The sequence below is a fragment of the Acinetobacter sp. YH12064 genome, from assembly GCF_013419735.1.
Classification (GTDB): domain Bacteria; phylum Pseudomonadota; class Gammaproteobacteria; order Pseudomonadales; family Moraxellaceae; genus Acinetobacter; species Acinetobacter amyesii.
In genome coordinates this window covers 1-57671 of sequence record NZ_VOZP01000008.1, presented here as the reverse complement: position 1 = coordinate 57671, position 57671 = coordinate 1, and the positions used below count along the sequence as shown (strand labels likewise).

The window sequence follows — 57671 nt, the reverse complement described above, 5'->3', positions numbered from 1 at the left end:
AAGTCTCACTGTCTAAACCTGAACCCGGTAGTGCTTCATTTTCGATGAAATCGTAAAGTTCTTTAGCAATCGCTAACTTGCCTTTTTGAATACGTGCAGTCATTGTCTTTCCTGATATTGCTATTTTTTATAACAAGAGATTCTAGTATACCCATTTATACTTTGCTGAATAGTACTATCACATTCCTAAATAATGATCATTTTCTATGTAATGAAATACCCTCATCATTCAACATAATAAAGATCAGAAATACGACGTCATCATCAGCCTGAATACCTTTTTACAGTGTATAAAGTTTTTGAAATGTCGAAATTAGACTTAAGTGCAGAATTTTGTTCTAAAACTGAACAAATAGACCCAAGCGTCAAACAAACTCACTCGATTAAGCCATGAAATGCTGCCAATGTCGATGCTACAACTTCAACCAATCAGTTTAAATTTAACGCTTTTATCGATGAATTATTAAACAACCCTTCTTCTTATTAAATGATGCTTTTATCTTCCGACCTCGCTTTTAAAGTCGATTGTTCGATCTATACTTTTTCTTATCTATGCATGTAATCTAAAACTAAAAATCAAAAAAAGAACGCCATCAAGACGTTCTTTTTTCATTCCAACAGAAACGCTTAATTTTCTGCTGTAGATTCTGGTGCATTGATTTGACGGTGAGAGGTATGTAGATAATCATCAGATTGCATTTCCAATAAGCGCGAACGTGTACGCTCAATTTCAAATGCCAATTTTTCACCTTGATATAATTCAATAATCGTATCTTCTGAAGTAAGCAACAACTTCACACCACGGTCATAAAACTCATCAACTAGATAGATAAAACGACGAGTCCCTTCAGACAAATAATCCGTCATGTGCGGCACATTACTCACCAAGACCGTATTATAAATATTGGCAATTTCAATAAAGTCCGCTGGGCTACGTGGTTTTAGGCAAAGTTCAGAATATTCACACCACAGTACATCTTCCGTATGACCAATGGTTTCCACAATACGCTGATTAATAATAATTGGCTCTTGTGAAACCGTTTGGGTTTGCGTTAATGCTGTAAAACGCTGTGCCATCCACAACTTATGTTCATGTGTTAAAGGCGACTTAAACAACTGCGCTTGTTTCAATACACGTAAACGATAGTCTACACCTGAGTCTACATTTAAAATCACACAGTTCTTTTTTACCATTTCGATGGTTGGGATAAAACGGTCACGGTGGATCCCGTTTTTATATAAACCATCTGGTGCGATGTTAGATGTTGCAACAAGAGTGATGCCACGCGTAAATAATTTTTGGAACAGATCGCTCAAAATCATCGCATCCGTAACATTGGATACAAAGAATTCATCAAAGCAGATCACGACCGCTTCTTTATAAATTTGGTCGGCAACAAGGTCTAGTGGATTACGCTGACCTGAAAGCTTATTTAATTCACGGTGTACGTACTGCATAAAGTGATGGAAATGCATACGTGTTTTGCGTCGAAATGGCACAGAATCATAAAACTGATCCATCAGCCACGTTTTACCACGTCCTACACCGCCCCACATATACACCCCTTTCGGTGCAGTTTGACGACGGAAACGACGAAACGCTTTTTTAGAAGCCTTAAAACGTTGGATTAATTCTTGCCAAACTCGATCCAACTCATGCACCGCTTGCGCCTGTTCCTGATCTGGTAAAAACTGACCAGATGCTAAGGCTTGAGCATAACGCTCAGCCGGTGAAATCGGAGTAAATGCGGTGTTGTGTGGTGACTGAAAATCTGACATATCATTAAATACTTTTTTGGGCTAAATGAATTATAACGAAGAATAAACTCGAAGATATAACACTTTGGCAGTAAAGCGCATTGGCTATTTATTATATTGTCTCGGACTATGCCCAAACCAACGTTTAAACGCATGATTAAACGCCGCAGGTTCTGAATAGCCCAGCAATTCTGCAATCATTTCAATTGAATATTCATTATATTCAATCATACGGAGTGCTTTATCTTTAATAATATCTTCACGAATTTGCTTATAACTGGTATTTAACTGTTGCAGTTGATGACGCAAAGTTCTTTCAGGCAAGTTCAACGCTTGAGCAGTTGCTGCCATACTTGGCATCGCACCACTTTGTAATTCCAAATAATCTTGCACACGTTGAACCAATGATGGCGCATCTTCATCGGCGCTTAAACGTTCTAACTCCGCAATACATTTCGACTCATATAATCGAAAAGTAATAATATCTGCGGAAGGGATCCGAATATCTAAAACATCTTCATCGAACCAAAATGCCGCAAATGGCGCACCAAATCGAACTTGAGAGCCATAATAATCAGTAAACATTTTTAATTTTTCAGGATCTTTGGGTTCAGCGAACGGCAAATCAATTTGAACTTTCGGTGTAGATAGCCCCATCATTTTGTACAGATCACGGATGAATTTATAAGTTCCTGAAATCTCTGACTGTGCCAATAATGCACCCAGTGGTGCATACACATCTTGGGGTTGATAACATAAGGCCACTTTATGCTGACTGATTTGCAAACTCAAACGCCCAGTTAGATGCGTCAACTGTTGAAAGCGAATTCCCTGATTTAAAGCTTGGCGTAAAGTATCACTGGTGACCAATAACATCAGCAACGGGCCATAACCCGCCAATGTATAATGCTGACCAATAAATAACCCTTGCTCAGGTTCTACATCTTTACCAATGACTTTCAGTACATCCCACTCCAAACTCGGATGAATCACTGAAGTTGGATCGAGTGCATCGACACGCAGCCCAATAGTTTGCAAACGTTGATCGACATCTACACCTGCTTTACGCATTCCTTGTACTAAATACATCAGGCTTAGAATAGATCGTTTCATAAATCGTAAAATGACATTAAATTTCTTCTTTTTTACTACAAAATTGCAATTATGAACATTGCCGTTTCGATCAATATTTCTGTCACCTCAATCATATTGTTCTGATCACGAACTCAAGTATGCTTAACTTGTAATCTCGCTTGGAATTAAAAAAATGATGCAGGAAGCGCAAACAAAAACAGTGCAAACCCCAAAAGCCAATTCTGAAATACATACACAAATCGCCATCATCGGCGGTGGTTTTGGTGGTATTGCTATGGCGATACGCCTTTTACAACAAGGTAATCAAGATTTTTTGATCCTCGAAAAAGCCAATGATTTTGGTGGAACCTGGCGTGAAAACCGCTACCCTGGCGCTGCGTGTGATGTGCAATCACATATGTATTCGCTTTCTTTTGCACCCAAAACAGATTGGTCAAAACGTTATGCTGAAGCGCCGGAAATATTTGACTATATCCAACAGGTCACCCGTGAATATAATTTAAAACAATTCTGTCGCTTTAACAGTGAAGTACTTTCAAGCCAATACAATGAATCAACCTGCGACTGGCATTTAGAACTCAAAGATGGCGTTAAAATTACCGCTCAATACGTGATTTTTGCATCTGGCCCGCTACATGTCCCGCAAATTCCACACATTCCGGGCATTGAAAAATTTAAAGGCAAAGTGTTTCATTCTTCTCAATGGGATCATCAATATCCATTAGAAGGTAAAAAAGTCGCATCTATTGGTACAGGCGGCAGTGCCATCCAATACATTCCTGAAATCGCACCACAAACAAAACAACTGTATGTTTTTCAACGTACCGCGGCTTGGGTCATTCCACGAGATGAACGCAGTTATCATGGTTTAGAAAAATCATTATTTAAAAAATATGATTGGTTTCGAAAAATTCACCGCGCTCGCCTGTATTGGACCAACGAATCACGTGTCGTGCCAATTGTTAAACCAACTACCATGAAATATGCGCAAAAACTGGCAGAACTGTATATTAAGTATCAAGTGAAAGATGCTGAACTTGCCAAGAAACTAACGCCAAACTACATCATGGGTTGTAAACGCATTTTAATTTCTAATAAATACTTTCCAACCTTTAATCGACCTAATGTGGAATTGGTCAGTGATGCAATACAAGAAATCACTGAAAATGCCATTATTACCAAAGATGGAAAATCCCGTGAAATCGATTGTCTGATCTATGGTACAGGCTTTATTACCGATCCAAGAATTTATTTAAAATCATTTGAATGTATTGGTGAAAATGCTCAAGAACTCAAACAAGTGTGGCAGGCTGGCGCAGAAAGCTTTTATGGCATTTGCACCAAAGGCTTTCCAAATCTGTTCCAATTATTAGGCCCCAATACCGTACTTGCCCATAATTCAGTGGTATTTATGATTGAGGCACAAGTCGATTACATCTTACAAATGATGCAATTGGTTTCAAAATCTAATGTTCAAGCCATCGCTGTCAAAGATCAGGTGCAAGATCAATTTAACACTCATGTACAAGACATGCTTGATGGTACGGTATGGCAATCAGGCTGCGTGAGTTGGTATCAGCAAAATGGCGGTAAAAATTTTGCACTGTGGCCAACTTATACATGGAAATATTGGCTGGCTACTCGAAAAATAAATCCAGCTGATTTTCGACTCCTCAGTAAAACAAAATCTAGTCATGCAGCTTAAGCAATAACAGGTCATAATAGGCAGGTATTCATTATCTGCCTATTTTTGTATGCAATCTTTCTGGTTGATTTTCCAGCTCTTGGCCTGTTTAGGGCTTGGTTTTATTCTTGCACGTCGCCTACCCACTTGGCTTGAAAAAATCGCCTTTAAACTGCTGCCGTATTTTACTTATATTTTGTTATTTGCGATTGCAATCGAATTTTCCGAAACATTACACACTATTCCAGCGCCTCTGCAAATCCTTTCTTCATCAGTACTTATTGCACTATTGACCTCAGTGGGTGCTTTTATTTGCTGCTATATTTTATTTAAGCTTTTAGGCTATAAACCCAGTCATGGCAAAGTGTCCATGCAGTTGGTAACAAGCTCACTCATCAATATTAGCTATGCTTTTATTGCATTAGGTTTAGGTTACGCTTTTGCTGAAATGGCAGCACACTTTAGTCTTCAGCCACATATGAGTACATGGGATCTACTTTTAGTCTTTATGTTTCTGATCGGTCTAGATCTCGCCTACTCACCGCTCGATCGTTCTTGGTTAAATTGGAAAATTCTACTTGTTCCACTCGGCTGTATCGTCGGTTCACTTTTGGGCGCTTTTGCTGCTGCATACCTATTACCACAAATCAGTTTGAAAGATTTGATTATGCTGTCACAAGGCTATGGTTTCTATTCGATGACAGGCATCGTCGTGACTGAATTAAAAAATGCGCATCTAGGCAGTATCGCGCTGATGAATGATTTATTCAGAGAAATTTTTGCGATTGTATTTATGTATATTATTGGCTGGCGCTACCCACGCTCTGCAATTTCATCTGCGGGTGCAACAGCTATGGATGTCACCCTACCTATGGTCAAACAAGCCTGTGGTAATGATTTTATTCCACATGCCATGGTCAGCGGCTTTATCCTTTCTGTACTTGCACCAATATTAGTGAGTATATTGGCGGTGCTTTAACGATTTTAATCTCCCTAAGTCCCTCTTTAAAAAGAGGGACTTTCTCCTCCCTTTTTCAAAGGGAGGTCGGGTGGGATTCTTACAAAGTCGCCAAAATATCTTTTAAAGTTTGACGCATATTGTCCGATTTAGTAATTGGACGGCCAATCACCAAATGTGTAGAACCATCAAGCATAGCTTGTTTAGGTGTCACAATTCGTTTTTGATCATCCGCTGCAGAACCCTCAGGACGGATACCCGGTGTTACTAATGCAAAGTCAGCACCCAAAGTTTCACGTAACATTTTCGCTTCTTGTGCCGAACAAACTACACCATCCAAACCACTTTCTTTCGTTAAAGTCGCAAGACGCTTCACATGTTCAAAAGGTTCCACATCTAAGCCTAATTCCGCAAGATCTTCACGACCCATTGATGTCAAAACCGTAACAGCAATTAGCTGAGTATTGTAATTGCCCGCCTTTAGGCGCTCTACACAGGTTTCCATCATTTTACGGCCACCTGATGCATGGACATTGACCATCCACACACCCATATCCGCAGCTGCACAAACTGCTTGTGCTGTGGTGTTTGGAATATCATGGAATTTAAGATCTAGAAATACTTCAAAACCTTTATCGTGCAATGCTTTAACGATACTTGAACCCTCATGGGTAAATAACTCTTTACCAACCTTAACTCGACATAATGCAGGATCTAACTGCTCTGCAATTGTAAGTGCGTCATATTGGCTTTTAGCATCTAGTGCAACGATGATACTCAAGAGACTTACCCTTCATTTTGACAAAATTAGTGCATTATAGATGGATTCAACTTGATCAGAAAGTCATAAAACTCATGTTAATTGAAATGATTAATTTGAATTTAGCTATCTCATTATTTTATTTAAGATATATGGCTTATTTTTTCAGCCCATAAAAAAACACCCCGATAATCCACCAGAGTGTTTAATATAAAATTTAACTATACTCATAAAAGTAGTTAATTTACTTCATAAACCCAATTATAACGGGTTAGAAGGACGCTCATTTGCATCAATATCTAAAACTGTTTTTTCATGACGTGTATGTGCAGCCGCTTCAGCAGCAGCCAGTTGAGCAGTTTGAATTTGCTCTTTACGTAGGCGCTCAATATCTTTACGTAGACGTTTAATTTCCCAGTTATTTTGAAATACTCGGAATACTTGCACTGCCAATAAAAGACCTAAAACCAAACCTAATGACAATGTTAATAGCAATAAAAGCCCTAAACGCATTGCAGGCACTTGTGTAAACAACAAATCGACTGAAAGTTCAGTTCCGTTTTGCAGCACCAAAGCCAATGAGTATCCAAATAGGACTAATAGAATGACGACCAATACGTAACGCATAAACACCCCTAACTATGTTTTAAATTAGTTTGCAGATTCGTTTACCGCATCACGTAAAGCTTTACCAGGTTTAAAGTGCGGTACAGCTTTTGCTGCAACTTCAACTGATTTGCCGGTTTTTGGGTTACGACCCACACGTGGTTCACGGTGATGTAATGCAAAACTACCAAAACCACGGATTTCAATTCGGTTGTCTGTAGACAAAGCTTCAATCATTTGATCGATCATTATCTTAACGGCTTCTTCCACTAAGGGTTCAGCTAAGTGTGGGTTTTTAAGAGAAATACGCTCTATTAAGTCAGACTTATTAAGTGCTTCAGTAGTCATCTGCGACCTCTTTAATTATCAAGCTACCTAGGATCAGTTTCCTGATAATAACCTGTTTAAATACAAAACGGTAGCGTAATAATCACTTACTACGCTACCGTTACAGTAATTGTGTAAAATATATTAATTAATTTACATTAACAATACAATTCAAACACTTACTTAGTGGTTCATTTGAGCTTTGATCAAATCACCAATAGTCTTAGGACCATTGTCTGAAGTTGCTGTAGCTGTCTTGTTCAAGTTAGCTACTGCTTCTTTTTCTTCAGCTTCGTCTTTCGCTTTGATAGACAAGTTGATAGAACGTGATTTGCGGTCTACGTTGATGATTTTAGCTTCAACTTCTTGACCAACTTCAAGGAACTTAGTTGCATCTTCAACGCGGTCGCGGTTGATTTCAGATGCTTTAAGAGTCGCTTCAACTTCGTCAGCTAACTTAACAGTAGCGCCTTTAGCGTCAACTGCAGTTACAGTACCTTTAACAAGCGCACCGCGTTCGTTAGCAGCTAAGAAATCGTTGAACGGATCGCTGTTCATTTGTTTGATGCCAAGGCTGATACGGTTGCCTTCAGCGTCTACTGAAAGGATAACCGCTTCAACTGTGTCACCTTTCTTGTAACGACGGATAGCTTCTTCGCCTTGTTCGTTCCAAGAAATGTCAGACAAGTGAACTAGACCATCGATACCGCCTGGTAAACCGATGAAGATACCGAAGTCAGTGATTGACTTGATAGTACCTGAAACTTTTTCACCTTTGTCGTGTTCTTTAGCAAACTCTTCCCATGGGTTAGCACGAGTTTGTTTGATACCAAGAGAAATACGACGACGCTCTTCATCAACTTCAAGAACCATAACGTCAACTTCGTCACCGATCTGAACAACTTTAGATGGGTGGATGTTTTTGTTAGTATGGTCCATTTCTGAAACGTGTACTAAGCCTTCAACGCCTTCAGCGATTTCAGCGAAGCAACCGTAGTCAGTTAAGTTAGTTACACGAGCTTTAACGATAGAACCTTTAGGGTAACGGTTCATGATCGCTAACCATGGATCTTCGCCTAATTGTTTAAGGCCTAAAGATACGCGGTTACGTTCGCGGTCGAATTTAAGTACTTTAACAGTAACTTCTTGACCAACTTCAACAACTTCTGAAGGATGCTTGATACGTTTCCAAGCCATGTCAGTGATGTGAAGAAGACCATCAATACCACCAAGGTCAACGAACGCGCCGTAGTCAGTAAGATTTTTGATAGTACCAGTAACTGTTTGACCTTCTTCAAGCTGAGCAAGAAGAGCTTCACGGTCAGCTGAAGATTCAGCTTCCATAACAGCACGACGAGATACAACAACGTTGTTACGTTTAGCATCAAGTTTGATTACTTTAAATTCTAACTCTTTACCTTCTAAGTGAGTAGTATCACGAATAGGACGAGTATCAACTAAAGAACCTGGAAGGAACGCACGAACTGGACCGATGTCAACAGTGAAACCGCCTTTAACCTTACCAGAGATAACACCAGTAACGATTTCGCCGTCTTCAAAGATTTTTTCAAGTTTAGTCCAAGTTTCAGCACGTTTAGCTTTTTCACGTGATAAAACTGTTTGACCCATACCGTTGTCAAGAGCTTCAACAACTACATCAACAGTGTCGCCAACTTGAACTTCAAGTTCACGTTGTTCATTTAAGAATTCAGCGCGGTCAACAATACCTTCTGATTTAAGGCCAGTGTCAACTGTTACCCAGTCAGAGTCGATGCTTACTACAACGCCTTGGATGACAGCACCCTTTTCAACGTTGAGGTTTAATTCGCTTTCTTCAAAGAGGGCTGCAAAAGATTCGGTCATGATATACCTAGTAAAGTCAGCGGTCTTGGATCAGACAAGGCCGGTTTAATTAAGCGTCTACATAGTCCGTATAAGACTGATCAAGCTATGCTTCTGCTGAAAATTCTTTAGTTTGCTAATTGCTGATCGATGTAATTCGTCATCAGCGTGAATACTTCATCAATACTCAAAGTTGAACTATCAATGAAGTAAGCATCTGGCGCAGGCTTGAGTGGAGCGACTGCGCGTTCCATATCTCGCTTATCACGCGCTTCGATATTAGCTAAAATGTCGTTTATTTTAACATCCACGCCCATAGCCTGCAACTGATTTACACGGCGCTCCGCACGGGACTGAGCAGAAGCCGTTAAATAAATCTTGGCTTGGGCATTTGGAAAAATCGTAGTTGCCATATCACGGCCATCTGCAACCAAACCAGGTGCTTGAGCAAAGGCATGCTGACGTTCTAAAAGCGCAGTTCTAAGTGCAGGAATTGCAGCAACTTTTGAAGCAAACTCTCCAACTCTCTCAGTACGGATAACTTTTGAGACATCTTCACCATCTAAAAGCACCGAAACACCTGCTTCATTTGTCACAAATTGTATGTCTAAATTTGTTGCAATTTTTACGCATTCATCGAGCTTTGAGTCTAATGCATCAATTAAGTCTTGCTTATGCAATGACAATCCCAACAGACGATATAACGCACCTGAGTCGAGTAAGTGGAACTGATAATGTGCCGCAATTTTTGCTGCCAATGTTCCTTTACCTGAGCCACTTGGGCCATCAATTGTAATGATTTGAACTGTCATTGCTCTTCCACTTTTGTTTATACGGTTTTTGCAAGTTTTGAAAAACCAATTTTAATCGCTGACTTCAGTTGCGCAAGGATTAATTGACTAACGAATGGCGCACGCGCCTGTAATTCAATCGTATAAGTGACTAAAGTACGCGCAGCATCAATCGCTTCGAATTGAATCACGCCCAAATGATGTTTCACCAATGGGTTTTTAATAATTTTATATTCAATACGTTGGTTTGGCTCAAGCAAGGTAATTTGCTCTTGTAACGGCTTCACTGGCCCAAAGCCCATACGGCGCACAGAACCCACACCATCAGGACGCTCAGGATCTGCTGAATCTTTAACACGCACCACTTGAATCGGCGCAAAAGCCACGTTATAGGTCGAATGTTTTGAAAGTAAGTCAAAAACTTGCTCGACCGGTGCATTAAATTCTTTTTTTACTTGAATGGATTTCATGGTGTACCCTATTTTATTTGACAATATTAATTGTCAGTAGAGTTTACTTGATTTTTTAAATTAAGTTCAGTCAAAGTGGCTTTTTCCTGTAACTTCATCAGTCGTTTTTGTTCACGACGCATTTTAAAAAAATCACTCAATTGTTGGGAGCATTGCTCTTGTAGGCAACCATGCTCAAACTCAAAGATATGGTTATAGTAGCCTGAATTTAACAATTGACGCGAACTGACCAAAGAACCTGCTTTAGGCTCAGTCGTCGCAAATACCACTCGTTTTATTCTTGAATGTACCAAAGCGCCCACACACATTGTGCATGGCTCTAAAGTTACATATAAAGTTGCGTCGTCAGGTAATCGGTAATTATCGATATTCAAACAAGCTTGACGCAAAGCTTGTACTTCCGCATGTGCGGTGGGATCTTTCAAAGAAATCGGCGCATTAAACCCTGCACCTATGACTTGATTTTGACTCACAATGACTGCACCTACAGGAATTTCTTGCAATTCGGCAGCCTGTGCAGCCTGCTCAAAAGCAAGCTGCATCCAATGTTCATCACTATATTGGTTTTGTTCAGACATCAATTAATTAAATTACACCATACTGTCTTAACAGTGCATTCCAACTGTCAATATTGGTTACAGGAGGCTCATCAGCCAGAATTCCTTTAAGGGAAAGATCTGTACCTTTTTTCCATTCTGGAGACAGGTCTTTATCGACTAGACGTGCGCGCACACCTTCCACAAAGTCTGCATGACGAATTTTCCAATCCGAAATTTGGGTTTCAAGTTCAAACACTTCATTCCAAGAATGTACCTGCTTGCCCCACTGCCATAACAACCATGTTAATGCGGCGGTTGCAGGTGAACCTTTTTGTAGATTTTCACTGGCTTGACGTAACCAATCACTACGCGCATCACTTAAACCTATAATTGATTCATAGTCATGTTCAAAATTATGCCCACGGCACACACTTTGAATCACATCTAACGAGTTTTGTAATGGCCCCGGCCCCACAGGACGATGCATACTATTTAAAGTGTCATCGATGGCACGAAAATCGCCAGCTGGATAATGATCCCAATCAATATTGATGACAGTTTCAAGTACGTTATCACGCTGTGCATCACAAATATGCGTTGCCCAGCCGATACCATAAGCACCTGCTGCGGTCATAATCGAGCCGGTTAACCCAGTAAACAACCCAATGGCGCCACGATCAGCCAAGAAACGTGTCGCACCGACATCTGGATACAAACCGATATTAATTTCAGGCATTGCTAAACGTGAATAAGGTGTCACCAAACGGAAAGGTGCAGCCATAAACAGACCTAAACCACCACCCATGACATAACCTTCACCCCAAACCAAAATCGGCTTTGCATAATTATGCAGCAGCAAATCTAGGGCATATTCTTGTTCAAAAAATTTATTCGCCGTTTCAACTTCATCATTGACCACCAATTGTCGCAATTTGCGTACATCGCCACCTGCACAAAATGCTTTCGGCGTAGTGGAATCTAACCAAATTGCTTTTACAGCATCATCGTGTTGAAAGTCCTGAAAGACTTCAAGCAACGCTGTGCAGATTGATTCATCTAATGCATGAAGCGATTTTGGGCGATTCAAGCGAACAATGCGCCAGCCCTTTTTCGCTTCTTCAACAATCAGATCTGGGTGATAATTTTTTGAAACGGGAGAATAAGTCATGCGTCCAGCTGCCAGTCTATTGGCTCAATGCCATTTTGTTTAAGATAATTATTACTTTTTGAAAACACCTTACAACCAAAAAATCCACCGCGGTTTGCAGCCAAAGGAGATGGATGCGCGGCTTTTAGCACTAAGTGCTTATTTTGGTCAATGCGTTGTCCCTTACGCTGTGCATATGCCCCCCATAAAATAAAGACAATATGCTCACGTTGTTCATTTAAAACATCAATCACATGGTCTGTAAAATCTTCCCAGCCACGTTTTTGATGTGAAGTTGGTTGCCCAGCCTCAACAGTCAGTACCGCATTTAAAAGCAAGACACCTTGTTCTGCCCAGCGTGTTAAGTCCCCATGTTTTGACACAGGCACCCCGAGGTCGGTATTTAACTCATGGAAAATATTACGTAAAGAAGGTGGTAATGCAACCCCCTTTTGTACCGAAAAGCTTAAACCATGTGCCTGATTTGGCCCATGATACGGGTCTTGGCCTAAAATCACCACCTTTACATTTGCCATAGGTGTCGTGTTTAAGGCATTAAAGATCAGCGGATTCGGTGGATAAATCACTTTATCCTGTTTGATTTGTTGTAGCAGAAAGTCTTTTAACTCATCCATGCGAGGGCTAAGCAAAAACTCACTTAGGGCATATTTCCAGCTAGGCTCAAGCTGCACTTTAGCGAGTTTTGCTTGTTGCTCTTCTGTTAAAGACATCACTGTTAACCAATCCTAATAAAACCAAATATTTACTTAAATTCTAACTTGTAAATCAACTGCAGGGTTTAAAAATTTTTGACCCTGTTTTAATTTTTCATACATCTGGGTATCGTTCCATTCCGACTGAACCTGTTCGGAGAAGATAATTTGATCTAACTGCAACAACCCCATTTGTGCGTTGTCGATATCTTCTAAGAAGCTTTGCGCATAGCCTGTGTCTGTCTCATGCACGATCACAGAATACACCTCAACATCACCCTCACCATTTTGAGTTTCTGTTGATTTTAGAACTTGTTGTGCTAAGTAAAAGAAGATTCGTGAAAATTGTTCCGCTGAGGGCGATACGGGTAGTTCGACCCAACGTGCACTGAACTGTTTGCAGGCACGAATGTACTCAGCATCATCGTGTTGCCAAAAACAAATCGCGTGATCAAAACTGTCAAATAAGTCTTTAATTACCCCTTTGAGCAAACCGAAATCGTAAACCATTTGCCCATGGTCAAGTTTCGACGCTTTGAGTAATAGTTCGACTTTATAACTGTGTCCATGAATGGAACGTTTGCAACGGTCTGACGTGCAATTACGCACGATATGCGCGTTTTCAAATTTAAATAACTTACGAATTAACATGTGTCGTAATGCAATCAAATAATCTATGGGTTCTCAGAGATTATAATGCAAAAGTCTAACAAGAGGCATTAATTTTGCTATTCAGCACAATTGGGAAAAGGCATCATGAAAATTTAGCGACCTTTAAGACCTAAAATGGTGCCATACTGCGAAAAGCCACATATACATCTTTATCTTTTCGCACTAACTCACTGGTAAATTGACGCTTTCTTTCATTTAAAATAATTTCAATTTGCGCTTTAAAATAGTTCGACTGCACACCCAATTGTGAATTTAAAACTTCCCTATTTTCTGTGCTCACCTGTGCAAATGGCTCCATTGCCCATAAATCATTGATATTTTCGAAATGTTCAAATTTGGCAGCTTTTTGTTGCAAAGCTTGCTCAACTGCATTGACATCTAAACGATCATCCATGGTCGCTAACAAAAATGCAGGAGCGGTATTAATGTTTACCGTTGTTTCATGCGAAGGTAAGCTACTCACATAAGGCGCAATTAGTTTATATTTAGCACCGTCAAAACCACGCACTGATTTCAGCTCTTCCACACTATGAAATTTTGCATTTGGTGGTAGCGCCGCATTATTTAAACTACGATAGTACGCCAGCTCTGCGCCCATCGGGCCAGAGGTCTCATCATCTTCATCTTGCCAATCAATCACGGCTTGACTTAATTCTGCGGGTAAACCAACACGCTGCAATATTTTTTCAAACCATAGCTTTGCTTTGTCATTTACCACACCCTCTTCTGAAACCAAACTATTGAGGTTAAATTTTCCAGATTCGTCTTGGAGCACACCTGCAACAGTTCCACCTTCCACAGGAAAGGCTGGCATAGGCTGAGCCCAATTTTCTTGGAGGTGATCCACCTGCCCTGCATTTTCGGCATCATTTACTAAAAGTTCAGCAAAAAATGCTTCGGCACTTTTCGCATATAACAACGACTGATTTTGGCGCATCACATAAGCGGTATTTTCAGAAGTATGGGCTTGTTGTTTTGCGATGCCTGCTGCAACTATGGTTGCCAAAGCTACCATCATCAGGATAGTTAACAAAGCGATGCCGCGTTGCTGCTTCATAAGCAACTCCGAACTTCAAATGACTCTACTACCTGACCGCTAACCATTCTTATTTTTATCCAATAAAAAATCAGTATTTAACAAACTGAAGAACCATTCGTAGTTTGTCCCATCAACTGTGAGCTGCATCCTGATACCCCGCGGTAACAGTTGAATGGTTTTTTCATTATTCAAATCAGCGGCAGCATCTGGCCAATTCTCTAACTCATTTGGATTGAGTACCGTGATTTTATATTGTTCAACATTATCCAGTAAAACACTCGAATCTGGCTGATCATGCCCCGTTTGGTTGAGATTTTTAAATTTTAGCCGATACAATTTTTTTTCATCAGCTTTGTATTGATATTCCACTCGCTCGTCAGGTGCAATGCCCTGATTTAATGGATCAGTGACACCTGTCTTACTGAAATTAAATCGGCCATTTTGCAATACTAACGCTGGTTGAATATCTCCATTAATATTGGCAGTTAAGGGCACAGCTTGTACTGTGTCTCTGAGAATTTGCTGATGGGCATCTTGCAACTGACTCAGCCTTGCCTCATGGGTTGCGTTTCGTTCCTTCACTTTCGAGACATAATCAAAGACCTTCCAGCCCAAAGCAGACAGCACTGCAAAAATGGCAATCGCAACCAAAAGCTCTACTAAGGTAAATCCTGCTTGATTCTTCATTCCTTGCTGTGCAAGCACAGGCATATCTTGAGATGTACGTTTTTTTCTAGTTATTATTTTCATCCAACGGAGCCTTATAGTTAAAGAACACTAAGCTGCTAATCCCTGCTTCAACATCGCCTGTTTCAGCATTCATCAAACTCACTTGGATATCAATCCGTTGTACATTTGGACTAATGGTGGCTTGGGCTTTTTTGTCAATTTGCCATTGTTCGCCTTGTTCAGTGACTTGTTTAGATGCAGTACCTGTCATCCATTCACGATTGATTTCCATCTTAGCGATTTCATTCAACGCAACGAATTGTGCTTTATTTCTTAAAATTGCATGTGCTGTCGACTGTGTATATTGCATCGCAACATTAGACAAAGCCATTGCCGCAGTCGCAAAAATCGCCAATGCCACCATGACTTCAAGTAGCGTAAACCCTTTAGCCCGCATTGACTTTCCCTAAATGATCGATTTCGATTTCATTACCAATGGCACGTTCTTCAAAATAAAACTGTATACGCACAGGCTTTACCTCACCGTTGCCCAACCAAATCAACTTGGGTGCATTGGTATTTAACAAATCATCATTATTGGCATTTTCATACTGCTGGTCTAAAGGCTGAATCGTAAAAGAGACATTTTCAGGTAATACTCGGGTTTCAAAGTTTTTATAGTTTTGCCATTTATTGTTCTGATTTAAAATACTATTTTCTACACGTTTTTGTTCTGGTAAATATTCTTGTACCGCATAGCTTTGGGTGTTGACATCCGTTCCAGCTTTTTGCTGTAGGGCCAATATCAAAGCTTGATCATTTGCATCACGTAATATTCGTTTCAGATCCATCACAAACACTTCACGTGCCTGCATGGCTTTGCGTTGATCTGTCCCACCGATATTCAAAAGCACCAATGAGGCCATAATGCCCATAATCACAATCACCACCATCAATTCTACGAGGGTGAAGCCACGAACCAATGATGGTGATGCTATTTTCATAAGCAGCCTTTAAGCGAATTGAGCAACCGCATGCACTTGTTTTGGTAAGGCCAAGGCTTGATCAATATACGCAACCCGTAAGGTGTCTCTTGAACCCAAATAACGCTGATAAAAACTTGAGTTCAAAATTGCTGCAGCGCCATGTGTAAGTGACCAAATTGAAGCAAGATAATCACGTACTGGCATACTACTTTGAATCGACTCCAAATAACGCTCAGTCATACGGATGATCAATCTCAGGCGCTGTTTGCGCACTTGATAAAGTTCACTAAACAAGTGTTGAATACCCACACCCGTTGTCGATAAACGCTCTTCAATTTGATGAAACAACACTGTACGTTCTGGGTGATGTAAGTGATGCAACATAAAGAAAGCAAGGTGTTCAGGAAAAGCTTTATCGGTGTCTTTAATCATTTCCAATAACATGCGTTCATTACGAATAATGAGCAACATATATAGTTCATCTTTACTTTGAAAATGTTTATATAACGTCCCTTTTGCCAAGTCGAGTTCTGCCGCTAGCGCATCTAGTGTCATCCCTGCTTCGCCATTTTCCAATAGCAGCTGCTCTGCCACTTGGAAAATTAATGCCTCTCTTGCTCTAAACTGAGCTTGACGATCCATCTTCACCCTATACTCTCTTACTCTTATATCAATTCAAATTATTTACTTAAGATTGAGGAGATTTTCAAAGTTTTGCATTGTAATGAAAGCCATCTCTTCAATTGACTTATCATATACATCACTTAAGGCTTTGGCTACATAAGGAACGTATTTTGGTTCATTAGACTTTCCTCTATAAGGCATCGGTGCAAGGTATGGGCTATCTGTTTCAATCAGCACGCGATCCAGTGGCACTTGCTTGGCCACATCACGCAAATCTTGTGCATTTTTAAAAGAAACAATGCCTGAAAATGACACGTAATAACCACAATCTAAGACAGCTTTTGCCGTTTCCCAATCTTCAGTAAAACAATGCAAAATACCGTGAGTAGATTTCTCTGCACGGATAATATCAACCGTATCATGCTTTGCAGAACGGGTATGAACAACCACTGGTTTTTTTACAGCTTGTGATGCGTGAATATGGCGGGCAAAACATTCTTTTTGCTCTGCAACAAAGTCGGTACTATGAAAATAATCTAGCCCTGTTTCACCAATCGCCCAAACCTTTTCAGGTTGTGCTAATTCAATGAGATATTCTTCTGTTGCCCGAGCCATCGTTGCAGGATCTTCACATGGATGCACCCCAACGGAATAACCCACATCAGCATGACGTGAAGCAATTTTTGAAAGTTCGATATGGTCATCTAGATCAACCGAGATACTCATAAATTTTGAGACCCCGGCTTGACGAGCCTGATCCAATGCAAGATCTAAATTACCCTCATAAGGGCTTAAGTCAAGCATGGTTAAATGGCAATGGGTATCTACAAACACAATATGTACCTACAAGTCTTCACTGTTGTAACTACATAGTGTAACTTCTACGCCCCTCAGATTTAAGCCCTGCAAGTAAACGTTCTGCTTCTGTTTTGAAATAAACGCCTTTTTCGCCGCTTAATTGAATTCCAAAGCCTTGTGGTTTAATGCCATTTTGCTTTTGCGAAATCCAAATCACTTTCCCTGTCAAAGGAATTTTTATACTTTGTTCAGGCAAAGTCGCCAATAAGAAAACCTCATCACCCATTTTCACAGCTTGCTTTGATGGTACAAATAAACCACCACCAACGACATAAGGCATGTAGCTCGCAAAAAGTGTTTCCACATCTGGAATATTAGCGTGAACGATCCCGCCCATACGTGGTTGCATGATGTTTCCCCTTAATTAAACATTCATCAGTTTGATGCAAAGCTCATCTACGACCAGATTCCCCTGTACGTTCTGCTCGATGAACCGCTTAGACTGCTGTAATTCTGTATAAATCCCAAAGAGTGTTTCGAGCGAATATTGCTCTGCCAACACCCCAAAATCCAAATCTATATTTTTTATGGATTGATTTAGCTTGACACAAATTATATCGGACAACAAGTATTCAAACATTTGACTAAAATCACTAAAACTCAGTGCTTTATTCCACTTTGTCGCAATTGCCATCGGCATGTTTTTTTGTGTCACAAGTTTTTGCCAATCTTGTAGAAACTCTTGGCGCATATTTAGCCATTCGCTACTTGCCAATGAAATCGCTTGTAATGGCATTTGACTGGCTAAGTTCATGAGAACTTTGCGCTGGGTTTCACCACTATCAGGCAAATGCTGCTGTAAATATTGCTGTGATTGTTCGGGTTCAATACGATCCAATGCATAGTGCTGCATTCGACTACGAATGGTTGCCGGCAATTTCAAATAATGCTCTGCCAACAACATAATCACAATGCGTTCGCCAGGCTCTTCAAGTGTTTTCAGCAACGCATTCGATGACGCAATGTTTAATGCTTCAGCGGGCTCAATCAACACAACTCGCCAACCGTCTACGGTTTGCTGCACAAAGGGCAATAAATCACGAATTTTTTCGATTTTAATTTTGGCGTTTTGCTTTTTATTGTCTTCATCTGTGCTGATGTGGACAAAATTTGGATGTGTATCTGACTTTAACCACTGGCAACTCCCACACTCACCACATGGCTCAGTCCGCTCATCACGTTTTTGACACAGCACCCATGCAAGAAATTGTTTTGCAAATGCCTCTTTACCACAGCCTTTTTTGCCATACAAAAGCACGCCATGTCCCAGTTGTGGAAAACGGCTGGTTAATGTATTCCATGTATTTTGCTGCCAAGGGTACACTTGCGCCACAATGTCATTTTGCATAAATCGTTAAACCTTATTCGAAGTTTGAAACATCCATTTGGTTCAAACGATCAAGGTCAGCTTGAGTATCTACGCCCGGTGGTAGGTTCGCTTCTGCCACAGCAATGGCAATACGGTGACCATTTTCCAAAACGCGTAATTGTTCAAGGCTTTCTAATTTTTCTAGTACACCCATATCCCAAGTAACATATTCTTGAAGGAGTTTTACGCGGTATGCATAAAGTCCTAAATGACGATAAGCTTGATCATGCAAGGTTTGTTCAACTTGCTTTGCACCATCGCGGTCATAAGGAATAGTCGCACGACTGAAATACAGCGCTTGATTATGCTTTGACATCACCACTTTGACGATACTGTCACGTTGAAACTCATCCAAACTATGAATCGGCTCACAGAGTGTCGACATTGAACATGTCAGCTGATCTACAAGTAATTGTGCAACTTGTTTTACCAATTGAGCGGGAAGCAAAGGTTCATCGCCCTGTACGTTGACAATAATGTCATCACTCGCCCAACCTTTGATACGCGCAACTTCACTTAAACGGTCTGTCCCAGATGGATGCTCTGCAGAGGTCAATACCACATCAACCCCTTCCGCACGACATACTGCTGCAATACGCTCATCATCTGTAGCAACACATAGGTCATCGAATCCTGCAACTTTTTTGGCTTGATCAACCACACGTAAAATCATCGGACGGCCGTGAATTTTAAGCAATGGCTTACCTGGTAAACGTGAACTTGAAAAACGTGCAGGAATAACAATATGTTTCATAAATTAAATGCCTTCGGGAAGTTTCAGACCCAGTTGTTTCAACTGCGCATGCAAAGTTTCATAACACGCAGGTGACAACACTGCATCTACAGGAACAACCCATATTTCTCTTTTAAAATCTGGATTATTTTTGAGGATCGCTAAAATTTTCACTGCATCTTTTTCAGTGGTAATGATGGGATTGGCATCTTCAAACTGCAAATCACTCAGTTCATATTCATAATGATCTGGGAACTCATGACATTGAAATTGATGAATCCCTATATTTTCTAAGGTTTTATAAAATCGTTGTGGAAATCCGATACCCACCACAGCATAAAAATCCTTGTTTACATCAAATGTCGTCACAAGATCTTTATTAAGCAAATAAGGCTGCGCCGCTTCTAGGTGCATATTCAGTGGGGAACTTGGATCTGCTGAATGTTCAATGACCGTCCCAGTATCAAGGCGCTTTTTCGGTTCACGCAAATAACCTTCGGGTAATAATTTTTCATTGCCTAAACCACGATTATTATCCAGTACGATCCATTCCAACTGACGTTGAAGCGCCCAATGCTGTAAACCATCATCACAGATAATCAAATCCAATTCATGCTTAGAGAGCAGCAACTCAATACTTTGCTGGCGGTTTGGACCGACTGCCATCGGTACACCTGTAGACTGAACAATTAAGCTCGGTTCATCACCTACCATTTCAGCCGTCGAATCTAAATCCACATAGGCCGGAAATGGTCCTTGACCACCATAGCCACGACTGATCACACCAACACGCAGGTTTAAGCTATTTAAATAACTGACCAAATGAATGAGCAATGGGGTTTTACCACTTCCACCCACTGTGATGTTTCCAATGACCATGACTGGAATAGGCGCTTTATAACTTTGCTTAATACCTGATTGATAGAGTTTTTTATTGAGTAAAAAGCCGCCACGATAAAGCCATGACAAAGGTCTAAACACAACGAGCCACTTTGCCTGTTCATTCCAAGCATCCTGAATCAATTGTGCAAAAGACATGTCTTAATTTTCCTCAAAATTACGCTGATGAAGTTGGTAATATGCACCACGTTGTGCCATCAATTCCGTATGAGAACCTTGTTCAATAATACGCCCTTTATCCATCACTACAATACAGTCTGCATTTTCAATGGTCGATAAACGATGCGCAATCACGATCGTGGTACGATCTTGCATCGCAGCGTCAAATGCTTGCTGAATAAAAAATTCAGATTCGTTATCTAGCGCACTGGTCGCTTCATCTAAAATTAAGATCGGTGCATTTTTCAAAATGGCACGTGCAATCGCAATCCGTTGACGTTGACCACCTGATAGATTTAAACCTTGGGCACCCAATGGTGTGTCATAACCTTGCGGTAAATCCATAATAAAATCATGTGCAAATGCAGCTTTGGCAGCAGCAATGACTTGCTCATCTGTTGCATGCTCGAGCTGACCATAAGCGATATTTTCACGTACTGTACGGTTAAACAAAACCACTTGCTGATTGACCATCGAAATCTGAGTACGCAAGCTATTGAGTTCTATGTCGTGAATATCATGCTGATCAAGCAACAATTGTCCAGAAGACACCTCTTGGTAACGCACCAACAGATTGACCAATGAAGTTTTACCTGCACCTGAACGCCCAACCAATGCAACGGTTTGCCCTGCATTAACTTTTAAATTGAAGTCATGAATCGCATGGTGACCATCAGCATAGATCAAATTGACATTTTTAAATTCGACATCACCTTTCAAAGCAGGCTTCAGCGTGCCGTTATTTACTTCTTCAGGCATATCTAGCAATTCAAAAACTGAATAAGCTGCTGCCATGCCTCGTTGTAGTTTTTCGTTGACATCCGTCAAGGTTTTAATTGGCTTACTCAGCATACCTGCGGCAGTGATATACGCTACAAACTCACCCGCTGTTGTATCTTGTAAAATCTCAGGGCGTAGCGCGATATACATCACGATACTGAGCGCGATCGACATAATCAGCTGAACAATCGGGCTATTGAGTTGCTGCACCACAACCATTTTTAAGCCGCGGCGTAAGTTCTCCATCGAGCTTTCATAAAAACGTTTTTGTTCATAATCTTGCCCTGCAAAGCCCTTCACCACTAGGTTGCCTTGCACTGTCTCTTGCACCACATGGTTAACATCACCCATGGTACTTTGTACTTGCATGGATAATTTACGCATGCGCTTCGATGCTTTACGGATGATCAGACCAATAATTGGGCCAAAAATCAAAATACACAGGGTTAAACGCCAATTGGTATAGAGCAAATAACCCAATAATGCGATGGTAATCAGACCCTGTTGTACAATCGTTTTCAGTGACTCAGACGATGCCGCCGTCAACTGTTCAACGTTATACATAATTTTTGCAGTGATATGACCGCTCGAATTATCTAAATAATATTGCGAAGGCAAACGCATGAGTTTTGCGAACACTTGCTGACGAATATTAAAAATTAAGTTTCGAGAAATCACTGCGGTAAAATATCCCCCCATGAACAAACCGAGTCCACGGAAGAACATCAATAAAACCACCAAGAGTGGAAATAAGGTTGTAAAGCTTTGATCTTTGTTTTGAATGGCTTCAATAATGCGTTCTAATAATTTTGCGACAGAAACTTCTGTCGCAGCATTAATACCGAAACCAAGCAAAACCAGCAGGCCGATTCCCCAAAAAGGTTTTAAATAACTTAATAGGCGTAAATAGACCTTAAAATCGTGCTTCACTAATAACCTCGAGTTGGAACTTTGGTACTGATGTTGATATTCACAAATCCAAGTTGACCTGCAACATCCATCACCCGAATCACATCCTGATGTGTTGCTTTTGCATCTGCTGCAATCACAAACATTAAATCACGACGATCATTGGCTGTCTGTTTAATTGCAGTATTCAAATCAGAGACTTCTTTACTCGCCAATGACTGACCATTGACATAATAATGTCCTGTTGAATCCACCACAACTTCAATCTTTTGATCATAGTTTTTAGGTGGAACACCCTGTGCATCTGGCAAAGTCAGGTTCATTCGACTCATCTGGTTAAAGGTAGTCGAGAGCAACAAGAACACCAAAATGAACATCAAACAGTCAATCATCGGTGTGAGGTTGATATGAATATCTTCAACCTGACGACGTTTAAATTTCATGCGCAGTCTCCACTCAGCTGGCTTTCTGAATGTCCTGACTTTCTACTTCAGGTGTTTTTTTATAAAACAAAGCGGCATGAAATAACGTCGACTGCTGTTCTAACTCAGCCACATATTCCTGAACCAAACGTTGGAAATAGCGATGTGTAAATAATGCAGGTACAGCAATTAACATACCGGCAGCAGTGGTAATCAAGGCTTTAGAAATACCCGGCATCATCAACACTGGATCACTATTGGTGCCTATATCAATCATTAAGAATGCTTCAATAATACCGATCACCGTACCCAACAAACCTAATAAAGGTGCAACAGCGCTTAAAGTGCCCAAAAAGTTGATATTTTTTTCTAAATAACCAATTTCTTGTGACGCTGTGACTTCCATTTGCGCACGTGCATATTGCTCGTTTTGATCTTTACTAGCGTAACCTGCGCCCAATACACGACCCAATGTACTTTGTTGTAAAGTTGGACTTTGCTTTAGCTGCTGCACCACATCTTTCACCGATGTGTTTACATTCATCATCAAGTCTTTTGGCAACACCATTGATTTTTTTAAACGAATAAAACGCTCAATGGTAATGGCTACCGTAAAGATCGAACAAATGACGAGCGGGATCATTAACCATCCGCCCGCTTTGACTAATTCCCACATTTGATTTTCCCCAATAAATCGAATTTAAAAATTATTCAGCTAGACAAATATTTAAAATACCATCTAGCTCTTCAAGAGTATGGTAGCTAATCACCAGCTTGCCTTTCCCTTGTTTATTATGATCAATTTTCACGTCTGCACTGAAACGATCAGAGAGACGTTGTGTCAGTTGTTGAATGTCTGATGAAACAATTGGTTTAGCTTTTTGTTGTTTTGGTGTATTCAAATCACGAACAAATTGTTCGGTTTGACGTACAGACATACTTTTTTCAATCACCATTTCAGCAACTTTAAGCTGATCTTTGGCTTTTAACGTCAAGATCGCACGTGCATGCCCCATATCGAGCAAACCTTCCTGCATAAAGTCTTTGACTTGATCCGCTAAAGACAAGAGGCGTAGCAAGTTACTAATCGTGGTACGTGCTTTACCGACCGTATCGGCAATCTCTTGATGACTTAAACCAAATTCGTCATGGAAGCGTTGTAAAGCCATGGCTTGATCGATTGGGTTCAAATCTTGACGTTGAATGTTTTCAATCAATGCCAAGGCAATTGCCACTTGGTCACTCAAGTCACGAACAATGGCTGGAACTTCGGTTAAACCTGCAAGCTGAGCCGCACGCCAACGACGCTCACCTGCAATAATTTCGTAGGGATGCTTTTCATCTTCGACAGGACGAATCACGATTGGCTGCATGACACCATGCTTTTCAATCGATGCAGCAAGTTCTTGTAAATCTTGTTCTTTAATGAAACGACGCGGTTGATACTCACCACGTTTCAATAAATGCACATCAATTTGTTTTAACTGTCCATGATCTAAAGCTTTTGCTTCGAGCTGTAGTTTTTCTTTTTGGATTGAGCCGAGTAAGGCATCCAGACCACGACCTTTAGCCAGTCCGCGTTTTTTTACGGTCATGCTTTAGTTCCTTTTTTTACTTTGGTTTTTTTTAACATCTCAGCTGCCAAGTTCAAATAAGCAACTGCACCCTTCGAGTTTTTTTCAAAATAAATCACTGGTAAACCGTGCGCAGGCGCTTCAGCCAAACGAATATTACGCGGAATGACCGTGTCATAAAGTTTCTGACCGAAGTATTGTTCAAGCTCAGCAGACACATCACGTGTTAAGGCATTACGCGCATCGTACATGGTACGCAGCACACCCACGATCTCTAGATCTGGGTTTAAAGCTTGCTGAATACGGTCAATGGTTTGGGTTAGGTCAGCCAAACCTTCTAGGGCATAATATTCACACTGCATTGGAATCAGCACAGCACGTACAGCCGCAAGTGCATTGACAGTGATCAAACTTAAACTTGGTGCACAATCGACAATAATATAGTCGAAGTCTTTTTCGACGCTTGCCAATGCTTCACGTAAAATAAACTCACGACCGTCTTGATCTGCAATTGCAAGCTCAACGCCAGCTAAGTCTCGGTTTGCACCTAAAACCTTATAGCCCACTTCCGCTTTATAAATAGCGGTTTCAATCGGCACTTCACCAAGTAAGACATCCGTGACTGAATACAACAAATCATTTTTTTGAATGCCCGAACCCATCGTGGCATTGCCTTGTGAATCCATGTCCACAAGTAAAACTCGTTTTTTTAATATGGCTAGAGATGCAGCCAAGTTCACAGCCGTTGTGGTTTTACCTACGCCACCCTTTTGGTTTGCAATCGCAATAATTTGAGCCATGGTAACCCCAGTCCTTTGAAAATTTTAAATACGTTTAAGAAAAATTAAATGACGCTGCTCATCAAGTCGTGGAACTTTTAATGCAACGATATCAATCTTGAAATCACTTTTCAGTGTTTCAACTTCTTCTTCAGGAATTAAGCCTTTCATCGACGCGATAATACTTTGCGCATGCATATACGGTTTAGACGCATCCACAAAATCCGTTAACGATGCAAAAGCACGACTGGTAATCACATCAAACTGCCCCAATTCATTAATGCTGTCTTCATTTTCGACACGTGTTTGTACCGCAATGACATTTTTTAGTTTTAAGTCAGCAATAAATTGTTTTAAGAATCGAATTTTTTTACCGTTGGCATCTAAAAGCACACATTCACGTTCAGGCTGACACAGTGCAATGATCATGCCCGGCATGCCACCACCCGTACCGATATCCAATAAACGACCTGCAGGCAAATCATTTAGGATACTTAAGCTATCCAATAAATGCTTAACCAACATTTCTTTAGGATCACGAATAGCAGTCAAGTTATACGCTTTGTTCCACAGCACTAGGGCATCTTGGTATTTCAGCAATAGATTTAATGCTTCTTCACTCAAATCTAAGCCAAGCTTTTGACTACCTTGCTTTAAGTCTTGAAAAAAAGGATGCATAAAGAAGACATCTCAATAAAAATTAACTGAAGTATACCGATTTCTAAGCCGTGGAACAGTAGCTAACGCTTAGCGAATATGCACTTAATCGTACATGCCTTGGCGAATCTGTAGATCTAGATCACTTAAACGCTCAGGTGTGCCAACATCAACCCACGCAGTTTGCATTTTCTCTGCAGAAATTTTTCCATCCAACATAGCTTGTTTCAATAAAGGTGCGAGCGGACGCTTGCCAGCTTCCAATCCATTAAACATGTTTGGATGTATAACTGCGATTCCGCTATAGGTGAGTGCCTCGCCTGCATGTTCTTGCTCAAAGGTATAACTACGCCCAGCATCCAAGATAAAATCACCCTTTGGATGTTGCGTTGGGTTAGTCACATAGACCAAGTGTGCCAAGTCATCTTTTAGCTCAATATTGAGCAAAGCTGAAAAATCGTAGGTCGTCCAAACGTCACCATTCACCAAAATAAACGGTTCTGTCCCAAGCAAAGGTAAAGCATTAATAATGCCACCAGCTGTTTCCAGACCTTCCGCTTCACGTGTCCAGCGAATATTCACACCAAACTGCGAACCATCACCCAAAGTACCAATCAGGATATCTGCAAGCCATGCAGAATTGATGATAATTTCAGTTACGCCAATTTTTTTTAGCTTTTCTATATGCCAAACAATCAGTGGTTTTCCACCCACTTCAAGCAAAGGCTTTGGCTTATACAATGTTAAAGGGCGCATCCGATTTCCGAGACCCGCAGCTAAAATCATGGCTTTCATTATGCAACAACCTCATAAGTGCCGTATTTGGCTTCAAATTTCGGCAATACTTTATCCTGAATAAATTGCATAAAAGGTTGTAATTCTGCATATGGTTTACTTTCTTCAAGTAAATACCACATCACACGAGGCAAATCTTTGAGATAACCTGACTTACCATCACGCTCAAATAAGCGCACAAAAATACCTAAAATTTTGATATGACGTTGAATCGCCATCAGGTCAGCGTCTTGTTTGAATTGCTCAAAGTTACGACCTTCTTTAGCCGATGCAGGTAGCAAATCATAGAACGTCTTAAACCATGCATAAACACGATCTGCATTCCACTGCACATAGGCATCACGTGTGATTGAGATCAAATCATAAGTATCTGCGCCAATCACAGCATCTTGGAAGTCAATCACACCCTGATCTTGCTCACCATCAAGTACCATCAAATTACGGCTATGAAAATCACGATGCACAATCACTTGAGGCTGAGCCAATGCAGCATTGGCTAAGATAGCAAAGGTACGTTTAATCAGTGCCGATTCTTCTTCAGTAGGCTGCACTTGTAGAGATGGCAATAACCAATCGGTTAACAGCTCCATTTCAGAAATCAGCTTTTCATAGGCATATGCAGGAAAATGAGCAGTTCCATCAATTGACTGCAATTGAATCAACTGTTTAAAACTTTGAGCATAATGTGCGTCTACGGTTTGATCACTCAACAACGTAGACAATAAAACATCACCAAAATCTTCTAACAATAAGAAGCCTTGATCGAGGTCTTTGGCCACGATATGTGGTACACGCACGCCATGTGCATCAAAAAATTCATCAATCGACACAAAAGGACCACAATCTTCTTTTTCTGGTGGTGCATCCATGAGCATAAATGTTTTATTATTCAATTTGATTCGTGCATAACGACGGAAGCTTGCATCGCCTGCTAAGAAGTTAATTTCAAATTGATCTGAACCGAGTACAGATGAAATCCATGTTTGTATCAATTGTTCACGTTGTGTATTCATTTGCGATAAATTCTAATACAGGCTGAGTTTTTAAAGTGCTAAGTGTAGCTACTTATCAACTTTTTCTCTATGATGCGACAATAATTAATTGCGATTAAGCATACCTGGTTAATGAGACAAATGAAGCATCAGTTTAAATTTAATCCTTTAGCGACTGCGATCTTAACCCTTCTATGTGGTAGCTCGTTACCAAGCTATGCAGCACCTGTTTCAAACCCGTCCACGGATGACGATACAGAACAACTCAAACAAAGCATTTCAGAAGCTTATCCGGGGCAGCAGTTCTTCGAACAATATTATGTCGATAAATCTGCACCTGAAGCACAGATTCGCAACACCAATCAATTAAGTTCTGCGTTTTGTACAGGCACCTGGATTACCCCAGTTGCTCCAACAACGAAAGCAGTCGCACCTGAAGATGCAACCTCTACCATTACCGCAGACTATGGTCATTTTGACCCGAATGGCGACTCCATTCTTGAAGGTAATGTTCTGATTGACCAAGAAGGTCGTCAAATTCGTGCCGATCAAATCAAAATTGATAAAACCCAAACCTATGCCAATGCTTCTGGCCGCGTGCAAATGGCACAGTCTGGGCTGATTTCGCAAAGTGATTCGATTGATTACAATTTAAAAACCCAACAGGGTGATTTAAATAACAGTTTCTTTATTGCTGAACAGCAGCATGCACACGGTCGCGCTGAGAAAATTTCACGTACTTCAACCGAAACACTCGAATTAGAAAATGCGGTTTATACCACCTGTCCACCCGATGAAAAACCAACTTGGAAAATTCAAGCAGACAAAATTAAGCTGAATCAAGAAACCGGTCGTGGCGAAACCAAAGGAACAACACTTTATGTAAAAGATGTTCCTGTCATGGCTGTACCCTACTTCAACTTCCCGATTGATGACCGCCGTACCACAGGTATTTTAACCCCAAGCTTTGGCTTTACCAATGACGGTGGTATTGAGCTTGCGGTACCGGTTTACCTAAACCTTGCGCCAAACTATGATGCTACGGTCACACCACGTTACATTGCAGACCGCGGTCCAATGATGGAAGGCGAATTCCGCTATCTCACTGAAAACTTTGGTTCAGGGATGGTGTGGGGTGGTTATTTACCATCCGACCAAAAGTATGATGATCAGGATCGTAAAGACTTACATTTCCTCCACAACTGGAAAATTAACGACCAATTTACAACCAATTTAGAATACAATTATGCATCTGATAAAGACTATTTCTCAGATCTCAATAATAATCCAAACTCAAAAACTGACCTGAACTTACGCCGTGCATGGGAACTCAATTATAAAAATGGTATCCCTGGCCTAAAAGCACAGCTTAAAGTGGAAGACTTCCAAACACTGGATAAAACTGTCAGTGATGAAGACCGACCATATGCGCGCTTGCCGCAATTCCTACTGAACTACAAGACTGGTAATCCGCTCGGCTTACAGTACGAATTTAACAATGATACGGCTTACTTCAAAAAGAACTTACGTAGTAATAATATTCCAAGCAATACTGGCGATTCGCCAATGTATGAGCCAAGTGGTGCACGTATTTATAACGACTTTAGTGTGCGTTATAACTATCGTAACCCATGGTCTTTTGTAATACCAGAAGTGTCTATTCGTAACGTCAACACGATTTACGATCAAGACACCGTTAATGCACAAAACATTAGTTCATCAAATGAAAGTAAATCGGTCGTTGTACCGCAATTCACTTTAGATGCGGGTCTTGTGATGGAGCGCGAAGGTCGTTATCTACAAACCTTAACGCCTCGCTTTTTCTATGCGTATTCTCCATACAAAAACCAAGACACCAACCCGAACTTTGACTCAACCACAGCGTCAATTAATTATGACCAGTTATTTAGTCCGCGTCGGTTCTATGGTAATGACCGTTTAGAAGACAACAACTTCGCATCTCTAGGCTTGAGCTATAGTTTATTTGATGATGTTGGTCTTGAGCGTTTAAAAGCTAGCGTTGGTCAAAGTTTCTATTTTGAAGACCGTCGTGTCACACTGAACAACGTCTCTGATAAATTTGATACCGAACGCCATACCGGCCCTGTCGTGAGTATTTCTAGCCAATTATCTGACAGCATCAGTGTGAATGCCAATTCAGCATGGATGGCGAATGGTGATAATGCTCAGCGCGATATTCAAATGTATTACACAGGAAATAAAGGCAATTTATACAATGTCGGTTATTTCTATCGTAAAGACATTCCTAATCGCCAAGACAGCTATGACCAAGCAGTAGCATCGTTTATTCAACCTATACACAATAACTGGCGTATTATTGGTCATGCACAATATGACCTCGACAACAGTATTGCGCGTGAATATTTACTGGGTGTGAACTACGAGTCATGCTGCTGGGGTGTTTCAGTTTATGGTCGTTCGTACTATAACGATTTAGATGATGTAACATCTTCAGATGTTAAACCAAAACGTGCCATTATGGCGGAGTTCACTCTAAAAGGTTTAGGTGGCTTCAACAATAAATTAACCTCTTTGCTTGAAAACCGAGTGTTGGGTTTTAACAATATTAATCAATCTTGGACAGAACGTTAATGAAGACAAAACAGTTAAAACAAATTTTTAAAGCGTCAGCCTTGGCACTTTGCCTATCGACTTCTGTATCTGTATTTGCTGCTGCGCAACCTAAAGATGAAATTGTAGCTGTCGTTGACAATAGCGTGATTCTACGTAGTGATCTTGATCAAAGCATTGCCGAGATCACTCACCAATTTCAAGCAAAAAAACAAACCGTCCCACCGACAGAATACTTGCGGCAACAAGCTTTAGAACAGCTGATTTCGCGCCAAGCACAGCTTGAACAAGTTAAACGATATAATGTCAAAGCGGATGAAAAATCACTCAATGAAGCTGTACTTAAAGTTGCAAAAGACGCAGGCTCCCCAAGCTTAGAAGCGTTTCAGCAAAAATTAGATGCTGTTGCGCCAAATACCTATGCAGGTTTACGTGCACGCATCGCTGAAGACATCGCTTTACAACGTCTACGCCAACAGTTGGTCACTTCTCGCATTCAAATCAGTGACCAAGATGTGAAAAACTTTTTAAGCTCACCACAAGGTCAAGCTGCGTTAGGTAATCAAGTTCATGTCTTACATGTACGTGTAGCTAGCAGTGATAATGCCGTTAAAATCGCGGAAGACATTCGTAAAGAACTTGCAGCAAGCAACGATGTAAAAGCGATTACTAGCAAATACAGTACCAAAGACATTAAAGTTGACGGTGCCGATATGGGCTTCCGCAACTTATCTGATATTCCAGATGAACTTGCTGCACGTGTAGCACCTTTGCAAGTTGGTCAAACCACTGAACTAATTTCAGTACGTGATGGCGTTCATGTTTTAAAATTGGTCGACCGTAAAAGTGGCGAACAAAAAGCCATTGTTCCTCAATACCAAACTCGCCATATCCTGATTCAACCATCTGAGGTCGTGAGTCCTGAAAATGCCAAGCAAATGATCGACAACTTGTATAATCGCCTGCAAAAGGGTGAAGATTTTGCGGTCTTGGCTTCAACGTTCTCGAATGACACTGGTTCTGCTGCCAATGGTGGTAGTTTAGGTTGGGTTAGCCCAGGTGTTATGGTTCCAGAATTTGAAGCAATGATGAAATCAACAGCGAAAGGTGAAATCAGCAAGCCTTTTCAGTCACAGTTTGGTTGGCACATCCTTCAAGTGACCGATACACGTCAACAAGATATGACACATGAAGTACAAGAACGTATGGCCCGTCAGATTTTAGGTGAGCGTCAATTTGACACCGAACTGGACAGCTGGTTACGTGAAATTCGCAACAATGCCTATGTTGAAATTAAAGATCCTACTCTAGATCGTAAAAAGAAATAAGTGAATAAACAAAAAACCAGCTTCGGCTGGTTTTTTTATGTCGATTCTTATCATCATTCAGCACTTTAGTAATTATTACATACCCGTTATGAAAATAATCTACTCTTTTATAGGCAAAAAAACCTCCCATTTGGGAGGTTTTTTTAATTCAATTAACGATTGTTGTTTTCGTCGTCTTGAGCATCTTCAAATTTAGTTTCGCCATCAAAACCAGCATTTTGACCGCCGAAACCACTTTGACCACCGAAGCCACCTTGACCACCGAAGCCACCTTGAGCGCCAAAACCACCTTGACCACCGAAGCCACCTTGGCCACCGAAGCCACCTTGACCACCGAAGCCACCTTGACCACCAAAGCCGCCTTGGCCACCAAAGCCACCTTGTTGACCGCCGAAGCCGCCTTGTTGACCACCGAAGCCGGCAGCGCCTTGAGCACCAGCAGGAGCACCAGCAGGACGTGGGTTACGTGCTGGAACAACAGTTGAAATAGCGTGTTTGTAAACCATTTGGCTTACAGTATTTTTTAATAAAACAACGTATTGGTCGAAAGATTCAATATGACCTTGTAATTTAATACCGTTGACAAGGAAGATCGACACAGGAATACGTTCTTTACGGAGAGAATTTAAGAACGGATCTTGTAAAGTTTGACCTTTAGACATGTTATAACTCCAAAAAATAATAAAAATCAGCGCAAAAGCTACCTTTACTTTTCAATTAAAAATTATCAAAAAGGTAGTCTGTAAATTTTGCTTTATCCGTAGCACTTTCGCAAGTCTTCTTGAGCCTGCTGCGCAGTTAAATATGTAGTAAATTTATGCGTTTCTTGCAAAGATCTTAACCAAGTATATTGACGTTTTGCAAGTTGTCGTGTTGCAAAAAGTGCCTTATCCTCCATTTCACGCTGTTTTTCGCTACTTTGATCACTATTTTTCAAAAAATCTAAAGCTTGACGATATCCAACTGAGCGCATAGAGGGTAAATTTTCATCTAAATCGTATTTTTCAATGAGAGCTTTCACTTCATTTAAAAATCCAATTTCCCACATTGTTTTTAGACGTTGAGCTATACGCTCATGTAATTCTAATCGGTCTGGCAATAATGCGTAATTATGAAAATTGTAACGGTATGGTACGTTTTTAGGTTGCTCAGCTTGTAACTGCGTAATGGGTTTACCTGTTAATTTAAAAACTTCGAGCGCACGGATAATTCGTTGCTTATCACTCGGTTTAAATTTTTCACCTGCCAATGGGTCTACATTGCACAGTTCTGCATATACAGCATCCCAACCTTGCGACTCAGCTTTGGCTTCAATTTCAGCACGTACAGCATAGTCTGCACTTGGTAAGTTTGAAGACAACCCTTCCAATAAAGCCTTGTAATACAACATTGTACCACCGACTAAAATCGGTGTTTTACCTCGTACATGCATATCATCAATCAGCACACACGCATCTTCCACAAAGTTCGCTGCCGAATACACTTCTAGCGGACTGATAATATCAATCAAATGATGTGGATATTTCTCCAACTCAGCTTTACTTGGCTTGGCCGTACCAATATCCATATCCTGAAAAACCAAAGCAGAATCGACTGAAATTAATTCGAATCCACCTTGCTCGTATAACTCACATGCCAAGGCAGTTTTACCGCTTGCAGTTGGTCCCATTAAGTTGATGACCGGCAATTGATTTGACATGTAAAACTACTCTCCCCGAGCAAAAAGTTTATCTAGCTGTGCCAATGGAAACGCACGCCACGTCGGACGCCCATGGTTACATTGGCTGGCAAATTCAGTTTGTTCCATCTGACGCAGTAATGCATTCATTTCAGATAGACTTAAAATACGGTGTGCGCGTACAGCGCCGTGACAGGCCATGCCTGCCAATATTTGATCACGCTTTTGTAGTAACCCTGCAACCTGATCACTTGGGTCTAAATCATTTAATAAATCTGGAATCAGCGCATCAAAGTCTGCTTTATGCAAAATGGCAGGAACACCTCGGACAATGACTTGCTCATCGCCATATTGGTCTATTTCTAAACCTAGGCGTGCCAATTGTTCTTTGAGCTCATCGACGCGCATCGCTTGCATCCGACTGATACTGACGACTTTAGGAATCAGCAACTGCTGTGATGTCCAAAACTCAGGTTTATCCCAAGCCGTTTTCATTTGTTGTAAAACAATGCGCTCATGCGCAGCATGCATATCAACAATGATTAAACCTTCGGTGTTTTGGGCCAAAATATAAATACCATGCAATTGCGCAATGGCAATCCCCAAAGGATGCTCATCAACTTTCTGCTGAATATGTTCAGCTAAAGCGGTATCCGGATCATTTAACGACTCAGTTTGACGTAAAGGCGCTAAATAACTTTGCAATGCATTATTGAGCTGTCTGGAACCCGCTATATTTGACTGATATCCGGCGCTATTGATCGATATATTTGAATTTTGCTGTGTATACCCTTCTTGCCCTGTTGACGCATGATTTGACGCATATTGCACAGCAGTTGGCGAACTAAAATCAGTAAGCCCGCCTGCGATCTCTGGACTGACAAAATTTGTGCCTTGCTCTGCAACTGGCTGAGGTTGATGTAATGAAAATTGTTCCTGATGACGCGGCTGCGGAATAATATTTTCGTGTGCCTGCCCATCAAGTTTCATTGCAGATGACAATTCGGCGGTCGCGGTTTGAAATTGCGCTAATGTCGATTTGGCAAAATGGCGGACAAACTCATGTACTTCACGTTGATTTAGAAAACGTATTTCATGCTTCGTCGGATGCACATTCACATCGATATTTTCAGGATCGACTTCCATAAACAACAAATAAGCCGCATGTTGATGTCCATGCAAAATACCGTCATAAGCCATGCGAAGTGCATGTGAAACTGTCTTGTCTTTTACGATACGTCCATTCACATAGACGTATTGCATATCGGCCTGCGCACGTGCATCTGAAGGATGGCCTAACCAACCACTGAGACGCATATTGACGCTATCAGCATCCATCCAGTACGCATTTTCAGTAAATTGACGGCCTAGTAACTGCTGCACCCGCTGAAAACGCAGCGCGCCACTATCTGCAATAGGCAAGTTCAGCTTAATGCTATTGTTATGCTCAAGGACAAAACGTATATCAAAATGGGTCAGTGCCAAACGACGGACAATTTCTTCGATATGTCCAAACTCAGTCCCCGGTTTTTTGAGAAACTTACGCCGTGCAGGCACATTAAAAAATAAATCTTGCACACGAATGGTGGTGCCTTGCGTCGCTGCCACAGGCTGAATTTCTTGTGAATCAAATGCAGTGCCATTTACTTCGACCTGATAGCCTACACCGTCATCATTTTGGCTACTGGTCAATGTCAAACGAGACACCGCAGCGATCGAAGCCAAGGCTTCCCCACGAAAGCCCAGACTTACAATGGCATGTAAATCCTCAGCAGTTTGGATTTTACTTGTGGCATGGCGCATGACCGCCAAAGGTAAATCTTCAGGGTGAATACCCCGACCATTGTCTATAATTTCAATCAGTGTACTGCCGCCTTGTTCAATACGAACAATCAGCTCAGTCGCCCCTGCATCAATGGCATTTTCTAGTAATTCTTTGACCACAGAAGCGGGACGTTCAATCACTTCCCCTGCGGCAATTTGGTTGGCTAAAGCAGGATCAAGCGTTCGAATGCGGCGGGCACTGATTTCATTCAGCATGGTTAAATTTCTGCTCCAAAGCGTTTTGCAAAGTTTCTGAAGAATAGCTTAAAGTCGCTGTACGAGTGGTTTCATCCGTAGACTTTTCAATATTAATAATTAAATCAGCCGCAGGGATTTCGTCGCCCCCTTTAGATGGCCATTCAAATAAAAATAGGGCGTTCGGCGTTTCTAAATAATCACGGATACCCATAAGTTCAAGCTCATAGGGGTCATTCAGACGATATAAATCAAAATGAAAAATATCTTGTCCTTGAATATTGTAAGGTTCAACCAATGTATAGGTTGGACTTTTTACCGCACCTTGATGACCCAAGTGTTGTAAAAAATAACGTGTTAACGTGGTCTTTCCTGCACCCAAGTCACCAATTAAATACGCTACACCCGTCGTAAAATGCGTCGCCAGTACGGTAGCTAAGTTTTGGGTATCGACTTCACTATTAAGTTCCAGACTGAATGAATACTGCATATTACTCACAACATGTACATAAGAATTAAATATGATAGCATCGCACTGGCTAAAATGGATATGTTCACACTATAGATTGAGCATTTTTCATGATGTGTTCTCTGCTTTATTTGCTCAGTTTTTAGATCTTTCTTCATGCATAGTTTTGAATTTACTCCCCCGATGATCAATGGTGTCAGTGCCAGCAAAGTCTTCCTTGACGGTCAACACACACAAGCCACAACGGTCTATGCATATTTGTGTGAGCAATTTCCTCATATCCAAGCAGTGGAGTGGCAACAACGATTTAAGGATGGTCTAGTCTATGCTGCAGATGGTGACGCTTTAACGATAGACAGTCCTTTTGAAGCAAATCGTCATGTTTATTATTATCGATTCTTAGCGCATGAAATCCATGTTCCCTTTGAGCATCAGATTTTATTTGAAAATGATCATTTCATCGTGGTCGATAAACCGCATTTTCTCACCATGAGTCCGACCGGTCAGTATGTACAAGAAACCTTGTTGGTTCGACTCAAAAAACAAACGCAGCTTGAACACCTGACACCGATTCATCGTTTAGATCGTGAAACTGCCGGCGTGGTGCTCTTCTCCAAATGTGTCGAAAGCCGTGGGCTATATCAACAGATGTTTGCCAAGCGGCAAGTTCAAAAAACCTATCATGCCATTGCAGCTTATCGAGATGACTTAAATTTCCCAATCACAACTCGCTATCGTATGGAAAAAGGTCAGCCATTTTATACCATGCAACTGGTAGATGGTGAGCCTAATAGTGAAACATACATTAAGCTCCTCCAGCAGCATGGAAACCATGCAAAGTATGAATTAAATCCCCATACCGGCAAGCAACACCAACTTCGTGTACATTTAAATGCTTTGGGCATTCCAATTCAAAATGACCCCTTTTATCCAGTAGTACAACATAAGGCAGATGACGATTTCAGCCAACCTTTACAACTACTTGCGAAACAGCTTGAGTTTATCGATCCTGTGACAGAGCAGGCTTTTCAATTCAGTTCTGCCTATGAATTGACACTGTAAATCTATTGTCATTACATTAAATTGATAAAATACTGCCAAACTTTCTTGAATTTATAACAGTTTTGATTAGAATAAATGCGAAAAGTTAAGTATTTAAAAGCTTTCTAAGAATATGAGAAAAACTGAAGTCTACCAAATCCGTCTCGATTCACAGGAAAAGAAACAGGCCTTTGCCGTTTTTAAACAATTAGGCATTACACCTGCACAGGCTGTACGTCTATTCTTTAAACAAGTTGTTTTAACCAAATCGATCCCCTTCTCTATTGAAAACCAAAATATCAATATTGAACAATTGATTAAGTTACGCAAATTAAAACAACAAGAAGCCCAAGCTATTTCAACCATTGAAATTAGCCCTGCTGAATTAGAAATTTTAAATAATGATCCATTATTAGATGATGATCATCTCGACTTGTTTGAAGAACTCAATGCAATTTTGGGTGAAGGTGACAAAACTTAACACTGTCGCATTTATAAACAATTTATAAATCAACCAATTTCGAAATTTCGATATGCTTCATGCAAGACTGATAAAAATAGCATGGAGTATAGAAAAAATGATCGTTCGACGCGCAACAGAAGCAGACCTTCATCCACTTGCTGTTTTATTTGATGAATATCGCCAATTTTATGGCACCTCTTCTAATCTTGATATCTCATATAAATTTCTAAGACAACGTTTTGAAAATAATGAAAGCGTAATTTTTATTTGTCTAAAAGATGATGTGATTACTGGGTTTATCTTACTGTATTTAGGCTTTTCATCTGTGGCTTGTTCAACCTACTATATTTTAGATGATGTCTATGTCAGCCCTGTATATCGTCGTCAGGGTTCAGCCAAACAATTGATCGATACCGCAGTTCTCTTTGCACAACATGAAGGTGCGCTTCGAATCAGCCTCGAAACTCAAAAAAATAACTATCACTCGCATCAGCTCTATGAATCGATGGGCTTCATTAAAGATGATGAATTTCAAACCTATCATTACTTTATTCGCTAATGCTCTGCTAGGCATTAAAAACATCATCAACGCATATTAGAAACGCATCTTTAAATAATTAGCAGACATATTTATGGGCTTTAATACCGCACATTCATCCTTCAAATGATGACCTATCAAAGCCCTGTACCTATTACTGTGGATTAAAATTTTCACGAAATTTCGATTGTTCAATTTGCGCTGCATTCAAATAGATCCACTCACCCTCAGCGAGATCTTCAAGCTTTAATTGTCCTATTTGAGCACGATGTAAAGTTTCAACTTTATTGCCGACAGCCGCCAACATCCGCTTCACTTGATGATATACCCCTTGATGAACAGTTATTTGCAATTGATGTGAAGCTAATAGCTGTACGTCGGTTGCAGCAAAGATGCCTTTTTCGTTTCGCAGCTCCACGCCTTGTTCTAATTGTTGTATTTGCTCAGGCGTCACAGGATCTGCTGTATGCATTGAATATACTTTGGCAACATGCTTTTTAGGGTGTGTCAGCGCTTGTAGATATTGACCATCATCCGTGAGCAGCAACAGTCCAGTGGTGTTTTGATCCAGTCGCCCGACGCATTGCAAACCACGATTTAACAGCACATCATCAAATAATTCAAAAACACTAAAATGATGGGTTGCCTGATGCGAACATTCATAACCTTGGGGTTTATTTAACGCAATGTAAACATGCTCACGATAGGTATAGTCCTGTCCATGCACACTGTAAGTTAAATCATTCAAGTCCAGTTTTTGCTTTGGATTATCTACAATCTCACCGTGTATTTCGACCGCACCATTTTTAATCAACTGTTGGCAATATTTGCGCGAACCAAAACCTTGTGATTGCAGCATTTTATCCAAAAACATAGAACAACCTAATAAACACCATATATTGCTATTTTATACTGAACAACGAGCCAACTTGCAGGAAAAATAGCAGAAATGATCTTGAACGCCAGTTTTTAATGTTTCTGCGCTACACTATTGATTATTTATTGAAGTTTCTCACGAATATCCTATGTCTCAGCTGGATTTAAATCTGATCGTGTTATTGGTGTTATTGGCTTGTGGCATCTTTAGCCACAATACAGCGATCACCATAGCAGCAGGTGTCTTGATTGTTTTCCGCATCACGCCTTTAAGTGAATTTTTCCCCTATCTGCAACAATATGGCTTAAACATTGGCATTATTATTTTAACCATTGGCGTACTCACGCCGATCGCTAGCGGAAAAATTCCTGGTGATTCGATTTTAAAATCCTTTTTAAGTTGGAAATCCCTCGTCGCAATCGCCATTGGCATCTTTGTAGCATGGCTAGGCGGACGTGGTGTCAAACTGATGTCCAATCAGCCAGATGTAGTTGCCGGACTATTAATTGGGACAGTCGCAGGTGTTGCCATGCTGCGTGGTGTACCTGTCGGCCCACTCATTGCAGCAGGCATCTTGTCGCTACTGATTGGGATTAAACAATAAGGCCGTTGCTGACATAGCGGTTTAACAAAATTTTAATTTGAGCCATGCTGCATTTGAAATAAACGTCGACTAAGCATGATTCCAACGAATGATAATGCTGACATCAATATACCCGCCCAAAACCACGCTCCAGTTTGTGAAACCACAGTGGCAATCACAGGTGGCAGAACAAATTGTGATATGGCAGAGCATTGTAAAATCATGCCGACCGTCGTACTGATTGCCGCAGGATAAGGTGCAAAATGTAGTGCTTGCGCAAAAACCGTCGCAGCAACTAAGCCTCCAAAAAGCGAAAAACTGAACACCGTTAAATATTGCAGTAAAAACGGTAACGCATCTTTAAAGAGATAAAACCCTAAGGAGCAAATGATCAAAACTGCAAAACCCAGTTGGACTAAAGTTTTAGCTTGAAAACCACGCTGTAATAGCAGTCCACACCCCCATGTGCCCACAGCATTCGCAACGGCAACACTGGCTGTTAAAGCACCCGCCAGTTCTGCTGAAATTTGGTTTTGGGCATAAATCATCGGTAAGAAGCCCACCAATGCAAACCACTGCCCTGCATATGTCCCAAAAATGAGCGCCAAAAGCCATGCTGCTGGATGTTTAAGAGTATCTCGAATGAGACCAATAATAGGTGTTGTATTCAGCGCCACATTAGGCTGAGGAATAAACATGGCGATACAGAGTAGTAATGCCGCAGTGATCATAGCGAAACTGAGCCAAACCACACTCCAACCATATTGAGCAATTAGAAATGGCGCCACCAATAAGGCTATGCCCATACCTCCGCCCATATAAGCACTCCACAGCCCCATCTTTGCGCTGATGTGTTGTAGCGGTACAAGCTGACGGATAAATGCAGGCCCTGTGAGTGTCACCAATAAGAAGCCAAAGCCTTCTATGACACGCAGAAGCAACAAGGCATCAAAGCTTTGTGCAAAACTCCCCCATGCACTTGCCATCGTCAATAGACTTAAGCCCAATAAGATACACAGTTTAAATCCAATTTTTTGGATATAACTGCCAATCAACAATGCAAAGCACATTCCTGCGCCCTGTACCAATGAAAGCAATAAACCAGACTGAATAAAGCTAATACCAAGTTGCTGCTGTAATACAGGTATCGCGGGCGGTAATTTCCCGATATGCATTGCAGCAATAAAACCTGCCGCAATAATGAATAAATCTTTTGACATCCCTTTCATTGAATTGTCATGCTCTTTTCGCCATGCAATAGTGCACAGCTTAACAATTCAAAATATTATTTTGAGTCAAAAAACAAATGACCTTAGATGATTTTTCAATTATTTAATCATCTTGCACCGTCACATGCTAAGCGCACTTTGATTTAAATTAAACAATGATACTTAGTCATGTCATCTGCAATTGTTTGAGACAGGACAAGTTTTCATCAAAACGTTTTGCGATACTTTAGATAATATGAAGGTAGTGAACGAATTTACCTGCATAACTATGAGTGAATTATTTAAGCAGTGAGATATTTAGGCAGTGAGTTATTCAGGATTGATTTGTTTCCGTTCACGCTTATTGGCGTACATTTTCAAATCTGCCATTTCGACCAATTGATCAATAGATTGAGCATCTTCTGGAAATAAAGCCATGCCTATACTGGCACCAATTTTCAAGCTCATTTGCTCAAATACAAACGGCAGTCCGCAACTTTCTGCGATTCGATTCATCGCCGTTTGCGCACGTTCTAAGTTGGCAATATTGGTTAAGATCACAGCAAATTCATCTCCACCCAAGCGTGCGACCAAGTCATCTTGACGCGTTTCACGCAAAATGCGCTGCGCGATTTCTTTCAGTGCAGCATCCCCAATGCGATGTCCAAACTGATCATTAATCGGCTTCAGACCATCCATATCAATCATCAAGATACCCAACACTTTTTTCTGCGCACGTGCTTTTTCTATCCCTTGGCGTAAAAAGTCGACAAACAAAGCCCGATTGGCTAAGCCGGTTAAGCTATCTTGAGTCGCCAATTTATATAACTCTGTCGCACCGAAACGTGTCGCATGGTACATCGCCGCAGCGATCAACTCAGACATCAAACTTAATATATGTAAATCGGCTTCCTGAAAGGCATCGACTTGGTCAGAGTAAATCTTTAAAACACCGACACCTTCATCACAATGAATCAATGGCACCACAGCCATCGAACGCAACCCGACACGTCGACATGCCACGCGATCTACCCGCGCATCTGTTTCCGAATCTTGGCAATACAGTGTTTGTTTTTGCGCTATACATAGACCTGATAAGCTGTTTTCAATATGAAGTCTTAAACCCAATAAATGACTCGCCCCACCAGACACTGCACGATAGACCATATCACCATCTTCAGCCAACTCTACAACTGCACCTTTAGCATGTGTAATCTGCTGCGCCTGTTCTGCGACCACGGTCATCACTGCATTTAGATCTAAACCCAATTTAGCAATAGCTGTCTGAGTTTGAATCACAGACATGAGTTGAGTTGGTGAGGGTTCTATAGTATTTGGCATGATTGAGTTCAAACAGGGTTCAGTGTGAGATACAGCTCAATTCTAGAAATTATTCATTCACTTGTATAGCGATCTTAAAGTGATTTCTGTGCATTCATGCACTTTAGATACAACTCATTGAGATACTGCGCTTTAAAAGAAAATGCACTCAAGGAAACAACAGAGCAAGTGGAATCATCGATACACATATCGAAGGTTGGGGAAAGTCATGATGTTTGGATGACCCACGTATTTTCCGACTCTCCCCCTGGATATTATTTCAATGCGTAAATTTCACTCTGCACCCATTCTCCACCTTCCAATTGCACATCGACAGCCACACGTTGATATTCAGCCCCTTCAAATTCATCTAAAGCCTCCCAATGAGCTGCTAAGTTTTCAGAGAAAAAAACATAGCCTTCAATCGCATGACCTGCCTTCGATAAACGAATGCCCGGACTGCCCATCGCCGCACCCCAGCCTTTATGTTCTAATTCACCCCACACCACACCTTTCTTCCACTCGCCACCAATGCGGTCCATCACGTGATCATTGGGCTGACCTAGACGTCATGTCCCGTATACAAAAAGACTCTGTGTCATAGATCCTCCTTAGTTGGAATAATATTGATTGCGCTTTTGTGAGAATTTCGCCAACTGTTTTAGGAAGCCTTCAAAATAGCTTTTTTCAGCCTCTTCGGTACGATAGCCTGCGTACAAGGTCCGTCTTAAACCTTCAGGTGAAACACAATCTAAACGTCGAGAGGTCACCCAACCTTTTTGTTCATATTCATTTACCACCCAATCTGGTAATGCCGCAATACCACGACCACTTGCAACCAACTGAATCAGCATCTGGGTCAAATCTGTCGTACGGACGTGTTTAGGCTGAATATTGGCCGGTAAAAATAATTTCGCCATGATATCTAAACGATGTTTATCAACCGGATAGGTAATCAGCGTTTCTTCTGCTAATTCTTGAACAGTCACATTTGTCGCACGAACCAATGGATGTGTATTTGACAATACCAAACGAGACTCATATTCAAAGATTGGGAAATATTCCACACCTTTTAAATTAATCGGATCTGCCGTAATCAGAAGATCAAACTCGCCCGTTTGTAATAGTTCATGCGGATTGGCTTCAAAGCCAGAAGCAAAGTCCAAATCTACATCAGGGTATTGCTGACGGTAGACATTCAATAACGGCATCAGCCAGTCAAAGCAACTATGACATTCTGAAGAAAAAATAATTCGGCCGGTTTGACCATGCACAATCCGTGTAATGTCCGATTGCGCAATTTGAACTTGCGGTAAAATGTCATCGGCAAGGCGTAGTAAACGTTGCCCAACATTCGAAAAAGTCACAGGACGTGTGCGTCGGTTCACCACCTCTACCCCATACCAATGATCAAGCTCTTTCAACTGGTGTGAAAGTGCAGAAGGCGTTAAACACAGATCATTAGATGCAGCGACCAAAGAACCGTGTTCTCTGAGTGCCAATAAGGTTTTGAGATGGCGTAATTCCAACATGATTGTTCTCAACTAAACTTGGGAGCAACTTTGCAATCGAATAGTTTTCGCAAAGCATTAATGAATTATACTCATCTTATCATTATTTTATTAAGTTTTATTCATTTAAAGTTTTATTTGGAACTTTAATCACCAATTCATCGTTTTTAAGCAGATGCAAAGGATGAAAATAAACACGATGCCCCTTATTAAAAAAGCCAGATTGATCAATCTGGCTTTAAATGTATGTAATCCAAAGAATGTGTTATTCCACAAATAATAAAGCCAAACGAACTTGGTCATAACCCATGCGTGGACTGGTCAACTCCACAATTGGACGCAGCTTAACCGTGCCGTCATCATTATAATGTGCTGGGTCTTGTCGTTTCGCCAAACGTTTATAGATTTTACGCACCTGCTCAACCACGTCTTCTCCCGGATGTGCCACCGAGATATCTAAACCTTGCTCTTTTTGCAGACGAGCCAAATGGTTAATAATCGTAGCTGGTGTTAAACCACGCTCCACTGCAATATCTTGAATTTCATAACCTTCTTCAAACAATTCACGAGTTTGATCTAAAGTCGCTGTGGCAAAGCTTTGTTTCGCACCAGTTTTGGCAATTTTCTTTTCATTGCGCTCAATTTCCACTTCATTCAGTGTTCCGCCACAGTGACGAATAAAAGCTTTATGTTGTACGGTTAAATCGGCCTCTGCAAAATTGGTTTCCGCTTCGTCAGAGAGTTCCTGAAAGCGTCGATCGGCTTTAATCGCCAAACTGTCGAGTTCTAAGGATTGTTCATTAAAGCCAAGTAAACGCAGACCATCTAATGTTTTTAAACGAGACAATGCCACATACCCCTGACCCTTTTCAAAAGTATGCGTCAAGTTAATTTCAGCCGCTGCAAGGGTCATCCCTTGAGATTTATGAATGGTGATCGCCCAGGCCAAACGCAGTGGAATTTGTTGGAAACTGGCAATGGTTTTACCATCATCATTATCGACAGACCATGTTTCAGGTTCTACCACCAAGGTCGTGCCATCAGTGAGTTTTACTTTAGGCAAGATGCCATATTCATCATCTTCTTCAAAACCTATCACTTCACCGAGGCTGCCATTGATATAGCCCACGTCAAAGTTGTTTTTTACAAACATCACTTTGGCATTTTTCTTTAAGGTCAAAGTTTCCGGCGCACGCACTGAAGATTTTAAGGTTTCGATCAGTTTATCATTACCATCACATTGGGCTTCAAACTGGCGAGATTCTTGCTCAATTTCATTTAGATGTTTATAGTTAATACTATCTACATCCATATTATGGGTATACAAGCGCGTAAAGGTTTCACCTATATTTTGTGAACTTGTCTGCCTTAAAGCATGCAAATGATCGCCAGTAATTTGCTGAGCACGAATCGCATTTAGAATATCATTGAGATAGTCATTACCCTGACGATGTTGTTCGGTCAAATAACACACGCGAAACTTCGCTTCTACCCATGCCTCAGACATAAAGCAAAACTTGTCACGGTTTAATTCACCTTTGCGTCCCACAGGGGGTAACTGGAAGAAGTCACCTGCAACAATGACTTGAATCCCCCCAAAAGCATCTTCACTGTCTTTAAAAAATTTTAAAACTTTATTCACCAAGTTTAATTGCTTGGCATGCAACATCGAAATTTCATCGATGATTAAAACTTGGGCATTTTCCAAATGCTCTTTTAAATATTTACGTTCTTTTAAGCGCTTTAACTCATCTTCGGAAATCGCATCTTTAATCCCAATCCCTGCCCATGTATGAATTGTCATGCCATTCATATGGGTTGCAGCAATCCCTGTAGAAGCCGTAATTGCCACCGGCACTTTGCGCGCTTTTAGATAATTGATGTACTGATTTAAAGTATAAGTTTTACCTGCACCAGCCGAACCTGTTAAAAACACATTTTCGCCTGCTTTGAGCAGCTTGAGTGCAGTTTCTTGTTTCATAAGACCTATACCGTAAAAGAACGGCTATAGCCTAACGATTTTTGACTCAAAAGTTAAGCGCACAACACAGTTTACTAAATCCGTATTTCGCCAATCTTACTTTAAGCTATTGAACCTATTTAAAAATTCTTTGGCGATATTTACTTTTTCTATTTCTGCTTGGGTATTATTTGAATACTCAAGTTGATCAAAAACCAAAATGTGGTTTTGCACATGACAGCCCAAAGTCATCGATACATGCAAAATGGGATGGTACATATGAAAAGCTACATATACTCTTGCAATGATACTGGCGCTATAACTTAATGCCAAACAATGTTTCAATTGAATAGATTCATCAATAATTCGATCGATGGTTTTTAACTCTTCAAAGACCCACTCTTGAAAATAGATTTTGTCTTTTGTTGTAAATGGCTGCCAAACCGTTGTCGCAAATTGACGCTTTAATTGAGTTAACACTTCCTGCTTTTGTTGCTTGGCATGCCAATGTACCGCCTGATGAAAGACTCCATTCCAGGTAATATTTTTAGGGACTGTATGACCTGTAGAATAAGTCGCACTGACATAATCACGCACATAGGCATCAAATACAGATACTCTTAAATTAGCATGCTTTAAATAAAATAAATTTCGAAAATCCTGCAGTTGAATTTTATGCTGTCGTAACATACTTAAAAACTGGCGATTTTCTTGGGTTTCTGGACGGATATAATCCATCAAAGCCTGCGGTAAATGCTGCGTACAACGTACTAAATGTTGTAGATAGGCCTGCATAATACGGCTCAAAGGTAGATAGACTTTTTTTATGGCCTGATCCTCCGCGCCTAACACCTGTCGCATTAAGATCAACCACTCATCTAAATACAAAATCGATGGGCTGATCACTACACGATGGTCATCATGCTGCAGATATTTTCGCTGTAAAACAAACTGCAGATTTTTTTCATGATTAAACCAATCATGTTCATGCGCAATCGTATGGCAATTTTGAATAAATAAGCGCGCTGCAACAAATTGAAAATGTTGTAAGGTCGCAAGAATCAATGTGGGATGCATTTGCTGTGTATCGACAAAACTTAATGCCGTCACAGTCACTCGTACATTACTGTGTTGAAAATTACGACTCAGCCAATCCAATACTTCGGCTGACTGCTTGAACATCCATCGCACTGCACGATTGTTATCGAGTAAAGGGAGTTTTCCACATTTTTTTTGCCAAATAGCTGTGGCTTGCACAAAATTGCTATGGCTTAATATGTCCTGCTCTGCCCAAACATCCCGATGCATCAAACGAATAAAACCCAGCAAATTGGGGCGCTCATATGCATGGTCGAGCAACAAAATAATATCTTCTATATGTTCATTTAATTCTTGTAAATTGAACCGATCTTCATAACTCAAACTCATGATCCGGTAAATCGTTGGATCTAAAAATTGTGCTGTAGCAAAACAAATCTCGTCCAAACTATCCATCAAGAGCTGTATCGGCAATATTTCAGCTTCTGTAAGTGAGTTGAGTGCGAACATCTGCTCAATCTTTTGCATCAACCAATGTGGTAGACAGATTTGGCATTCGATATACGTTTGTAATAGCGGTGTCTGATAAATCTGCTGCTCTTGCATCAACTGATCAAAAATTTGCGCTTCAACTGCTGTCATCTGTGCTAAAAACTGCTGAACACGCGCTGGCCCATTTAGATGTAGAAAAACCGACTGTAAGATCAATTGTCTAAATTGCTGTGCTTTTTCTCTGAGCAAGAGTGAATGTTGCGGCTTTAGGTCGCCAGTAAAAAAATACAATTCATGAAATAAGAAATCTTCTACTACTTCAATACATGGCACGGTCAAATGCAATTCAACAATTTTGATGGGTCTAAATGGACTTCTAGGAAACTGATAGCCAATCGATTCACGACTTTGTAGCTGTAAGGTCCACAGTCCATTACACAGTTGAATGCGGTGCTGCTCTTGTTCAATTTTAAAGATATTTTGTGAATTGAGTGCTGTAGCAAGATCCATTTGCTCTTGATACAACTGCTTTAAACTTGGAGATATTCGAATAAGTTGCCGAGCAATATGCTCAAGCTGCGGGGTCAAGCTTTTCTTTTCCATCTTCCGCCCTAACGATCGTTGATTATTTTTCAACCTTCACTATAGTCAAAGTTTAATGCTCCGACTACTGCCATTAATCAGCCAAATAGCTGCACAAAAGGTCAATACAAAGGCGTTCAATAAAAAAATCTAAAAGCTATTGTTGTGACTCATTTCTCTACAATTTTGAGCTGTGACGAATAAAAATGGATGAAGTTGAAGAGTAGTTACTATTATTGATTTGTAGAATGTTGTTCTGCACGGATTCTTTTGAGCTGTTCTATCGCAGTGTAAATATCTTGTTGTAGAGCCTCTCGATAACGCTTTAAATCCTCCACACTCTGAATATGACTTAAACTTTGACGGGGTAAAAATTGAAAATAGAACGGAATGCGCTTGGGGATAATCCGTTTGGGTAAAGACGGAATCACATCACCATGGCGTAATAATTTATCGAGTTTTTGTATTTTTAATAGTTGTTTAAACCAACGATGTTCAACGATCACACTGGCATCAAAGCCCAGCTCAAAGACTTCATCCCCACCTAAAGCGGCAAAAGGCACGATGTCATAATTAAATTCTTGCGCCAGTTTTAAAAAGCCATAACGTTGCTTCCAAATCAGTTGATAGGCTTCGCCTTTGCGTTTCAAAACCTCTCGACCACCACCGGGAAAAACTAAAATGGAATAACCTTGTTGCATCACTGTTCTGACATAGTCCTGAATACCTTGGACTGCACCGAACTTTTTGACCATGCCACGCCAACCAGGCAAATAAAAATGGCTATGATCAGCAATACTGACCACAGCCACTTTATGTTGATTGTAGAGATAATCAATAATCACCGGTGAATCGAGTACACCGTAAATTGTGTGATTCCCTACATACATTGCAGGTTTTGATGCATCAATATATTCAGCGCCAAAAAAGGTCGGCGTGAAATACATGCGGGATAAAGCGCTTAAACGCTTTATCCATTTTGCATCATGTTCAACCTGCAAATGTGCTGACCTTAGGCAGCATCATGTTTTTGAACAAGTACAGAACCTACTGAGTAGCCTGCACCAAATGAGCAAAGTACGCCATATTCGCCATGGTTTACTTCATTCGCAGTACGGTGCAATGCAATAATGACACCTGCTGATGAAGTATTGGCAAATTCATCAAGAATGATTGGAACAAGGTCTGGCTGAGCATGTTCTTTACCCACAACCAGTTTCAGAATCAATTCATTCATGCTGGCATTTGCTTGGTGTAACCAGAAGCGTTTTACATCTGTTGCCGCAATTTTATTGTCATCCAATTGCTTAGTGATCATTTTCGCCACTAATGGACACACTTCTTTAAATACTTTACGACCGTCTTGACGGAAACGGTTGTTGTCGATGTCAGCATCGACTTCACTCATATTTAAGTAACCGAAGTTGTTACGAATGTTGTTTGAGAACTGAGTAAACAGGTCAATATCCAACACTTCAAAACCAGCTTTGGTTTCAGTTTCTTCAATGATCGAAGCCGTTGCAACGTCACCAAAGATGAAGTGACAGTCACGCATACGGAAATCTGTGTGACCAGATGTGATCTCAACGTTTACCAATAACACTCGACGAGCGCCTGATTTGATCGCGTCATAGGCTTGCTTGATACCAAAAGTTGCAGCTGAACATGCAACGTTCATGTCATAGGCATAACCCTGAATACCCAACGCAGTTTGAATTTCAATTGAAACGGCTGGATATGCACGTTGAATATTTGAACAAGACAAAATCACTACATCGATGTCTTCTGCAGTCACGCCTGCATTTTCCATCGCTTGTTTAGCAGCAGCTACGCCCCATTCCGCTTGAATAGACAATTCATCATTTGAACGTTCATGCAATACTGGACGTAAACGTTTTGGATCTAAAATACCGCTTTTTTCAGCAACATAACGTGCTTTCACGCCAGATGCTTTTTCGATAAATTCTGCACTTGAACCACGGCGCGCTTCTAGCTCACCGGCTTCAATTTTTTCAGCATTATCACTGTTGTACTGTTCCACATAAGCATTTAAAGCTTCAACTAACTCTTCGTTAGTAATTACGTCTTCTGGATGATAAAGACCTGTACCCGTAATGCGGATGCCCATGTAAAACTCCTTTTAGAAAATACCTATATCTTAACTGATTCCGAGCTTATCCCATACTTTTTGCAAGCGGGATGGAGAAATTGGCATCTTGGTCTTCATTGGTTGAGAGAAAATAGAGATGCGTAACTCCTCAACCATGAAATACAATTCTTTAAGGCGAGTGTCATTTTTAAACTTAAATAATTTTTCCATCCATGGGTCAACTTGATCAATGGCAGAATTGTCCCTTTGTAGGTTATTTGGCAAGCGGTCTAAACGCAAGACTAATGCCTTCAAATATCTTGGAAATTCGAGCCACACATCGGAAGTTTTGCCATAAACAAAATCTGAAAGTTGCATCAAATCGAGTTGATCTTCAATGTCATCAATGTTCTTTCCAAACACAGAATCATCTAAAACCAACAATTTCCGACGTATATCCTGCCATTGAATATAGGTTTCGGTTAAGACGGCTAATGCTTGTTGCCCATGGGTTAAGAAAGATTTCTTTACATTTAAAATCAGGTTTTGGTACTCCTGCACATTGACAGGTAGCTCATTTATTGCAAGCTGAAGTGTGGCATAAACTAACATTTGCTCTAGTTTGGCTTTGTCACCTAGCGGTGAATAAGCCAATGCCAAGGGTTTAGAAATCTGTTTTTTCAACTGACGAACTAAGTCACCCAATTGCATATGAACCAAACGAATGATCCCTTCGCGGTGTTGTTTGACTGCTTCAAATTGGTCATTGAAGGTCTGAATCACCACGCCAGATTCGTCTTTGGCATCCAACTCTGCAAAGCCTTTGACTGGAACAAGCGCTTGATATTGTTTCACCACCACACCCGTGACTTTTTGTGATGCTTCGAACACAAAATTATCAGGGAAGGTTTTAAACTCACCTTTTAACTGTTTGACTGGGCTATGAGTTTCCGTACGACAGCGTGCTTTGAGTTCATCTAGATCACGACCTTGCTCAATCACACGGCCTTTTTCATCAATGACTTTGATTAAAGGCAGCAGATATTGCTCAACGCGTTCCCAAGAAAAGTCTTTGTCTGTGATTTGCTCACCGCGCAGTTGGTATGCCAAGAAACTAAAAATATGCTCGCGCAAATGCATGGCATCGACACGATCCATCAATTTACGAGCCGTATCAGGTATTGGCACCAAGTGACGGCGTTTATCCTTAGGCAGGGCTTTAAGCAAGGCTTCAATCAGGTCTTGTCGCCAACCGGGTATGCCCCATGACCAAATATTTTCATCCACTTGCGGCAAAGCTTGAACTGGAATTTTGACCGTTGCACCATCTTCATCATGACTTGGGTCAAAACGATAACTTGCAGCCAAACGCAGTTCACCATTTCGTAGGTAGTCTGGAAATTGCTGGGTCGTTGGACGGTCATTCATCCAAAGCGCATCATCATCGATAAATAAATACCGTGGATTTTTCGGTTCTACAGTTGCACGCCAGTCTTCAAAACTACGACGACTTGCCACCTCTTCAGGCACTTTTGCAGCATAAAATTGGTAGATGGTTTCTTCATCCACTACTAAATCACGACGACGCAGTTTATCTTCAACACGCTCAACTTCTTCGAGTTTTAATAAATTGTGTTTTAAGAACGGCGGCGTAATACCCAAATGTCCCGTCGTCAACGCATCGCGTAGGAAAATTTCATGCGCCGCCGGATGATCCACTTTTTCATAATTAATCTGACGACGTGGCTCAATAATCAAACCAAATAAAGAAATTTGATCATAGGCATTGACTACACCAGATTTTTTGGACCAATGAGGTTCAAAATAATGATGCTTCAATAAATCGCCTGCAGCCAATAAAATCCATTCAGGTTCAATTTTCGCCAATGTACGAAGATATACCTGAGAGGTTTCCACCATCTCAAAAGCTATGACCCAAGGTGTATTGGTTTTATGCAAAGTTGATGCAGGGAAAATGCGTGCCTTTTGCTGACGCACCGCCATGAATACATTGCGTTCATCTGTTTTATTGGCAATAAATGAAAGCAACCCTGTTAAAAGCGCACGGTGCAAATTTTCGTAATTGGCCTTCTTTTCATTAAAAGAGAGTTTCAAGCCCTGAGCTAAATCCACCAATTGCTCATGGGTTTTTTTCCACTCACGAAGACGTAACCAACTGAGGAAATGATTGCGTGCAAATGTACGACGCTTATTTTCACTCATGTCACGGTTAGCAACCAAAGCTTCCCACAACTTGATATAAAACAAGAAATCTGAGTCAGCTTCACGGAACAAAGCATGTTTCTGATCGGCCTGCATTTGTTTATCCGCAGGACGTTCACGTGGATCTTGTACCGCTAAAGCAGCGACAATAATCAAGACTTCATTTAATACGCCAAAATGCGCTCCACCCAAAATCATCCGTGCAAGACGTGGGTCGATCGGCATTTTCGCCATTTGCTGACCAATTTTGGTTAAAGCACCATTTTTATTATTCGCATGTTTTGTGCCTTGTTTTGCTTGGTTTTCCGAAGCAACTTGCGGTGCATACGCCGATTTTTCTTTTAAAGCACCTAATTCAATTAACAGCTTACGACCATCATTCACCAAACGATGATCTGGCGGCTCAATAAAATCGAAGTCTTCTAATTCACCAAAGCCCAAACTTTGCATTTGCAAAATAACCGAGGCCAAGTTGGTTCGTTTAATCTCCGGTTCGGTAAATTCAGGACGACTCATAAAGTCTTCTTCTGAATACAGTCGAATACACACACCCGGTGCAATACGACCACAACGACCTTTACGCTGATTTGCTGCCGCCTGTGATACAGCCTCAATTGGTAGACGCTGTACACGTGAGCGATAGTTATAACGGGATATACGTGCAAAGCCACTATCAATTACATAGCGAATATTTGGCACAGTTAAGGCAGTTTCTGCCACGTTGGTGGCAATAATAATCCGTCGCCCACCGCCTGATGGATTAAAGATCTTTTGCTGTTCTGCCAAAGCCAATCGAGCATATAAAGGTAAAACTTCGGTATGTTTTGGCCCAAACTTTTGCAGTGTTTCCTGTAACTCACGTATTTCTTGTTCAGTGCTGGCAAAAATCAAAATGTCGGCATGTTCAGGATGACCTTTTTCCTGTGCATCTTGAAAACATTCTTCTACTGCCGAAACAACGGCACGCGGTAGATTTTCTTCAAAATCATCAAACTCATCGTCATCACTGCCAACAATACTCAGCTCTGAAATCGGACGATAACGGAGTTCTACCGGAAAGCTTCGACCTTCGACTTCAAAAATGGGGGCCCCATTAAAGTAATTCGAGAAGCGATTTACGTCTAATGTCGCGGAAGTAATAATGACTTTGAGATCTTTACGGCGTGGCAAGAGCTGTTTGAGATAGCCCATGATGAAGTCGATATTCAGCGAACGTTCATGCGCTTCATCGATAATAATCGTGTCATATTTATTTAAGAATCGGTCATTGGCCAGTTCAGCCAATAAAATACCGTCGGTCATTAAACGAACAATCGAATCTTGCGAACCTTGTTCATTGAAACGAACTTTAAAGGAGATCGACTCCCCCAGCTTTTCGCCCACTTCTTCTGCAATACGTTGCGAAACACTACGCGCTGCTAGTCGACGGGGTTGAGTATGACCAATCAAACCTGTTAAACCACGACCTGCAAGCATGGCAATTTGAGGCAACTGGGTGGTTTTACCCGAACCCGTTTCACCTGCCACAATAATCACTTGATGCTTTTGAATCGCTTCAATTAGTTTGTCCGCATACTGCGTAACAGGTAAGTCTTGATTTAATTTAATATTGGGAATGCGGGCAATCCGTTCGCGCACTTTCGCATTCGACTTTTCAAACAAATCTTGAAATTTTTCAGGATTGGCTTCTTTGCCTTTTTTCAGCCGACTTAAGCGATGGCGATCACGAACCATGACCAATTGATCGACATTTAACTGACTTGGCACAGATGCATTATCCTAATAATTAAAATAGAACCGAATATTTTACGCTGTATGTAAAAATAGTGAAAGATGAATCTATTTTTTGCGTGCCTGAAACCAATAGGTAAAGCCGAACAGAATAAAATGATAAAAAACTAAAATTGCGGCCAATAGCCAATAATTGCCACATGCTTCAATACTGCCATGTAATGGCTGATAAAATGACACTGTATAGAATATACTCAATGGCACAATTAAAAACATCAATAAAGTGAAAGTGATGATCAAGAAATGATGAACAGATTTTGCTAAGCACAAAAAAATTGAAAATAAAATGCAAATCTACCCAATAAAAATAAATAAAAGAGGTTCATCCGATGAAGAACCATTCATTTCAGCATAATAATTAATTTGATTCGGGCTAGCACCTTGAAATGAAAGCACATTCTTGATTCATCCAGTACAGAATAATAAAGCCACATGCTGACTAGAATAGGCAACTCAAGCCAATCCATTTGAAAGCTTTATACATTAGTTTCAGTGCCATAGAAAATGTAAACGAAACTAAAAACAATAAATATGCTCTGCCCGATCACCCATGTGAACAACCAACCATTATGACAATAAACAATACTGTCATAGATAATTTTTGAAATTGAAGCAGTTTCTATCATTAAAATGATGATGAATTGAAAAATCGCATATAGCCATAATATAACCACATACCAAGCACGTCTAAATGATAGCAACAGTGGGAAAAAAAAGAAGATTCCAACGATTCCCATGCTACTCAATAGCGTAGGATCATCTGATGAAGTTCCTAATAGTTCATTAAAATAGGTCGCTTTTTGAGGTTGCAAGTATTCATAGATACATAAATTTGTACCTGTGTCTTCAACTTTAAGAATACATAGTGATGCAAGTGCAAGACTGAGAATGGCAATGATACGAAAAAATTGACTAAGCACCTGATCAAATCTGGAGTCATTTTATGTTCATGCCATCTTATATGAACAAATTCTATAATTTGAAATATTTTTTATAACTTTTTTAGAGATCACCCTTGAAATCTTATGCCACAAGCATCATGTTGGTTACAGACTTTGAAAAGATGATTTTGTCATTTTACTTTCAACTTTATATGGCATTGATATGGCTTATATCGAATGAAATAATGATAAATAATCGTTATTGCTGAAATAGTTCTGGAGTGTACTAATTCGGATTTTCCGATATTAGTTATGTAAAAATACTATTTCAGCAATAAGAAAAATTTCTGTACCCTATTGGAAATCAAAAACAAACCTCAATCATGGAGACAATGATGAGCTTAATTAATACTGAAGTTAAACCGTTTAAAGCACAAGCATTCCAAAATGGTCAATTCATCGAAGTAACTGAAGCTGATCTTAAAGGTAAATGGTCTGTTGTATTCTTCTACCCAGCTGACTTCACTTTCGTTTGCCCAACTGAACTTGGTGACCTTGCTGACAACTATGCAGAATTCCAAAAACTAGGTGTTGAAATCTACTCAGTTTCTACTGACACTCATTTCACTCACAAAGCTTGGCACGATTCTTCAGAAGAAATCAAAAAAATCCAATACGTAATGGTTGGTGATGCGAACTGGACTCTTGCTAAAAACTTTGACGTATTAATCGAAGCTGACGGTCTTGCTGATCGTGGTACTTTCGTTATCGATCCAGAAGGTAAAATCCAAATCGTTGAAATCAACGCAGGTGGTATCGGTCGTGATGCTCAAGAACTTCTTCGTAAAGTTAAAGCAGCTCAATACGTACACGCTCACCCAGGCGAAGTTTGCCCAGCTAAATGGAAAGAAGGCGACGCAACTCTTGCTCCTTCAATCGACCTAGTTGGTAAAATCTAATCTGTATTAGATTGAACTGATTCAAAAACCACGCTTTTAGCGTGGTTTTTTATGCCTATTATTGGAGAGTATGTACCTCTATATACCCTACGCAGTTCACACTTTATTCCTACAACTTTAACGCTCAAGCACATTCCACATATCTGTAGATATTCATCAAGTTAGAGCTTACACAAATATAATAAAAATGCGCCGCAAACCCGAGTGTCTAGGCTTACATCTTTGCCAGTATTTCAGTATTTTTAACATGAATTTTAGGTCAATTGCTTATTTCAGGAAGATGTAAGCCCATGAAAAAATATTTCGTCTCGATCATTTTAATTTTATGTTCGTTTACAACTTTTGCTGCCGTGAACTGCGAAGGTGAAATTAAAAACCAAAGTATTCGTGAAGATATTAAAGTCAAAAAAAATTGTCAGCTTGAAGGTTTAATTCTTCATGGCAATGTTATTTTAGAAAATGGCGCAAGTGTTGAACTGCATGACAACCATATCAAAGGCAATATTGAATCGAATAAAAATTTTACCAAGATCATTGCCAATCATAACAATATCAGTGGCAATGTCGATTTTACGACAGGGAAAAACATCCAACTCCTCAATAACCAAATTTCAGGCGACCTGAAATTAAAGAAAAATAACGGCAATATTGTTCTAAATAATAATGAAATCGCAGGTAATTTGATTTGTCTTGAAAATGCTTTTTCAATTAATGGCAGTAACAACCAAGTCAAAGGCAATAAATCAGAACAATGCCGTAGTTTTTAACTCCCCCGACACCAACAAGTGAGAATGACGCTTATGGCATTTCTCTGAACTGGCATTATTTTTATCAAATTAGTTGATAAAGAAATGAAAAAAATGTGAGATAAAACATTATTTTTTAACAATTCTGCAATACTCCATGCCCCGAATTTATCTTAATTTCAAATGAGATAAACCTTTAACTGCAGTATGACTATAACAACGCAATAAGGGGGTGGCTTATGACAACAACTGTTGTAACTTCTTGGAAATACAGTTCTTCTTCACGTTACTTAAAAATATTTTATGCGAATGGTTCTGGGGATCTCTTTTATCCAGTTTCACCTTTTATTTATGATAATTTACTTCGATGTAGTGATAAAACGGCATTTGTCCACAAATACTTAGAATATGATCTACATTTTTCACGCGTAAGCTTACAGGGTTAAACCGCTACGAGCTTGGTGCTATAGCAACAGTATTTTTATTAATTAAAAAATATTTTCAATCAAATCAGGGCTGAATGCCCTGATTTCTAGTTGCGCCAAGTCACCATAAAGAGCCCTGCGCCCACATTTAATATCGTACTGATAAAACGGTCATCCGCTTCAACACGTTGGATAAATTCAGCGACCTCATTGGTATGTGATAGCACATTGTCCACGATTAACACGCCACTTTGAACTTGTATCAATTCAGCTAAATATGGCCAATACGCGATATACGCATCACGTTCTGCATCCAATAAAATGAAGTCATAACGCTGATTTAACTGCTGTAAAAAATGCAGCGCATCGCCATGATGAAATTCAATGTATTCGGATAAAGCTAAATTTTCCGCATGCTGTTTAGCTTGTTCGATACGCGCTGCATCAATTTCAATGGTTTCGACTCGCCCTTGTGTAGACTGGGCAGTATCTGCCAACCACAGCGTGGAATAGCCTGTAGATGTTCCAATTTCCAAGATCTGTTTGGCTTGTTTTAAGCGAATTTGCATAGCCAAAAACAGTGCAGACTCAGGCTCAATATTTCGGTAACGCGCAAGTCGGTTATTTTGCGCAGCATCGTGAGCACTAAAGTCTGCATAGAGTTGTTGCATATAGTTTTTAAAATTTGCATCCATGCTCATGATTCTGTCCTTTTGTTATTTCTTTCATATTTAAAGATTAAAGTACTAAATATCTGCTTAGTGGGGTTCTTGGATCAGTTTAAAACGTGGTATTACTTTACCATCAATTTCGACGGTTTCCATAAACATCTCTAAGGGTCTGACCCACATGGAATAGTCGTCATACAAGCACTGATAGACCACAACTTTTTCACGCGTTTCACTGTGTGTTGCAACATGAAAGACTTGATACAACTGACCTTTATAATGCTGATAAATTCCTCGTTTAACCTGCATGCCATTTCCCTAAAATGTTCTCAATACAATAGCATTGACTCTAGCATTCTCTCGCTTAATGCGCGATGAATTCGTTTATTTTTCCACTAATTAACTTGAATTTCTCGATAATGGCCCAATATTGACTGCATTCACATCAGCATATTCTTATGATTTAGAAAGAAATTTAATCATTTGATTTGTAAAACCGATTAATTTTATAAAAACAAACCGTTTCACCTATTTAATGGTTTGTTCTATCATTCTCTCATCAAATAAATTTACTCCTCTGGAG

The 57671-nt window shown here is 40.4% G+C and carries 59 protein-coding genes (1 of these 59 running past the window's edge); 11 read left to right on the top strand and 48 right to left on the bottom strand.

From position 1 onward, the window contains the following. The 3 genes from FTU13_RS09730 to FTU13_RS09720 form a co-directional block, all read right to left on the bottom strand. Positions 1–103: the 5' end (the start) of a malate synthase G gene (locus tag FTU13_RS09730; protein ID WP_180023904.1), read on the bottom strand. It extends 2060 nt beyond the left edge of the window; the window shows 103 of its 2163 coding nt (coding positions 1–103); its start codon is at positions 101–103; its stop codon lies off the left edge, out of view. Positions 104–627: 524 nt separating this feature from the next. After that, positions 628–1779 carry a cell division protein ZapE gene (gene zapE, locus FTU13_RS09725; RefSeq protein WP_111885050.1) on the bottom strand — a complete coding sequence of 384 codons (1152 nt, stop codon included), beginning with the start codon at positions 1777–1779 and terminating at the stop codon, positions 628–630. A gap of 84 nt (positions 1780–1863) precedes the next feature. Beyond that, entirely contained in the window at positions 1864–2871 is a 1008-nt protein-coding gene (locus FTU13_RS09720) for an AraC family transcriptional regulator (RefSeq protein WP_180127810.1), read from the bottom strand. A 157-nt stretch (positions 2872–3028) separates the two neighbouring features. Here FTU13_RS09720 and FTU13_RS09715 point away from each other — a divergent pair, with 157 nt between their 5' ends. Together FTU13_RS09715 and FTU13_RS09710 are read left to right on the top strand one after the other, a co-directional pair. Beyond that, positions 3029–4558, top strand: coding sequence for an NAD(P)/FAD-dependent oxidoreductase (locus tag FTU13_RS09715; RefSeq protein WP_180024001.1), 1530 nt, complete (start codon positions 3029–3031; stop codon positions 4556–4558). Positions 4559–4607: 49 nt separating this feature from the next. After that, on the top strand, positions 4608–5516 hold the full coding sequence (locus tag FTU13_RS09710) for a lysine exporter LysO family protein (RefSeq protein ID WP_180127808.1): 909 nt from the start codon (positions 4608–4610) through the stop codon (positions 5514–5516). A 79-nt stretch (positions 5517–5595) separates the two neighbouring features. Here FTU13_RS09710 and pyrF read toward each other — a convergent pair whose 3' ends face one another. From pyrF to FTU13_RS09570, 28 genes are all read right to left on the bottom strand, one after another. Beyond that, entirely contained in the window at positions 5596–6276 is a 681-nt protein-coding gene (gene pyrF / locus FTU13_RS09705; RefSeq protein WP_078193653.1) for an orotidine-5'-phosphate decarboxylase, read from the bottom strand. Between the two features lie 240 nt (positions 6277–6516). After that, positions 6517–6882, bottom strand: coding sequence for a lipopolysaccharide assembly protein LapA domain-containing protein (locus FTU13_RS09700; RefSeq protein WP_180023907.1), 366 nt, complete (start codon positions 6880–6882; stop codon positions 6517–6519). A gap of 24 nt (positions 6883–6906) precedes the next feature. Beyond that, entirely contained in the window at positions 6907–7209 is a 303-nt protein-coding gene (locus tag FTU13_RS09695) for an integration host factor subunit beta (RefSeq protein ID WP_067767464.1), read from the bottom strand. Positions 7210–7371: 162 nt separating this feature from the next. Then, positions 7372–9051, bottom strand: a complete 1680-nt coding sequence (gene rpsA, locus FTU13_RS09690) for a 30S ribosomal protein S1 (protein ID WP_078193655.1) — start codon at positions 9049–9051, stop codon at positions 7372–7374. A 107-nt stretch (positions 9052–9158) separates the two neighbouring features. Next, entirely contained in the window at positions 9159–9842 is a 684-nt protein-coding gene (gene cmk / locus FTU13_RS09685; protein WP_078193656.1) for a (d)CMP kinase, read from the bottom strand. Positions 9843–9859: 17 nt separating this feature from the next. Then, entirely contained in the window at positions 9860–10291 is a 432-nt protein-coding gene (locus tag FTU13_RS09680) for an SRPBCC family protein (RefSeq protein ID WP_078188937.1), read from the bottom strand. A 26-nt stretch (positions 10292–10317) separates the two neighbouring features. Then, positions 10318–10869, bottom strand: a complete 552-nt coding sequence (gene tadA, locus FTU13_RS09675; RefSeq protein ID WP_180119784.1) for a tRNA adenosine(34) deaminase TadA — start codon at positions 10867–10869, stop codon at positions 10318–10320. Between the two features lie 7 nt (positions 10870–10876). Beyond that, positions 10877–11998, bottom strand: coding sequence for an enoyl-CoA hydratase/isomerase family protein (locus tag FTU13_RS09670; RefSeq protein WP_078188941.1), 1122 nt, complete (start codon positions 11996–11998; stop codon positions 10877–10879). After that, on the bottom strand, positions 11995–12708 hold the full coding sequence (ung, locus tag FTU13_RS09665; protein ID WP_078193660.1) for a uracil-DNA glycosylase: 714 nt from the start codon (positions 12706–12708) through the stop codon (positions 11995–11997). Before ung ends, FTU13_RS09670 begins: the two co-directional genes overlap by 4 nt. Before the next feature lie 36 nt (positions 12709–12744). Beyond that, complete coding sequence (locus tag FTU13_RS09660) at positions 12745–13341, bottom strand: 6-carboxytetrahydropterin synthase (protein ID WP_180077646.1); 597 nt, start codon at positions 13339–13341, stop codon at positions 12745–12747. A gap of 130 nt (positions 13342–13471) precedes the next feature. Further along, positions 13472–14419: a type II secretion system minor pseudopilin GspK gene (gene gspK / locus FTU13_RS09655; RefSeq protein WP_180127806.1), complete on the bottom strand. Its 948-nt coding sequence runs from the start codon at positions 14417–14419 to the stop codon at positions 13472–13474. A 39-nt stretch (positions 14420–14458) separates the two neighbouring features. Next, positions 14459–15088, bottom strand: coding sequence for a type II secretion system minor pseudopilin GspJ (gene gspJ / locus FTU13_RS09650; protein ID WP_180161110.1), 630 nt, complete (start codon positions 15086–15088; stop codon positions 14459–14461). Between the two features lie 46 nt (positions 15089–15134). Next, on the bottom strand, positions 15135–15527 hold the full coding sequence (gene gspI, locus FTU13_RS09645; RefSeq protein WP_078188947.1) for a type II secretion system minor pseudopilin GspI: 393 nt from the start codon (positions 15525–15527) through the stop codon (positions 15135–15137). Then, entirely contained in the window at positions 15517–16074 is a 558-nt protein-coding gene (locus FTU13_RS09640; protein WP_180127804.1) for a type II secretion system protein, read from the bottom strand. The genes gspI and FTU13_RS09640 overlap by 11 nt, the downstream gene beginning before the upstream one ends. Positions 16075–16083: 9 nt before the next feature. Continuing rightward, positions 16084–16698 carry a TetR/AcrR family transcriptional regulator gene (locus FTU13_RS09635; RefSeq protein WP_168378896.1) on the bottom strand — a complete coding sequence of 205 codons (615 nt, stop codon included), beginning with the start codon at positions 16696–16698 and terminating at the stop codon, positions 16084–16086. A 42-nt stretch (positions 16699–16740) separates the two neighbouring features. Further along, the gene (locus FTU13_RS09630; RefSeq protein ID WP_078193666.1) at positions 16741–17514 is read right to left on the bottom strand and encodes a TatD family hydrolase; all 774 of its coding nucleotides are present in this window, start codon (positions 17512–17514) and stop codon (positions 16741–16743) included. Between the two features lie 31 nt (positions 17515–17545). After that, on the bottom strand, positions 17546–17887 hold the full coding sequence (locus FTU13_RS09625; protein WP_111885061.1) for a PilZ domain-containing protein: 342 nt from the start codon (positions 17885–17887) through the stop codon (positions 17546–17548). A 15-nt stretch (positions 17888–17902) separates the two neighbouring features. Next, the gene (locus FTU13_RS09620; protein ID WP_078193725.1) at positions 17903–18886 is read right to left on the bottom strand and encodes a DNA polymerase III subunit delta'; all 984 of its coding nucleotides are present in this window, start codon (positions 18884–18886) and stop codon (positions 17903–17905) included. 13 nt (positions 18887–18899) lie between these two features. Continuing rightward, a complete protein-coding gene (gene kdsB / locus FTU13_RS09615) occupies positions 18900–19661 on the bottom strand; it encodes a 3-deoxy-manno-octulosonate cytidylyltransferase (RefSeq protein ID WP_180127802.1) in 762 nt (253 codons plus the stop codon). 3 nt (positions 19662–19664) lie between these two features. Next, positions 19665–20678, bottom strand: a complete 1014-nt coding sequence (gene lpxK / locus FTU13_RS09610) for a tetraacyldisaccharide 4'-kinase (RefSeq protein WP_180102899.1) — start codon at positions 20676–20678, stop codon at positions 19665–19667. Positions 20679–20681: 3 nt separating this feature from the next. Then, positions 20682–22409, bottom strand: a complete 1728-nt coding sequence (gene msbA / locus FTU13_RS09605; protein ID WP_180007340.1) for a lipid A export permease/ATP-binding protein MsbA — start codon at positions 22407–22409, stop codon at positions 20682–20684. Next, the gene (locus FTU13_RS09600) at positions 22409–22831 is read right to left on the bottom strand and encodes a biopolymer transporter ExbD (protein WP_180127800.1); all 423 of its coding nucleotides are present in this window, start codon (positions 22829–22831) and stop codon (positions 22409–22411) included. The genes msbA and FTU13_RS09600 overlap by 1 nt, the downstream gene beginning before the upstream one ends. 13 nt (positions 22832–22844) lie before the next feature. Next, entirely contained in the window at positions 22845–23486 is a 642-nt protein-coding gene (locus tag FTU13_RS09595) for a MotA/TolQ/ExbB proton channel family protein (protein WP_180127798.1), read from the bottom strand. 31 nt (positions 23487–23517) lie between these two features. Beyond that, positions 23518–24405 carry a ParB/RepB/Spo0J family partition protein gene (locus tag FTU13_RS09590; protein WP_180127796.1) on the bottom strand — a complete coding sequence of 296 codons (888 nt, stop codon included), beginning with the start codon at positions 24403–24405 and terminating at the stop codon, positions 23518–23520. After that, a complete protein-coding gene (locus FTU13_RS09585; protein ID WP_180084214.1) occupies positions 24402–25184 on the bottom strand; it encodes a ParA family protein in 783 nt (260 codons plus the stop codon). Before FTU13_RS09585 ends, FTU13_RS09590 begins: the two co-directional genes overlap by 4 nt. 24 nt (positions 25185–25208) lie before the next feature. Continuing rightward, positions 25209–25841: a 16S rRNA (guanine(527)-N(7))-methyltransferase RsmG gene (gene rsmG / locus FTU13_RS09580; protein ID WP_180003083.1), complete on the bottom strand. Its 633-nt coding sequence runs from the start codon at positions 25839–25841 to the stop codon at positions 25209–25211. Positions 25842–25925: 84 nt separating this feature from the next. Further along, positions 25926–26615 carry an N-acetylmuramate alpha-1-phosphate uridylyltransferase MurU gene (gene murU / locus FTU13_RS09575; RefSeq protein ID WP_180127794.1) on the bottom strand — a complete coding sequence of 230 codons (690 nt, stop codon included), beginning with the start codon at positions 26613–26615 and terminating at the stop codon, positions 25926–25928. Beyond that, positions 26615–27628, bottom strand: coding sequence for an aminoglycoside phosphotransferase family protein (locus tag FTU13_RS09570; protein WP_180127792.1), 1014 nt, complete (start codon positions 27626–27628; stop codon positions 26615–26617). Before FTU13_RS09570 ends, murU begins: the two co-directional genes overlap by 1 nt. Before the next feature lie 120 nt (positions 27629–27748). Here FTU13_RS09570 and FTU13_RS09565 point away from each other — a divergent pair, with 120 nt between their 5' ends. Next, positions 27749–30220 (top strand): LPS-assembly protein LptD, encoded by a 2472-nt coding sequence (locus tag FTU13_RS09565; RefSeq protein WP_180127790.1) that lies wholly within the window; start codon positions 27749–27751, stop codon positions 30218–30220. Beyond that, positions 30220–31527 carry a peptidylprolyl isomerase gene (locus FTU13_RS09560; protein ID WP_180127788.1) on the top strand — a complete coding sequence of 436 codons (1308 nt, stop codon included), beginning with the start codon at positions 30220–30222 and terminating at the stop codon, positions 31525–31527. The genes FTU13_RS09565 and FTU13_RS09560 overlap by 1 nt, the downstream gene beginning before the upstream one ends. A gap of 152 nt (positions 31528–31679) precedes the next feature. Here the strand turns inward: FTU13_RS09560 and hfq are convergent, their stop codons facing one another. The 4 genes from hfq to tsaE form a co-directional block, all read right to left on the bottom strand. Then, complete coding sequence (hfq, locus tag FTU13_RS09555) at positions 31680–32189, bottom strand: RNA chaperone Hfq (protein WP_180023922.1); 510 nt, start codon at positions 32187–32189, stop codon at positions 31680–31682. A 92-nt stretch (positions 32190–32281) separates the two neighbouring features. Further along, on the bottom strand, positions 32282–33226 hold the full coding sequence (gene miaA, locus FTU13_RS09550) for a tRNA (adenosine(37)-N6)-dimethylallyltransferase MiaA (RefSeq protein ID WP_180034682.1): 945 nt from the start codon (positions 33224–33226) through the stop codon (positions 32282–32284). 6 nt (positions 33227–33232) lie between these two features. Next, positions 33233–35245 (bottom strand): DNA mismatch repair endonuclease MutL, encoded by a 2013-nt coding sequence (gene mutL, locus FTU13_RS09545; RefSeq protein ID WP_180127786.1) that lies wholly within the window; start codon positions 35243–35245, stop codon positions 33233–33235. Then, positions 35235–35714, bottom strand: coding sequence for a tRNA (adenosine(37)-N6)-threonylcarbamoyltransferase complex ATPase subunit type 1 TsaE (tsaE, locus tag FTU13_RS09540; RefSeq protein ID WP_180127784.1), 480 nt, complete (start codon positions 35712–35714; stop codon positions 35235–35237). Before tsaE ends, mutL begins: the two co-directional genes overlap by 11 nt. Before the next feature lie 135 nt (positions 35715–35849). Between tsaE and FTU13_RS09535 the strand changes: the two genes are divergently transcribed. The 3 genes from FTU13_RS09535 to FTU13_RS09525 all read left to right on the top strand — a co-directional run bounded on the left by FTU13_RS09535 (position 35850) and on the right by FTU13_RS09525 (position 37756). Next, the gene (locus FTU13_RS09535; RefSeq protein ID WP_180127778.1) at positions 35850–36755 is read left to right on the top strand and encodes a pseudouridine synthase; all 906 of its coding nucleotides are present in this window, start codon (positions 35850–35852) and stop codon (positions 36753–36755) included. A 112-nt stretch (positions 36756–36867) separates the two neighbouring features. Then, positions 36868–37215: a type II toxin-antitoxin system RelB/DinJ family antitoxin gene (locus tag FTU13_RS09530; RefSeq protein WP_078193683.1), complete on the top strand. Its 348-nt coding sequence runs from the start codon at positions 36868–36870 to the stop codon at positions 37213–37215. Positions 37216–37312: 97 nt separating this feature from the next. Continuing rightward, a complete protein-coding gene (locus FTU13_RS09525; RefSeq protein WP_168378877.1) occupies positions 37313–37756 on the top strand; it encodes a GNAT family N-acetyltransferase in 444 nt (147 codons plus the stop codon). Between the two features lie 133 nt (positions 37757–37889). Here FTU13_RS09525 and FTU13_RS09520 read toward each other — a convergent pair whose 3' ends face one another. Then, complete coding sequence (locus FTU13_RS09520; protein ID WP_180127776.1) at positions 37890–38609, bottom strand: pseudouridine synthase; 720 nt, start codon at positions 38607–38609, stop codon at positions 37890–37892. Positions 38610–38760: 151 nt separating this feature from the next. Here FTU13_RS09520 and FTU13_RS09515 point away from each other — a divergent pair, with 151 nt between their 5' ends. Beyond that, entirely contained in the window at positions 38761–39216 is a 456-nt protein-coding gene (locus tag FTU13_RS09515; protein ID WP_111885075.1) for a DUF441 domain-containing protein, read from the top strand. A 32-nt stretch (positions 39217–39248) separates the two neighbouring features. Here the strand turns inward: FTU13_RS09515 and FTU13_RS09510 are convergent, their stop codons facing one another. The 10 genes from FTU13_RS09510 to FTU13_RS09465 all read right to left on the bottom strand — a co-directional run bounded on the left by FTU13_RS09510 (position 39249) and on the right by FTU13_RS09465 (position 54329). Next, positions 39249–40415 carry a CynX/NimT family MFS transporter gene (locus tag FTU13_RS09510; protein ID WP_257226741.1) on the bottom strand — a complete coding sequence of 389 codons (1167 nt, stop codon included), beginning with the start codon at positions 40413–40415 and terminating at the stop codon, positions 39249–39251. Positions 40416–40733: 318 nt separating this feature from the next. Continuing rightward, entirely contained in the window at positions 40734–41744 is a 1011-nt protein-coding gene (locus tag FTU13_RS09505; protein WP_180127772.1) for a sensor domain-containing diguanylate cyclase, read from the bottom strand. Between the two features lie 254 nt (positions 41745–41998). After that, the gene (locus FTU13_RS09500; protein WP_257226742.1) at positions 41999–42265 is read right to left on the bottom strand and encodes a gamma-glutamylcyclotransferase family protein; all 267 of its coding nucleotides are present in this window, start codon (positions 42263–42265) and stop codon (positions 41999–42001) included. Between the two features lie 69 nt (positions 42266–42334). Further along, entirely contained in the window at positions 42335–43255 is a 921-nt protein-coding gene (locus FTU13_RS09495) for a LysR family transcriptional regulator (protein WP_078189020.1), read from the bottom strand. Positions 43256–43499: 244 nt separating this feature from the next. Further along, positions 43500–45215 (bottom strand): AAA family ATPase, encoded by a 1716-nt coding sequence (locus FTU13_RS09490; RefSeq protein WP_180127770.1) that lies wholly within the window; start codon positions 45213–45215, stop codon positions 43500–43502. A 96-nt stretch (positions 45216–45311) separates the two neighbouring features. Then, on the bottom strand, positions 45312–47327 hold the full coding sequence (locus tag FTU13_RS09485) for a hypothetical protein (protein ID WP_180161107.1): 2016 nt from the start codon (positions 47325–47327) through the stop codon (positions 45312–45314). 212 nt (positions 47328–47539) lie between these two features. Beyond that, on the bottom strand, positions 47540–48307 hold the full coding sequence (locus FTU13_RS09480; protein WP_180127766.1) for a 1-acyl-sn-glycerol-3-phosphate acyltransferase: 768 nt from the start codon (positions 48305–48307) through the stop codon (positions 47540–47542). An 11-nt stretch (positions 48308–48318) separates the two neighbouring features. Next, a complete protein-coding gene (locus tag FTU13_RS09475; protein WP_111885081.1) occupies positions 48319–49434 on the bottom strand; it encodes a beta-ketoacyl-ACP synthase III in 1116 nt (371 codons plus the stop codon). 30 nt (positions 49435–49464) lie between these two features. Next, entirely contained in the window at positions 49465–53352 is a 3888-nt protein-coding gene (gene hrpA, locus FTU13_RS09470) for an ATP-dependent RNA helicase HrpA (protein WP_218955136.1), read from the bottom strand. Positions 53353–53885: 533 nt separating this feature from the next. Beyond that, entirely contained in the window at positions 53886–54329 is a 444-nt protein-coding gene (locus tag FTU13_RS09465) for a hypothetical protein (RefSeq protein ID WP_180127762.1), read from the bottom strand. Positions 54330–54685: 356 nt separating this feature from the next. On the opposite strand from FTU13_RS09465, the gene ahpC reads away from it, so the two are divergent. From ahpC to FTU13_RS09450, 3 genes are all read left to right on the top strand, one after another. Continuing rightward, the gene (ahpC, locus tag FTU13_RS09460; protein ID WP_078193727.1) at positions 54686–55249 is read left to right on the top strand and encodes an alkyl hydroperoxide reductase subunit C; all 564 of its coding nucleotides are present in this window, start codon (positions 54686–54688) and stop codon (positions 55247–55249) included. 290 nt (positions 55250–55539) lie between these two features. Beyond that, a complete protein-coding gene (locus FTU13_RS09455) occupies positions 55540–56016 on the top strand; it encodes a hypothetical protein (protein ID WP_180102882.1) in 477 nt (158 codons plus the stop codon). 218 nt (positions 56017–56234) lie between these two features. Then, the gene (locus tag FTU13_RS09450) at positions 56235–56441 is read left to right on the top strand and encodes a KTSC domain-containing protein (protein ID WP_078189026.1); all 207 of its coding nucleotides are present in this window, start codon (positions 56235–56237) and stop codon (positions 56439–56441) included. 86 nt (positions 56442–56527) lie between these two features. Here the strand turns inward: FTU13_RS09450 and FTU13_RS09445 are convergent, their stop codons facing one another. Next, entirely contained in the window at positions 56528–57121 is a 594-nt protein-coding gene (locus FTU13_RS09445) for an O-methyltransferase (RefSeq protein ID WP_180127760.1), read from the bottom strand. A 57-nt stretch (positions 57122–57178) separates the two neighbouring features. Then, entirely contained in the window at positions 57179–57397 is a 219-nt protein-coding gene (locus tag FTU13_RS09440; RefSeq protein WP_180127758.1) for a DUF1653 domain-containing protein, read from the bottom strand. Between the last annotated feature and the right edge of the window lie 274 nt (positions 57398–57671).

Bases quoted from the DNA above. Each gene is read 5' to 3' on its own strand.
- FTU13_RS09495 (WP_078189020.1), bottom strand. From the start codon at position 43,255: ATGTTGGAATTACGCCATCTCAAAACCTTATTGGCACTCAGAGAACAC.
- FTU13_RS09445 (WP_180127760.1), bottom strand. From the start codon at position 57,121: ATGAGCATGGATGCAAATTTTAAAAACTATATGCAACAACTCTATGCA.
- kdsB (WP_180127802.1), bottom strand. From the start codon at position 19,661: ATGAAACATATTGTTATTCCTGCACGTTTTTCAAGTTCACGTTTACCA.
- FTU13_RS09560 (WP_180127788.1), top strand. From the start codon at position 30,220: ATGAAGACAAAACAGTTAAAACAAATTTTTAAAGCGTCAGCCTTGGCA.
- FTU13_RS09635 (WP_168378896.1), bottom strand. From the start codon at position 16,698: ATGGATCGTCAAGCTCAGTTTAGAGCAAGAGAGGCATTAATTTTCCAA.
- FTU13_RS09620 (WP_078193725.1), bottom strand. From the start codon at position 18,886: ATGCAAAATGACATTGTGGCGCAAGTGTACCCTTGGCAGCAAAATACA.
- FTU13_RS09520 (WP_180127776.1), bottom strand. From the start codon at position 38,609: ATGTTTTTGGATAAAATGCTGCAATCACAAGGTTTTGGTTCGCGCAAA.
- FTU13_RS09710 (WP_180127808.1), top strand. From the start codon at position 4,608: ATGCAATCTTTCTGGTTGATTTTCCAGCTCTTGGCCTGTTTAGGGCTT.
- gspK (WP_180127806.1), bottom strand. From the start codon at position 14,419: ATGAAGCAGCAACGCGGCATCGCTTTGTTAACTATCCTGATGATGGTA.
- FTU13_RS09585 (WP_180084214.1), bottom strand. From the start codon at position 25,184: ATGGCTCAAATTATTGCGATTGCAAACCAAAAGGGTGGCGTAGGTAAA.
- FTU13_RS09455 (WP_180102882.1), top strand. From the start codon at position 55,540: ATGAAAAAATATTTCGTCTCGATCATTTTAATTTTATGTTCGTTTACA.
- FTU13_RS09670 (WP_078188941.1), bottom strand. From the start codon at position 11,998: ATGACTTATTCTCCCGTTTCAAAAAATTATCACCCAGATCTGATTGTT.
- FTU13_RS09505 (WP_180127772.1), bottom strand. From the start codon at position 41,744: ATGCCAAATACTATAGAACCCTCACCAACTCAACTCATGTCTGTGATT.
- lpxK (WP_180102899.1), bottom strand. From the start codon at position 20,678: ATGTCTTTTGCACAATTGATTCAGGATGCTTGGAATGAACAGGCAAAG.
- FTU13_RS09535 (WP_180127778.1), top strand. From the start codon at position 35,850: ATGCATAGTTTTGAATTTACTCCCCCGATGATCAATGGTGTCAGTGCC.
- ahpC (WP_078193727.1), top strand. From the start codon at position 54,686: ATGAGCTTAATTAATACTGAAGTTAAACCGTTTAAAGCACAAGCATTC.
- FTU13_RS09515 (WP_111885075.1), top strand. From the start codon at position 38,761: ATGTCTCAGCTGGATTTAAATCTGATCGTGTTATTGGTGTTATTGGCT.
- FTU13_RS09510 (WP_257226741.1), bottom strand. From the start codon at position 40,415: ATGTCAAAAGATTTATTCATTATTGCGGCAGGTTTTATTGCTGCAATG.
- hrpA (WP_218955136.1), bottom strand. From the start codon at position 53,352: ATGGTTCGTGATCGCCATCGCTTAAGTCGGCTGAAAAAAGGCAAAGAA.
- FTU13_RS09525 (WP_168378877.1), top strand. From the start codon at position 37,313: ATGATCGTTCGACGCGCAACAGAAGCAGACCTTCATCCACTTGCTGTT.
- rsmG (WP_180003083.1), bottom strand. From the start codon at position 25,841: ATGCATCCTTTTTTTCAAGACTTAAAGCAAGGTAGTCAAAAGCTTGGC.
- FTU13_RS09660 (WP_180077646.1), bottom strand. From the start codon at position 13,341: ATGTTAATTCGTAAGTTATTTAAATTTGAAAACGCGCATATCGTGCGT.
- FTU13_RS09570 (WP_180127792.1), bottom strand. From the start codon at position 27,628: ATGAATACACAACGTGAACAATTGATACAAACATGGATTTCATCTGTA.
- FTU13_RS09485 (WP_180161107.1), bottom strand. From the start codon at position 47,327: ATGGAAAAGAAAAGCTTGACCCCGCAGCTTGAGCATATTGCTCGGCAA.
- FTU13_RS09640 (WP_180127804.1), bottom strand. From the start codon at position 16,074: ATGAAAATAGCATCACCATCATTGGTTCGTGGCTTCACCCTCGTAGAA.
- rpsA (WP_078193655.1), bottom strand. From the start codon at position 9,051: ATGACCGAATCTTTTGCAGCCCTCTTTGAAGAAAGCGAATTAAACCTC.
- cmk (WP_078193656.1), bottom strand. From the start codon at position 9,842: ATGACAGTTCAAATCATTACAATTGATGGCCCAAGTGGCTCAGGTAAA.
- FTU13_RS09565 (WP_180127790.1), top strand. From the start codon at position 27,749: ATGAAGCATCAGTTTAAATTTAATCCTTTAGCGACTGCGATCTTAACC.
- FTU13_RS09695 (WP_067767464.1), bottom strand. From the start codon at position 7,209: ATGACTACTGAAGCACTTAATAAGTCTGACTTAATAGAGCGTATTTCT.
- gspJ (WP_180161110.1), bottom strand. From the start codon at position 15,088: ATGAAGAATCAAGCAGGATTTACCTTAGTAGAGCTTTTGGTTGCGATT.
- FTU13_RS09500 (WP_257226742.1), bottom strand. From the start codon at position 42,265: ATGGACCGCATTGGTGGCGAGTGGAAGAAAGGTGTGGTGTGGGGTGAA.
- FTU13_RS09590 (WP_180127796.1), bottom strand. From the start codon at position 24,405: ATGACCGTAAAAAAACGCGGACTGGCTAAAGGTCGTGGTCTGGATGCC.
- FTU13_RS09440 (WP_180127758.1), bottom strand. From the start codon at position 57,397: ATGCAGGTTAAACGAGGAATTTATCAGCATTATAAAGGTCAGTTGTAT.
- FTU13_RS09595 (WP_180127798.1), bottom strand. From the start codon at position 23,486: ATGTGGGAATTAGTCAAAGCGGGCGGATGGTTAATGATCCCGCTCGTC.
- ung (WP_078193660.1), bottom strand. From the start codon at position 12,708: ATGTCTTTAACAGAAGAGCAACAAGCAAAACTCGCTAAAGTGCAGCTT.
- FTU13_RS09715 (WP_180024001.1), top strand. From the start codon at position 3,029: ATGCAGGAAGCGCAAACAAAAACAGTGCAAACCCCAAAAGCCAATTCT.
- FTU13_RS09475 (WP_111885081.1), bottom strand. From the start codon at position 49,434: ATGGGCATCCGCATTACGGGTACAGGTCTTTATCATCCAGAAGACGTA.
- tadA (WP_180119784.1), bottom strand. From the start codon at position 10,869: ATGTCTGAACAAAACCAATATAGTGATGAACATTGGATGCAGCTTGCT.
- miaA (WP_180034682.1), bottom strand. From the start codon at position 33,226: ATGTCAAATCAATTGCCGGTCATCAACTTAATGGGACCAACTGCAAGC.
- tsaE (WP_180127784.1), bottom strand. From the start codon at position 35,714: ATGCAGTATTCATTCAGTCTGGAACTTAATAGTGAAGTCGATACCCAA.
- zapE (WP_111885050.1), bottom strand. From the start codon at position 1,779: ATGTCAGATTTTCAGTCACCACACAACACCGCATTTACTCCGATTTCA.
- FTU13_RS09720 (WP_180127810.1), bottom strand. From the start codon at position 2,871: ATGAAACGATCTATTCTAAGCCTGATGTATTTAGTACAAGGAATGCGT.
- FTU13_RS09625 (WP_111885061.1), bottom strand. From the start codon at position 17,887: ATGCAACCACGTATGGGCGGGATCGTTCACGCTAATATTCCAGATGTG.
- FTU13_RS09530 (WP_078193683.1), top strand. From the start codon at position 36,868: ATGAGAAAAACTGAAGTCTACCAAATCCGTCTCGATTCACAGGAAAAG.
- gspI (WP_078188947.1), bottom strand. From the start codon at position 15,527: ATGCGGGCTAAAGGGTTTACGCTACTTGAAGTCATGGTGGCATTGGCG.
- FTU13_RS09700 (WP_180023907.1), bottom strand. From the start codon at position 6,882: ATGCGTTACGTATTGGTCGTCATTCTATTAGTCCTATTTGGATACTCA.
- FTU13_RS09680 (WP_078188937.1), bottom strand. From the start codon at position 10,291: ATGAAATCCATTCAAGTAAAAAAAGAATTTAATGCACCGGTCGAGCAA.
- FTU13_RS09490 (WP_180127770.1), bottom strand. From the start codon at position 45,215: ATGAAACAAGAAACTGCACTCAAGCTGCTCAAAGCAGGCGAAAATGTG.
- FTU13_RS09450 (WP_078189026.1), top strand. From the start codon at position 56,235: ATGACAACAACTGTTGTAACTTCTTGGAAATACAGTTCTTCTTCACGT.
- FTU13_RS09600 (WP_180127800.1), bottom strand. From the start codon at position 22,831: ATGAAATTTAAACGTCGTCAGGTTGAAGATATTCATATCAACCTCACA.
- murU (WP_180127794.1), bottom strand. From the start codon at position 26,615: ATGAAAGCCATGATTTTAGCTGCGGGTCTCGGAAATCGGATGCGCCCT.
- hfq (WP_180023922.1), bottom strand. From the start codon at position 32,189: ATGTCTAAAGGTCAAACTTTACAAGATCCGTTCTTAAATTCTCTCCGT.
- mutL (WP_180127786.1), bottom strand. From the start codon at position 35,245: ATGCTGAATGAAATCAGTGCCCGCCGCATTCGAACGCTTGATCCTGCT.